At 46.1% G+C, this 57,671-nt stretch carries 46 protein-coding genes and 3 pseudogenes (1 of these 49 running past the window's edge); 21 read left to right on the plus strand and 28 right to left on the minus strand.

Translation table 11 applies throughout. The annotated features are described in order from the left end of the window. Positions 1-369, plus strand: a 369-nt coding sequence (locus tag G493_RS27580; protein WP_028579992.1) for a TolC family protein, incomplete at its 5' end; no start/stop codon positions are given. Between the two features lie 352 nt (positions 370-721). After that, positions 722-1,462, plus strand: a complete 741-nt coding sequence (locus G493_RS27585) for an MlaA family lipoprotein (protein ID WP_051308976.1) — start codon at positions 722-724, stop codon at positions 1,460-1,462. Between the two features lie 24 nt (positions 1,463-1,486). Here the strand turns inward: G493_RS27585 and G493_RS0103200 are convergent, their stop codons facing one another. Continuing rightward, complete coding sequence (locus tag G493_RS0103200; protein WP_084813404.1) at positions 1,487-2,170, minus strand: polysaccharide deacetylase family protein; 684 nt, start codon at positions 2,168-2,170, stop codon at positions 1,487-1,489. A 399-nt stretch (positions 2,171-2,569) separates the two neighbouring features. On the opposite strand from G493_RS0103200, the gene G493_RS0103205 reads away from it, so the two are divergent. The 4 genes from G493_RS0103205 to G493_RS0103215 all read left to right on the plus strand — a co-directional run bounded on the left by G493_RS0103205 (position 2,570) and on the right by G493_RS0103215 (position 5,232). Next, positions 2,570-2,962, plus strand: a complete 393-nt coding sequence (locus G493_RS0103205; protein WP_035273540.1) for a YkgJ family cysteine cluster protein — start codon at positions 2,570-2,572, stop codon at positions 2,960-2,962. 65 nt (positions 2,963-3,027) lie between these two features. Then, the gene (locus tag G493_RS34760; protein ID WP_153306418.1) at positions 3,028-3,348 is read left to right on the plus strand and encodes a metal-dependent hydrolase; all 321 of its coding nucleotides are present in this window, start codon (positions 3,028-3,030) and stop codon (positions 3,346-3,348) included. Positions 3,349-3,669: 321 nt separating this feature from the next. Then, complete coding sequence (locus G493_RS0103210) at positions 3,670-4,605, plus strand: TolB-like translocation protein (protein WP_028579215.1); 936 nt, start codon at positions 3,670-3,672, stop codon at positions 4,603-4,605. 285 nt (positions 4,606-4,890) lie between these two features. Continuing rightward, positions 4,891-5,232 carry a cupin domain-containing protein gene (locus tag G493_RS0103215; protein ID WP_028579216.1) on the plus strand — a complete coding sequence of 114 codons (342 nt, stop codon included), beginning with the start codon at positions 4,891-4,893 and terminating at the stop codon, positions 5,230-5,232. A 34-nt stretch (positions 5,233-5,266) separates the two neighbouring features. Here G493_RS0103215 and G493_RS27590 read toward each other — a convergent pair whose 3' ends face one another. Together G493_RS27590 and G493_RS0103225 are read right to left on the minus strand one after the other, a co-directional pair. Further along, entirely contained in the window at positions 5,267-10,066 is a 4,800-nt protein-coding gene (locus G493_RS27590) for a PAS domain S-box protein (protein WP_051308977.1), read from the minus strand. Positions 10,067-10,162: 96 nt separating this feature from the next. Continuing rightward, positions 10,163-11,194 (minus strand): response regulator, encoded by a 1,032-nt coding sequence (locus G493_RS0103225; RefSeq protein ID WP_028579217.1) that lies wholly within the window; start codon positions 11,192-11,194, stop codon positions 10,163-10,165. Positions 11,195-12,120: 926 nt separating this feature from the next. On the opposite strand from G493_RS0103225, the gene G493_RS0103235 reads away from it, so the two are divergent. The 6 genes from G493_RS0103235 to G493_RS0103265 all read left to right on the plus strand — a co-directional run bounded on the left by G493_RS0103235 (position 12,121) and on the right by G493_RS0103265 (position 21,088). After that, positions 12,121-12,609 carry a (2Fe-2S)-binding protein gene (locus G493_RS0103235; RefSeq protein ID WP_205623627.1) on the plus strand — a complete coding sequence of 163 codons (489 nt, stop codon included), beginning with the start codon at positions 12,121-12,123 and terminating at the stop codon, positions 12,607-12,609. Positions 12,610-12,612: 3 nt separating this feature from the next. Further along, the gene (locus tag G493_RS0103240) at positions 12,613-14,757 is read left to right on the plus strand and encodes a xanthine dehydrogenase family protein molybdopterin-binding subunit (protein ID WP_028579220.1); all 2,145 of its coding nucleotides are present in this window, start codon (positions 12,613-12,615) and stop codon (positions 14,755-14,757) included. A 183-nt stretch (positions 14,758-14,940) separates the two neighbouring features. Then, positions 14,941-17,268 carry a bifunctional glutamate--cysteine ligase GshA/glutathione synthetase GshB gene (gene gshAB, locus G493_RS0103245; protein ID WP_084813405.1) on the plus strand — a complete coding sequence of 776 codons (2,328 nt, stop codon included), beginning with the start codon at positions 14,941-14,943 and terminating at the stop codon, positions 17,266-17,268. Positions 17,269-17,319: 51 nt separating this feature from the next. Next, positions 17,320-18,027, plus strand: a complete 708-nt coding sequence (locus tag G493_RS0103250; RefSeq protein ID WP_028579222.1) for an SDR family NAD(P)-dependent oxidoreductase — start codon at positions 17,320-17,322, stop codon at positions 18,025-18,027. A 716-nt stretch (positions 18,028-18,743) separates the two neighbouring features. Beyond that, positions 18,744-19,172, plus strand: a complete 429-nt coding sequence (locus G493_RS0103260) for a hypothetical protein (RefSeq protein ID WP_028579223.1) — start codon at positions 18,744-18,746, stop codon at positions 19,170-19,172. 635 nt (positions 19,173-19,807) lie between these two features. Beyond that, entirely contained in the window at positions 19,808-21,088 is a 1,281-nt protein-coding gene (locus G493_RS0103265) for a hypothetical protein (RefSeq protein ID WP_205623628.1), read from the plus strand. Positions 21,089-21,359: 271 nt separating this feature from the next. Here the strand turns inward: G493_RS0103265 and G493_RS33305 are convergent, their stop codons facing one another. The 6 genes from G493_RS33305 to G493_RS27595 all read right to left on the minus strand — a co-directional run bounded on the left by G493_RS33305 (position 21,360) and on the right by G493_RS27595 (position 26,276). Next, the gene (locus G493_RS33305) at positions 21,360-21,503 is read right to left on the minus strand and encodes a hypothetical protein (protein WP_153306420.1); all 144 of its coding nucleotides are present in this window, start codon (positions 21,501-21,503) and stop codon (positions 21,360-21,362) included. 135 nt (positions 21,504-21,638) lie between these two features. Next, positions 21,639-22,487 (minus strand): 4Fe-4S binding protein, encoded by an 849-nt coding sequence (locus tag G493_RS0103275; RefSeq protein ID WP_084813406.1) that lies wholly within the window; start codon positions 22,485-22,487, stop codon positions 21,639-21,641. After that, complete coding sequence (locus G493_RS0103280; protein WP_232363707.1) at positions 22,484-23,032, minus strand: 4Fe-4S dicluster domain-containing protein; 549 nt, start codon at positions 23,030-23,032, stop codon at positions 22,484-22,486. The genes G493_RS0103275 and G493_RS0103280 overlap by 4 nt, the downstream gene beginning before the upstream one ends. Before the next feature lie 66 nt (positions 23,033-23,098). Beyond that, positions 23,099-23,395, minus strand: a complete 297-nt coding sequence (locus tag G493_RS0103285; RefSeq protein WP_028579227.1) for a chaperone NapD — start codon at positions 23,393-23,395, stop codon at positions 23,099-23,101. A 75-nt stretch (positions 23,396-23,470) separates the two neighbouring features. Beyond that, on the minus strand, positions 23,471-25,858 hold the full coding sequence (locus G493_RS0103290; protein ID WP_028579228.1) for a molybdopterin oxidoreductase family protein: 2,388 nt from the start codon (positions 25,856-25,858) through the stop codon (positions 23,471-23,473). 37 nt (positions 25,859-25,895) lie between these two features. Next, a complete protein-coding gene (locus G493_RS27595) occupies positions 25,896-26,276 on the minus strand; it encodes a cytochrome c3 family protein (RefSeq protein WP_232363708.1) in 381 nt (126 codons plus the stop codon). A gap of 1,024 nt (positions 26,277-27,300) precedes the next feature. On the opposite strand from G493_RS27595, the gene G493_RS0103305 reads away from it, so the two are divergent. Together G493_RS0103305 and G493_RS0103310 are read left to right on the plus strand one after the other, a co-directional pair. Beyond that, positions 27,301-28,575, plus strand: a complete 1,275-nt coding sequence (locus G493_RS0103305) for a 3-isopropylmalate dehydratase large subunit (protein ID WP_028579230.1) — start codon at positions 27,301-27,303, stop codon at positions 28,573-28,575. Positions 28,576-28,593: 18 nt separating this feature from the next. Next, entirely contained in the window at positions 28,594-29,118 is a 525-nt protein-coding gene (locus G493_RS0103310; protein WP_028579231.1) for a 3-isopropylmalate dehydratase small subunit, read from the plus strand. A gap of 110 nt (positions 29,119-29,228) precedes the next feature. On the opposite strand, the gene G493_RS0103315 is transcribed toward G493_RS0103310, so the two are convergent. Then, positions 29,229-29,429 carry a cold-shock protein gene (locus tag G493_RS0103315; RefSeq protein WP_028579232.1) on the minus strand — a complete coding sequence of 67 codons (201 nt, stop codon included), beginning with the start codon at positions 29,427-29,429 and terminating at the stop codon, positions 29,229-29,231. A gap of 140 nt (positions 29,430-29,569) precedes the next feature. Beyond that, positions 29,570-30,814 carry a DEAD/DEAH box helicase gene (locus G493_RS0103320; protein ID WP_028579233.1) on the minus strand — a complete coding sequence of 415 codons (1,245 nt, stop codon included), beginning with the start codon at positions 30,812-30,814 and terminating at the stop codon, positions 29,570-29,572. Positions 30,815-31,275: 461 nt separating this feature from the next. Between G493_RS0103320 and G493_RS0103330 the strand changes: the two genes are divergently transcribed. Together G493_RS0103330 and hisN are read left to right on the plus strand one after the other, a co-directional pair. Then, a complete protein-coding gene (locus G493_RS0103330; RefSeq protein ID WP_028579234.1) occupies positions 31,276-31,821 on the plus strand; it encodes a hypothetical protein in 546 nt (181 codons plus the stop codon). A gap of 121 nt (positions 31,822-31,942) precedes the next feature. Beyond that, a complete protein-coding gene (gene hisN, locus G493_RS0103335) occupies positions 31,943-32,752 on the plus strand; it encodes a histidinol-phosphatase (protein ID WP_028579235.1) in 810 nt (269 codons plus the stop codon). Between the two features lie 481 nt (positions 32,753-33,233). On the opposite strand, the gene G493_RS0103340 is transcribed toward hisN, so the two are convergent. Continuing rightward, a complete protein-coding gene (locus G493_RS0103340; protein ID WP_028579236.1) occupies positions 33,234-34,109 on the minus strand; it encodes a formylmethanofuran dehydrogenase subunit E family protein in 876 nt (291 codons plus the stop codon). A gap of 774 nt (positions 34,110-34,883) precedes the next feature. Between G493_RS0103340 and G493_RS34765 the strand changes: the two genes are divergently transcribed. Then, complete coding sequence (locus G493_RS34765; protein ID WP_408608798.1) at positions 34,884-34,964, plus strand: PEP-CTERM sorting domain-containing protein; 81 nt, start codon at positions 34,884-34,886, stop codon at positions 34,962-34,964. Positions 34,965-35,042: 78 nt separating this feature from the next. Here the strand turns inward: G493_RS34765 and G493_RS0103345 are convergent, their stop codons facing one another. The 8 genes and pseudogenes from G493_RS0103345 to G493_RS0103380 form a co-directional block, all read right to left on the minus strand. Beyond that, positions 35,043-36,365: a TRAP transporter large permease gene (locus tag G493_RS0103345; RefSeq protein ID WP_028579237.1), complete on the minus strand. Its 1,323-nt coding sequence runs from the start codon at positions 36,363-36,365 to the stop codon at positions 35,043-35,045. A gap of 1 nt (position 36,366) precedes the next feature. Beyond that, positions 36,367-36,909 carry a TRAP transporter small permease gene (locus tag G493_RS27600; RefSeq protein WP_051308978.1) on the minus strand — a complete coding sequence of 181 codons (543 nt, stop codon included), beginning with the start codon at positions 36,907-36,909 and terminating at the stop codon, positions 36,367-36,369. Between the two features lie 246 nt (positions 36,910-37,155). Then, the gene (locus G493_RS0103355) at positions 37,156-38,169 is read right to left on the minus strand and encodes a TRAP transporter substrate-binding protein (protein WP_028579238.1); all 1,014 of its coding nucleotides are present in this window, start codon (positions 38,167-38,169) and stop codon (positions 37,156-37,158) included. A 129-nt stretch (positions 38,170-38,298) separates the two neighbouring features. Continuing rightward, positions 38,299-39,063 (minus strand): gluconate 5-dehydrogenase, encoded by a 765-nt coding sequence (gene idnO / locus G493_RS0103360; RefSeq protein WP_028579239.1) that lies wholly within the window; start codon positions 39,061-39,063, stop codon positions 38,299-38,301. Between the two features lie 105 nt (positions 39,064-39,168). Continuing rightward, positions 39,169-40,218, minus strand: a complete 1,050-nt coding sequence (locus G493_RS0103365) for a zinc-binding dehydrogenase (RefSeq protein WP_028579240.1) — start codon at positions 40,216-40,218, stop codon at positions 39,169-39,171. Between the two features lie 635 nt (positions 40,219-40,853). Beyond that, positions 40,854-42,302 (minus strand): decarboxylating NADP(+)-dependent phosphogluconate dehydrogenase, encoded by a 1,449-nt coding sequence (gnd, locus tag G493_RS0103375; protein ID WP_028579242.1) that lies wholly within the window; start codon positions 42,300-42,302, stop codon positions 40,854-40,856. A 78-nt stretch (positions 42,303-42,380) separates the two neighbouring features. Continuing rightward, positions 42,381-42,812: pseudogene (locus tag G493_RS34770) on the minus strand (gluconokinase); the annotation flags it as partial. A gap of 139 nt (positions 42,813-42,951) precedes the next feature. Then, positions 42,952-43,830, minus strand: coding sequence for a FadR/GntR family transcriptional regulator (locus tag G493_RS0103380; protein ID WP_028579243.1), 879 nt, complete (start codon positions 43,828-43,830; stop codon positions 42,952-42,954). Between the two features lie 614 nt (positions 43,831-44,444). Between G493_RS0103380 and G493_RS31725 the strand changes: the two genes are divergently transcribed. Beyond that, a complete protein-coding gene (locus G493_RS31725) occupies positions 44,445-45,050 on the plus strand; it encodes a metal-dependent hydrolase (RefSeq protein ID WP_161629785.1) in 606 nt (201 codons plus the stop codon). A 48-nt stretch (positions 45,051-45,098) separates the two neighbouring features. Beyond that, positions 45,099-45,848, plus strand: coding sequence for a phosphatase (locus tag G493_RS0103390; RefSeq protein ID WP_028579244.1), 750 nt, complete (start codon positions 45,099-45,101; stop codon positions 45,846-45,848). 206 nt (positions 45,849-46,054) lie between these two features. Here the strand turns inward: G493_RS0103390 and G493_RS0103395 are convergent, their stop codons facing one another. Continuing rightward, on the minus strand, positions 46,055-46,570 hold the full coding sequence (locus tag G493_RS0103395; RefSeq protein WP_028579245.1) for a cache domain-containing protein: 516 nt from the start codon (positions 46,568-46,570) through the stop codon (positions 46,055-46,057). 304 nt (positions 46,571-46,874) lie between these two features. Between G493_RS0103395 and G493_RS0103405 the strand changes: the two genes are divergently transcribed. Continuing rightward, positions 46,875-47,669, plus strand: a complete 795-nt coding sequence (locus G493_RS0103405) for a nucleotidyltransferase domain-containing protein (RefSeq protein ID WP_035273470.1) — start codon at positions 46,875-46,877, stop codon at positions 47,667-47,669. A gap of 4 nt (positions 47,670-47,673) precedes the next feature. Continuing rightward, on the plus strand, positions 47,674-48,966 hold the full coding sequence (locus tag G493_RS0103410; protein ID WP_232363709.1) for a sodium:solute symporter family protein: 1,293 nt from the start codon (positions 47,674-47,676) through the stop codon (positions 48,964-48,966). Between the two features lie 192 nt (positions 48,967-49,158). Here G493_RS0103410 and G493_RS34985 read toward each other — a convergent pair. The 7 genes and pseudogenes from G493_RS34985 to G493_RS27620 all read right to left on the minus strand — a co-directional run. Continuing rightward, a pseudogene (locus G493_RS34985) lies at positions 49,159-50,169 on the minus strand (IS1 family transposase). Positions 50,170-50,287: 118 nt separating this feature from the next. Further along, positions 50,288-50,670: pseudogene (locus G493_RS0103425) on the minus strand (type I restriction-modification system subunit M N-terminal domain-containing protein); the annotation flags it as partial. Next, positions 50,657-52,102: a Fic family protein gene (locus tag G493_RS27615; RefSeq protein WP_084813409.1), complete on the minus strand. Its 1,446-nt coding sequence runs from the start codon at positions 52,100-52,102 to the stop codon at positions 50,657-50,659. The pseudogene G493_RS0103425 and the gene G493_RS27615, both read right to left, overlap by 14 nt. Continuing rightward, a complete protein-coding gene (locus G493_RS0103440) occupies positions 52,099-54,936 on the minus strand; it encodes a type I restriction endonuclease subunit R (RefSeq protein ID WP_028579249.1) in 2,838 nt (945 codons plus the stop codon). The genes G493_RS27615 and G493_RS0103440 overlap by 4 nt, the downstream gene beginning before the upstream one ends. A gap of 317 nt (positions 54,937-55,253) precedes the next feature. Beyond that, positions 55,254-56,222, minus strand: a complete 969-nt coding sequence (locus tag G493_RS0103445; protein ID WP_028579250.1) for a nucleotidyl transferase AbiEii/AbiGii toxin family protein — start codon at positions 56,220-56,222, stop codon at positions 55,254-55,256. After that, positions 56,219-57,025, minus strand: a complete 807-nt coding sequence (locus G493_RS0103450) for a type IV toxin-antitoxin system AbiEi family antitoxin domain-containing protein (RefSeq protein ID WP_028579251.1) — start codon at positions 57,023-57,025, stop codon at positions 56,219-56,221. The genes G493_RS0103445 and G493_RS0103450 overlap by 4 nt, the downstream gene beginning before the upstream one ends. A gap of 237 nt (positions 57,026-57,262) precedes the next feature. After that, positions 57,263-57,671: the 3' portion of a DUF932 domain-containing protein gene (locus G493_RS27620; protein WP_269746305.1), read on the minus strand. Its footprint extends 92 nt past the window's final position; the window shows 409 of its 501 coding nt (coding positions 93-501); its start codon lies off the right edge, out of view; its stop codon occupies positions 57,263-57,265.

Raw genomic sequence — 57,671 nt, forward strand, 5'->3', positions numbered from 1 at the left:
CTGTCCATTCCGATTTTTAACAGGGGAAAACTCAAGGCCAGCTTGGAAGTGGCAGAGATCAATGAGAAGATTGCAGCCGCGCAATATGAACAGGCAATTCAAACAGCCTTTCAGGAGGTCGCCGATCAGTTGGCAGCCCGTGGTACCTACCAGGCGCAGCTGGATGCACAGAATGCCCTGGTCAAGGCCACCGGCCAGGCCTATGAGTTGTCGTCAGCACGCTACGACAGCGGGATTGATGACTTTCTTACAGTGCTTGACTCACAACGTTCCCTGTTTTCCGCCCAGCAGGGGGCTGTAACCGTCAAGCAGGCGTACCTCTCCAACCTGGTCAGCCTGTATAAGGTACTTGGTGGCGGACAATTGTAGGTCTTGCATCTTTTCAGGTGTATACAGAAAAGCCCCTCAAACCGATTGAGGGGCTTTTCTTTGCGTGAAATTGAATTGTTTGCGTATAAGACTCATAAGTACGGGGGATTGGCTTAGCCATGTCCCTGTTTTTTTTTCTAAAACCTTGATTGTGGGCAGATACGAGCCAAGATGTCCCCTGAATATATTATATGTTTAAAAACTGGCACGAATTGTGATTGAAATGCCATTCAGGACGCGATTCAGTTGTTTTGTTGTTGCGCAAAATATGACAGTTACCCAGCCGGGTAACGCCTGGCATTGACCTTGATGCCCATGCACAAGGTTGAGTCCAGAAAGATGGAATAGAAATATGTTTCCCTTCACCAACTATCGATACATACTATATATCTTAATTTTTTTCTTTCTGCCGGCATGTTCTTTTGCCTCTGAACATGTTGATTTCCTTGATGATGACTACTATACGAACCAAAGCCCGACAGAGCATGTTCCAGACCCTCTGGAGCCGTTCAACCGGTTGATGTTCCAGTTTAATGATGTCACATATATTTACGTGTTGGATCCTGTCGCAACAGGGTACAGCAAAATAGTGGCTGAAGATTTTCGAAGTATCATAGGTAATTTCTTTTATAATCTTGAGGAACCGGTTCGTTTTGTTAACTGTTTACTCCAGGGGAGAGTCAAAGATTCAGGAACCGTGTTAGGGCGATTTGCAGTAAATACGCTTTTCGGGGTATTTGGCCTTGGAGATCCGGCTCGTACTGATTTCAACCTGCAACCGACAGATGCGAGCCTGGGACAAACCCTTGGCACCTGGGGGGTAGGGGACGGTTTTTACCTGGTGGTACCGCTCTTTGGGTCAACCACCTTACGCGATTTCAGCGGAACCATAATTGATTCCTTTATGGCTACGCCGTATTACTCGTGGGCAGATGATTATATTGTCACGGCAGGGATTTATACCACTAAAGAAGTAAATAAACTCTCCTTTCATCTGGGAGAATATAATGAACTCAAAAAGATAAGTTTCGATCCCTATATCGCTCTGCGTGACGGCTATTTTCAATATCGGAAACGACAACGTGATGAGTAATCCCTTTCCATTGCCGGTGTTATTTTAGGTTGCAGTTAAGTCTGATCCAGAGAATAGCTGTGGCAATTCACCCCAAACCGAACAAGGATCTTCCGTTATACGCCGTAGTTTAACTTCAAACTCCTGCCAAAGGTTTTCGCTGATCAATTCGTAGGAATGTCCCCAGAAATAGAACAGACCCCATTTCCTGGAATTTTCGTATTGCAACCAGAAATCCTGTGAAAGGAAATGACAGTTCGGGTGAAAAGCCATGGGGTTGGCAGGCGGAAACGATTGTTCTGCTGGTTGAGTCGTTCGGGCGTAACAATGTCCTGTCTCCTTTACCAGGGTCATTATTGTTGAGTTGAATGCACCGAATGGATAGACGAAACCCATGACCGGTTGCCCGAAAAATTGTTGCAGCCGGTCGCGGGCAACGGCGATTTCGTGTCGCGCTTCAGTAACAGGAAGATCGCACAAATTTGGATGTGTCAGGCTGTGGTTTGCAATGGTGAACCCGTTATAGACAGAACGCATTTCGTCCCATCCAAGGCGCCATACTTCTGTTTGTTTATGTATCCATCCAAAGCGAGCCCGCTTGTCGTACATGCCCGGACACAGGTTGAAGGTTGCCGGGATCTGCAGTTGGCGCAATAGATCTGTCAGGCGTGCGTCTGTAGTCACTCCATCATCCCAGCACTGGACAACTATCATCTTCTTTTTTTGCATGATTGGATACTTTATTTTTATCGTGACCCTTAATTTGAGAGAAAATAGCAATTCTCCGACAGACTCCTAGAGGGGATCTTCTTGGCTTCGATAATACCCGAACTTTATTGTTTGGAAAATCGAGATTTTTTGTTGTCGCCTCTCTATGGGGTTATCACCACCAAGCAAATATGGTGCTCCCGTGATTACTTACGGCTTGCGTATGGGGCAATAATATGCTGCGCCAGCCTGCTTACGAAAACCTCAGGATCCCTGTAAGGCGCTGTAAATACAGGAGAGTTGCCATGTTTAGTCACTTGCCCCTGAGTGGTTACCTTTAATATTTTTTATAGAGAAAAGAATCGTTTTCCCCCTTGCTTTATGGTAGACAGGGCTTTTTTTTTAGAGGAGTCCTGCTTCATGCTGTATATACCCGAGGCCTCAGCAGATATTGAGAATACCGCTACTTGGGCAAAATACCACAAACAGCTCTGTCAACACTGTGATGCCTCCTGTTGCAGTCTGCCCGTAGAGGTTAAGGCCACAGATCTTATTCGAATGGGCTTGATGGATGAATTCGAACTGGAGGAGAATCTGAAATTCATTGCAAGGCGATTGATGAAACAGCGATTGGTTGAACATTTTCATTCCAGATCGGCAACTTTCATTCTTGCCAGAATGGCAAACGGCGATTGCATTTTTCTGGATAGCCACAGTAGACGCTGCACCATGTATGACAAACGGCCCGATACCTGCCGCAATCACCCGAAGATCGGGCCCCGCTCAGGTTATTGCGCTTTTTCCAGAAAGTAACCTGTTACATACACGGGAAACTCCCGAGCTTATTCGTGTCCTCTAGGAGTAGTTGCAATACAATTATGTCTTCTATTTTGAGTCATGCTTTACTTGGTGCTTCATTGTACGGAGCTGAAAGGGACAGGAGTGTCCCATGCAGGACACTTGGCGCGCTGTTTTTAGCTGGTTTAGCAGTAACGCCTGATCTTGATTATTTGTCGTCGTGGTTATTCGGATATGAAATACTACTACGGTATACGCACTCAATTCTGTTCTGTTTCACTGTATCGGCTATAGCAGCATTATGTGCCTTAACAATTGGAATCCTTAAAAAATGGTTACACTTGAGAACAGGCTGGATATTTTTAGCCCCTGTTTCTCATTTGTTTTTGGATTTATGGTAGGAGTTCAAAAAGTCCATTCTTATGGCCTTTGTATAGCGGTGTGTTTGCCTCTCCATTGGGTATTCTGCCAAGTGCTGGAAAAATTGATATAATGAATGTATATTGCTGGAGAAACCTCGCAATAGAGTTATCCATATTGGTTCCTCTCTCGATCTATATAAAAAATAGAGGCGCCATTACCAGAATATCTTTTGGGCGTAATATAGCTTTAATGCTTTCCCTGGCTGTTGGCGTTTCTATTGGTATGAACCTTGGCCGATACGTTTACCCGGTCTGAACAAATATCTGGAAGTGTAATTCATTCAGGATATTGGAGGTCCTATGCAACAAGTAAGAGCTCTATGGTGTATTATCATCATAGTGTCGATGCTCAGTACGATAAGTGTGGGTGATTGTCTGGCCGAGGAGAACCGCCTGACTGTCCAAAAACTGAAAGCGCTGCTCGGGGATCGCATGAAAGAGGGGAAACTCGTTGCTAAAAAGGAAGGGAAGATCGTTACTGTAGATTTGTCCAGCTTGCGCGTAACGGTTATAGGAGAATTCGGCCCAGACAGCAAGTTCTGGGGACTCAGTACTCCGAACTGGTCACCGGACGGGAGCCGCATTTTGTGTTCCTATCGCGGTCAGGCGTTTGTCTTGAAAACCGACGGATCCCCTCCTGAGAAGATCTTAAAGGGAACGAAGCTTCATTCCCCATTCTGGTGGAAGGATCCCAAATCAGGAGAGATTTGCATTGTTTACAAAAATGCCGATGCAAAGCATTGGTACAAAAAAGGCAAGAGCCCTGGAGCGACGTATCTCTGGCGGCCCAGTACTGGTCGTGCGCACAAAATTCTGGATTTTCCATGCGATGGTACAATGTCTGCTGACGGCACACATATCGGTGAGGCCTACGGGGGGTGTCTCATTGCCGATATACCGAACCAGAAATACCACGTTCTCTATCGTGGACGTCAGTCTTGCAACTCAAGTATGAGTCCGGATAACACCTATCGTATCATGCACCTGTATCTCCCCCACACCCATTTTGGTATTCGTGACAAGAACGACCGGGAGCTTTGGAAAATCTCGAATCCGGTGGGAACCCTGGAGTGGCAGGTCCCAAACTGGTCAACCGATCCTGATTTCTGTACGGCAACGGCAAAAGTGGGAGAACGAGAATACAAATTGGCAATCATTCGCATTCATGACAGTCAAGTGGTTGTATTGAAAGGGTTAGGTGGCAACTGGAAGAGAAGTCATCTCTGGTTGAACTAGCTGGTGTTACCAAATGACCGTGCGGGAATCTTTGCTTAGGGTCGCGGAAAATAACACATATCCAAAAAATGCTAGGATATCGGTTGAGTAACCTCGTCGCATCAATGGCTCCATACTGGCCGTATCGAGGGATTGATGCAACGACGTTACCGAGTTGAGAGACAAGCTAGATTGGATAGTTTGTTTTTTCCGTGACCCTTAACTGTTTTTAATTGAAAAAGCGGCTTTCTGGGCAGGTCCGAACAGGGATTTTGCCTGATAACATCCCACACAATACGATTGATTATGAGTAATATATTTTCGAAACCGATAACAGATCTGCCTGAAGCTGACATCCCTCTGGATGGAGTCTCTGCGTATTTATCGCAGGCAGACCAGCATCAAATACTTTTCATGCAATTTGATAAAGACGTCGATCTCCCGGAGCATAAACATGCGGCTCAGGTTGGTTTTGTGCTGGAAGGTAAGATCGAGCTCATCATTGCAGGGGAAAAAAATACCTACACCAAAGGCGATAGATACTATATTCCGGCAGGTGCCTTGCATTCAGGAAAGATGTATGCCGGATACGCAGACATCACCTTTTTTGATGAACCGGCGAGGTACTCTCAAAAAGTCTGTAAATAATCAAAAACAGTTGTGTGGAGTCACAACTGCCTCATCACAGTTCGCTGTCCAGTAACTCTTTAGCTATATCAAAATCGTAATTTTCCAGTGCTTTTTTGATATGGGTGATTTTACCTGAGTACTCTTGTATACCTGGCATCTTCAGCAATTCATCCGCCAGCTGCAACGCTTCAATGTCTGATTCGTCGACCAGGACCTGAAGTTTCTTCAGGCTGGTAATGATCTCCTGGGGCATGTGCGTTGCCTCTGGTGTAATGGGTGGAGCAATGTCTGGAGATGATTGAGCATACGATGCCAATCCTTCCGTAACCAGAGAAAGCTCTTCTGTGACTTCCTGCAGGAGAATTTCAATTTGCTGCTTTCCCTGATGCTTCCTGCAGGCAGATTCCAGTGTCCTGGCCTTTTCCCTGACGCCATTGGCTCCGATATTGGCTGCAACGCTTTTCAAGGTGTGTGCGCACCGTGTTGGGGCTTCTTGATCTTGGTCATCCTGTGCTGTTTTGAAAAGCGTTTCAAAGTCGCTATAGCTGTCGTGAAATTTTTTTAAAAGCTTGCGATATAGTAGGACATTCCCCTGAACTGTGGCCAGACCTTCGGTAATGTTAAGTCCCGGGATGTGTTCCAACGCTGTCTGGTCTTCATCAGGAGTGGAACGGGGATTAGAGCCTGTAGGTGTGATCCATTTGTCCATGGCCTGCAGAAGTTCCTGTATGCGAATGGGCTTGCCTATATGGTCATTCATTCCACATTCAAGGGATTTTTCCCTGTCTCCTGTCATGACATTGGCTGTCATCGCAATGATGGGGAGGTCTTTGAATCGTGCATCTTCACGGATTTTTCTGGTGGCGGTATAGCCGTCCATCACTGGCATCTGGCAGTCCATGAGTACTGCGTCGAAATGCTTTTTATCCAGCATGTTCAAGGCAATTTTCCCGTTTTCGGCAATCCTGAAATCAATGCCATGGCTGGCCAGTAAATCTGCGGCCACATCCTGGTTGATATCATTGTCTTCCACTATCAATACCTTGGCTTTTTTCAGCCTGGTGGTTTTCTCGTTCAACTGGTCCTGCCTGAGAATAAACCTGCTTTCCCTGCGAACTTTCCCTCGTTTAACCATCATTATGGTATCAAACATGGTTGAGGGCATGACCGGCTTATTGAGGATATTCTTGATAATTGCAACTTCCCTGGCTTTTTGTATGAGATTGGCGTTGGTGTATGCTGATACTAGAATAACCTCGGGAACATGTGTAAGAGTTGTACTGGACTGCATAGCCTGTGCGATTTCGATACCGGTCATGTCAGCAAAATCATAATCCAGGATGGCCAGGTCATAAGGTCTGGTTTCCTTTTGCTGTTCCAGTAGTTGGAAAGCTGAGGCAGGTGAATCCGCCAGGTCGACGGTGAAACCGAATCCTGTGAGCATCTCATAAAATATTGAACGCGCAGTGGCATTGTCGTCTATCACCAGTGTATGCAGGGGAGCATCCTGATGCCGTTCATTGATCCACTGTACATTTTCTGGCTGTTTAGTAAAACTGGCTGTAAAATGAAACGTGCTGCCCTGATTCGGAATACTTTCCACCCATATCCTGCCGTTCATCATTTCTGTGAGTTTTTTGGAAATTGCCAACCCCAATCCTGCGCCGCCATATTTTCGGGTAATGGAGGTGTCGGCTTGACTGAATTGCTGAAACAGTTTTTCCTGTTGTTCCGTTGTCATGCCGATACCTGTGTCGCGTACGCTAAAATGAAGGGTGACGGTTTCCTCACTTTCTTCTGCAACTCGGGCGGCGATGACGACCTCTCCTTTTGGTGTGAACTTTACCGCGTTATTCCCCAGGTTGAGCAGTACCTGACCCAACCGGAGCGGGTCTCCTTTCAATGCCGTAGGCAGATTCCAGGGAAGATCAAACATGAGCTGGAGTCCTGCTTCCTGGGCTTTCATGCCGACCACACTGGCTATATGATCAAGGACATCTTCAAGCAGGAAGTCAATGTGCTCCATCTCGAGCTTGCCTGCTTCTATTTTGGAAAAATCAAGAATGTCGTTGAGGATTCCAAGGAGATAGTTTGCAGAACGGTACACCTTGTCAATGTAGTTGCGTTGTTTTTCGCTGAGTTCGTTTTGCAGGGCCAAATAGGACAGGCCTATGATCGCGTTCATTGGCGTGCGGATTTCGTGGGACATATTGGCCAGAAAATCTGATTTGGCCCTGGTAGCGGCTTCAGCGGCCTCTTTTGCCTCTGCCAGGGCTTTCTCCGCGGATTTTCGAAGAGTGATGTCTTCCACGATGCCTTCAACAGAGGCGATTTTGCCGTCCTGGCCAGAGACTGTATGTCCTGATATGAGCGCGACCCGTTTGCTGCCATCTGTATGTATGTAGGCGCTTTCGACTTCGTAAGAGGTCTGTTCGTTTCCCAGTTTGCTCCAGAAGAACTGCCTGGCCTTTTCTGTTTCTCCCGGCAACCAGTTGACCACATCGTTCCATCGTTTGCCGATCAGATCTTCTTTTTTTATACCAAAAACAGCCTGAATATTTTCACTGACAAATATTACCTCGCCGTCCAGCTTCAGGCTGAATACAGCGAACCGGCCACCCAACTCTTCAACCAGTCTCTGGTACTTGGCATGGCTTTCCCGAATTTCATTCTCCATGGCTTTGCGGTCGGTGATGTCAATAATCCAGCCAAGGCATGCTTTCTGGCCTTCATAGGTAAAAGTATGGGCGTGGGTTAAGACATCGATAATTTCTCCGCGTTTGTTAATAAGCTGTGTTTCATAATTCAGGGCTTTGCCTTCTTTGTCGAGCAGTTGAATAAAGTCCTGCCGTTTTTCGGGCATAGCCCAAGATAACTCTGTCCTTTTGCCTGTCTCAAAACCCATTGAAATCATACTTGGGTTACTGAATTTCGCGACCCCGTCAACGGTGATAACCATTCCGATGGGACTGGTGTCCAGTATTTCCTGGAGGCGTTTTTTTTCATTTGCGACAGCCTCCTCCATTTTGATACGTTCAGTAACGTCGCTCATTACAGCAACAAATATTGGCTTGCCGTCGACAATGTCTGTATTGAGGGCGATCTCCATAAGAAATTGGGAGCCGTCTTTCCTGAGTGCCGGGACCACGGTCTGCCTGCCAATGATTTTTACGGGGCCTCCCTGCAGGTGGTTGCGGAGATACCCATCGTGTTCACTCTGGTAAGGTTCAGGCATCAGTATGTTGATACTTTTCCCCAGAACTTCTTGTTTGCTGTAGCCGAATATCTCCTGCGCAGCAGGGCTGAACTCGTTAATGAGCCCCTGGGAATCGATAACAACAATGCCATTGAATGCAGTGTCTATGATGCCACGCAGATAAGCCGTTCGTTTCTCAACCTTGCTTTCCAACTCTTTTTTAGCTTGTTCCAGTTCGCGTTGGGCCTGCTCAACATCAGAGATATCGACAAATGTTTCCAGTAAAAGTTCCTGGTCTCCCCTGGTAATGAAGGATGCTGATTTCATTATCGGGATGATTGAACCATCCCTGTGTAGCAGCTTGCGTTTTGACATATCCCTGGATTGATCTAAATCGAGAAGAGGGCACTTGTCGATTTCCGATGGACAGGTAAGCTTGTGGCAGATTTTTCCTACAACTTCATCTTTTGCGTAACCGGTGAGATCCTGGGCAAATTTGTTTATATCAACAATAACCCTGCTTTTCGGATCAACCAGAAGAACACCCGCTGCGATGGAGTTGAGCAATTGGCCGAGAAACTCTTCATTTCTGCTCACTTCTTCTGATTTGACATTGATCGACTGCCTGGACTGCATGATACGTTCAAGCATATTATTAATGCAGACACTCACATCGAATATTTCGTCTTTTCCTGTGATGGAAATTGGCGAAAGCATTGTTGACGCGTTTTCCTGTTGGGAGATTTGTTGCATGAGTGCGTCAAGTCTCTGCAGGATTTTTTTGTGAAGGACGAAATAACCAAACAAGCTCAACAGCAGAACTACCAATGTGACAAGAGCAAAATAGGAATTGGTAATTTTTTGTCCTTGCTGTGAAAAAAAACGGCTGTTAGAAACTTTTATCAGCGCTATGGGATAACCTTGTATATTAAGGATTGTGCCAAAGCCCGTTGAGATATCTTGATCACTATGTGATACAAATATGTCATCTGGAGATCTCATGACTCTGGAGTACACATCTTTTTCCTTCGCAGGATCTATAAAGGAGATATCTGCGCCCAGCAGGGATGATATTTCCTCCAGCATGCTCTCTGAAACCAGCCTTATGAATATAAGGCTGCCCATGGGAGGTTCCGAAGAATTACTGTCCAGGATCGGCCGTTTGGCTACCAGGGCAAGTTTTCCTGGCTTGATAAGCATCATGCCCGCCTGGCTAACTGAGTTTTCAGCTGACGGAAAAAACTCTTTTGAGACATGCCGAAATATTTGTTCTGCAAGCTCATTGTCAAATTCGCCATCGTAATTGACAGCCTGGAGGTATATTCTCTCTCCCAGTCTGCTCTGAATTATCACGCAGATCAGAGACTGATCCAGAAAAGTGTCTATGGGAAGGTTGGAGTTGATGTACTCAGAATTACGGTCTTGTACGAATTGATATGAATCATCCCAGCTGGCCCAATCAATTAAGAGTTTATCCAAATCGTTCAGCTTGATATGCAGTGCGCGTTCGGCAGCTTGTACCAGGGAGCGGGTCTGTGCATTTTCCAGTTTCTGGAATCCGTTTTTAACAATGGACTTTGAGACAATCAGCTGGAAGGCGATCAAAACAGCAATGACAAACCCGATGGACAGTATGGTGAAATTTCGGAGCTTCACAGTTCTCCCTGTTTTTAAAAAAATGGCCGTATTTCACGGCAAAATACGCGACGGAAAGGTAGTATACCCCTTGTTTACAAGGCTGTGTGGGTACGGTTAATCAGGATCTGCATGCAGTCTGGCCTGCTCAAGTATTTTATCCAGATTCTGCACAAATACTTCTATCAGTGCAGGATCAAAATGTTGTCCGGATTCTTCCTTGAACAAGGCAACAGCCTTTTCAACAGGCCATGCCTCTTTGTAGGGGCGCTTACTGATCAACGCGTCAAAGACATCAGCAACTGCAGCAATACGACCGACCAGGGGAATATCCTCACCTTTAAGTCCTTTGGGATAGCCTGAACCATTCCATTTTTCATGGTGGGTCAAAGCCACTGTTCTGGCCATCTTCAGGAGTGGATTATCGTGTTCTCCTATGATCTTTGCTCCAATTTCCGTGTGCCGTTCCATGATCGCTCTTTCTTTATCGTTCAATCGTCCGGGTTTCAGGAGAATATCGTCCGCAATACCAATTTTTCCTACATCGTGCATGGGTGAAGCATTGAGTATCAGGTCCACCTCTTCGTTGCTCATGCCAATGGCTGTTGCCAGAATTTTGCAATAACAGCTCATACGGATAACGTGCATACCTGTTTCGTTATCTTTGTATTCCGCAGCAAGACCAAGACGGCGGATAATTTCCAATCTGCTCTCGTTAAGTTCTTTGGTCCTTTCATTCACCAATTCTTCCAGTGCCCTGTTTTGGTCGTATAATTTCAAATGCGTCTTGACCCTTGCCAGAACAACAGGAGGACTGACCGGTTTGGTGATATAGTCAACAGCCCCCAGTTCAAAACCGCGCGCTTCATCGGTCACCTCATCCATTGACGTGACAAAAATTACCGGGATGTTTTTTGTGCGGAGGTCCTGTTTTAATCGCAGGCATACAGCATAGCCATCCATTTGCGGCATCATGATATCCAATAGTATGAGGTTCGGTTTGAAGCGTAATGCTATTTCAAGGGCTTTGGGGCCGTTGTTTGCCACTTTGACATTGTAGTCCACCAGGATCCTGGACAAGACTGTAATGTTTTCTGCAGTGTCGTCCACAATGAGAATGGTTGGTTTAGGGGCAGAGATATTCGTCATGCCTGTTTCTCCAATGGTTGCCGGAACAGATAATGTACAGTGGCGCTTGCAACAACCTCATATCTGTACTTTTCAGTAGTCTTCATCGTATACCATTTTATCCAATAACAATGAGCTGTCGCGTGGGAAGGATTGTCGGTGCAGCCACTGAAAGGAATTGTCTTGTTAGATAGTACCTGTCCGTAAAGGGACTTTTCGGAGTCTACGCTTGCTGAACCAGGGTAGACATCCTCAGTTGTGGAGAGATACAGAGAGTCTGCCGGAGCATTGCTATTTTTTCTCAGGTTAGGCGTTTTCAGGAAATCAAACACAGTCATATAGTTGATATTTCGAGCATTGATGACCTGAAAATAACACAAATATGGGGAAAAGAGCTTTATCCGACAGACTCCTAGATAAGATCATATGAGAATCAAGAGACGCATGTCAAATGTGTTGGCAGCGGGGGGCTGCAGGCTTGAGCTGGAATACAGGGGAGGGCTTATTTCTGAGCATTGCGGGCTCCTCGTATGGTTGCCTGTGATGTCTGGTCGGAAATGGTTTTAAAAACGGAAAGTTAACTCGATAACAAAGTTTAGAGCCTGGGGTTTGTTTGTAAGGTGTACTGAAAATACTGACTATCCGAAAAGTGCGCAGGAGAATGAGTTGAGAGACCAACAAGAGTGGATAATTTATTTTTTTTACGGCCCTAAAGTGCTGTACAATAGTACTAACACGTATTTTCGTTGGTGTTTTTTCGGTGTTGAACAATGTGCTTATATCTGTTTGGACAGGGGAGGAAAGTATAACAAGGTTGTGTGGTTATGAAATTCAGATGAAAGTGTAACTGCTCACACTGCTCCTTGTTTTTCCGTAAGCAGTTACAAATACTGGGGAAGTTGTCAAGTTTAATGATTTTATCTCTGGGTAGTTTTATGAAATTTTGAATGAATAATCAAGAACGGGAGGGGGGTATGTTTGCGTTAACGGTGAATGGTACGAGACAGCAGGTCGATGTAGCTCCAGATACGCCTTTATTGTGGGTCTTGCGGGATAATCTGGGAATTACCAGCGTAAAATACAGCTGTGGAATTGCTGAATGCGGTATGTGCACGGTGCTCATTGATGGTACGGCACGACGTTCGTGTGTTGTTCCCATTGAAGAAGTAGATGGAAGTGCCATCACAACCATAGAAGGGTTGCCTGATGATCATCCTGTTAAAATTGCCTGGATCGAAAAGCAGGTCCCCCAATGTGGATATTGCCAGCCTGGCATCATGTTGCAGACAGTGGATTTTTTATCACGGGTTCCACATCCTTCCGAAACAGAGATCAATAATGCCATGGATGACGTTATCTGCCGTTGCGGCTCGCATCCAAGGATTCGAAAGGCCATCAGGATGGCTGCCAAAATAACTGCCAGTCAGGGAGGGTGAATCATGGATAAGGCTATGACAAGAAGATCCTTTCTGAAAACAGGCAGCCTAGTTATTGCCGCTGCAACTGTTGCAAATTCCACAGAGCTGTTTAATGCGTCTCAGGTTTATGGAAGTGCGGAGATGCCATTCAAGCCCCATGCGTTTCTGGAAATTCGCGCAGACGATACAGTCGTTGTCTGGGTAGGGCAGACCAACCTGGGGCAGGGCACTCATACCGGGCTAGCCATGGTAATTGCCGATGAATTGGATGCCTCCTGGGGAAATGTGCAGGTAAAAATGGCCCTTGCCGCAGACCCGTTTAAGGATCCTGTATGGCATGCACAACTCACCGGAGGAAGTACCAGCTTTCGCCATCGTTGGGACCTGCTTCGCTCTGTCGGTGCGGCAGCCCGGCAGATGTTGCTGGAAGCTGCAGCGCAGCAGTGGGGCTTGAATGCGGGAGAGTGTAAAGCCAGTGAAGGAAAAATTATTCATCCAGACGGTCGTAGCTTGAGATATGGACAACTGGTCGAAACTGCAGGAAAACGGGCAGTTCCTGTAAATCCACAGCTTAAAAATCCTGCAGCCCATACCATAATCGGAACACAGAAGGCGAGGTTGGATATACCGGATAAGGTACAGGGAAAAACAGTATATGGTTTTGATTTTACCCTGCCGGGGATGTGCGTCGCCGTGGTAGCCAGGCCGCCCCGTTACGGAGCAGTACCGGAAGCGTATAACGCAGATGCAGCCATGGCTGTTAAAGGCGTGATCAAGGTTATTCCTCTTGAAGAAAGAATTGCTGTCTGTGCGGAAAACACCTACGCCGCAATGCGGGGAAGAAATGCTCTTGATCTTAAATGGTCTGAAGGGTCTCATCCGAATTTGTCGGATGAGATGATTGCCGCTGTTTTCACTGATAGTCTTAAGAAAAAGGGGGCAGACGCCGGAAAAAAAGGCGGTGTGGACCAGGCTTTAGCGACAGCCTCCCAGACCTTGCAGCAGGAATACAGTCTGCCCTATCTTTCCCATGGCCAGGTGGAGCCGATTAACTGCACAGCTCATGTTGAAAAGGATCGCTGTCGAATATGGATACCTACCCAGATGCAGACAGCAACCCAGATGACTGCCTCAAGTTTAACGGGTCTGCCCATTGAAAATGTGGAAGTTATGACACTGCCAGCGGGTGGTGGGTTTGGTTTGCGGGGTGAGCAGGATCCGGTGGTGGATTCAGTCCTGCTTTCCCAGGCATTGGATCGACCGGTTAAAGTCATTTGGACCCGTGAAGATGATTTTATTCATGGGTATTTCCGACCGGCTAACAGATCCAGGGTGCAGGCTGGGCTGGATGAACACGGTCAGATCATCTGCTGGGATCATACAATTGCAGCACCATCTGTCATGTCCAGAGTAATGCCCCATGCTGTGGTAGATGGCATAGATCCGGATGCAGTCAGCGGTGTGAGTGATATGGTCTATACCTTTGCAAATCATGCAGTGCACTATGTGATGGTTAACCTGCCTGTTACGGTCGGGTGGTGGCGTTCGGTTGGATTTTCTTCCAATATTTTCGCGGTGGAATCGTTTATGGATGAGCTGGCACATGCTGCTGGCAAAGATCCGGTCCTGTTTCGTCTCGCTCACATGGAAAAAGGGTCCAGATCGTATGACGTATTAGCTCTTCTTGCTGAAAAAGGAGGATGGAATACTCCGGTGCCTGCAGGCAGAGCACGGGGGGTGGCAGTCAGCGCATGCTTTGAATCCTTTGCGGCACATATGGCTGAAGTGTCGGTTGGAGAGAATGGTAACGTTAAGGTGCATAGGGTTGTGTGTGCCCTTGACTGCGGAACGGCAATATATCCTGATGCAATTAAAGCCCAGGCCGAGGCCGGTGTTGTCATGGGGTTAAGTGCAGCTTTTCACGAACAGGTCAGTTTCGCAAAGGGCGGAGTCAAAACGGCAAACTATGATGACTACCCGGTCTTAACCATGTCGGATGTGCCTGAAGTCGAGGTGTTTATAGCAAAAAATGATTTTAAGGCAGGTGGTGTCGGTGAACCGGTTCTGCCATCGGTCGCACCCGCTGTTGCCAATGCCATATTTAAAGCCTCTGGGATCAGGCTGAGGGAACTCCCGTTCAGAAAAGATCTGTTGAAACAGGGGTAAGGGGTACTGGTGACCGGATAATATTCAAGAAGGTAAGAAATAATGCAGAATACACACTTGCAGATAGCGTGACCCTGATTACTACTTGTAAGTGAATCCGGGCAACGGCGTTGCCTGTTCGGTATTGGTACAGGTTTCAATATGAAATCTATTTTTGTATTATTTTACTTAGTAACGTAATTGATGGAGAGCGATACGTATCTCAATTGCTTGAACCTCGAACATCTGAAGAAATCTGCCGGGCTGCGTCATTGGGCGGCACAGGGGATGTTCGGGCTGGAGAAAGAGCATGTTCGATGTACCTTGGAGGGGAAGCTGGCTGTAACGCCCCACCCGGAAAAACTGGGAAATAAGGCGGTGCATCCCTTTATCACCACTGACTTTTCAGAAAGTCAGGTGGAAATGATTACCCCTCCACTCGATGACTTGGAGCAAGCCTATGGTTTTATAAAAACTCTTCATCAGATCGTGTTGAAGGCTTTGCCTGAAAACGAGCTGTTGTGGCTTCAGTCTATGCCGCCGGTTTTACCGGGAGAAGAAGACATTCCCGTTGCCAGGTTTGAAGGACCATTTTCGGCTAAAACTCTGTACAGGGAACACCTCTCAGAAATCTACGGTCGAAATCGTCTTATGATCTCCGGGGCGCATTTTAATTTTTCGTTAAAAGAGGAGTTTTTCGAGGAACTGCATTCCACCTGTGGTCTCGATAAAACCGAGTTGCGCAATCAGGTGTATATGAAATTGTTGCGCAATCTGATGCGCTACAGGTGGCTATTGGTAATGGCCCTTGGGCGGAGTCCCTGCTCCCATCCCTCTTTGACCCTGAAACCCTTTGATCCGGAATCACTGTTTCAGGGGGGCTGCGACCATGGCATTTCTATTCGTTCCAGCAGTGTCGGGTATCAGAATCTATATCCGCTTCACATGGAATACAGCACGCTAGGGGCATATCTTGACACTCTGGATAGATATATAGCTGAAGGGAAATTGTTGAACCGGAGCGAACTGTACCTGCCTGTGCGATTGAAGCTAGAACCCGGGACCGATGATATTTCCCATTTGGAGATTCGATTACTGGATTTAGATCCAGATGATTCCATAGGAATATCCATGGATTCACTGCGATTAGTGCATCTCTATTGTATGTTTGCCCTTTTTGAACCTGAACTTGACGCCTTGGGGCAGAATCAGCAGACACTGGCCGATGAAATGCAAAATCTGGCAGCCACATATAGGTTCACAGAAAATTATGAAGAATTGAGTCTGGGCAAATCCATTAATCTGCAAGCCGAAGGGCTATTGATAGCAGCGAAGATGGAAACCGTTTTAAAAGAGCTCCAACTGAATTCCCAAACCCATGCTGAATATAAAAAATCTTTACATTGGCTGCAGGATGTTTTTCAGGGAAATATAGAACACCCAAGTATATCACTGAATCGGGCTGTACAGAAAAACGGATTCATCCAGGAGTATCTTGGGCGTGCTCAAGCTTCCAGAGAAGTATTCCATCAACAGGATTTTCGTTTTTTTGGCCTGGAAGATATGGAGCTTTCCACGCAGTTGCTTTTAAAGGAAGCCGTGAGACGCGGGGTGCATTTTGAAATTCTAGATCGCAGGGAAAACTTTGTACGGCTTAGCAAAGGCGACACCGTGGAATATGTGGTCCAGGCTACCAGAACATCACTGGATAATTACAGTAGTATTCTGATGATGGAAAACAAAGTGGTAACCAAGAAGGTGTTACAGAGAGCGAACATTCGTGTACCCAGGGGATATCATTTTGATAATGAGGTCAGTGCCTGTCGGGTATGGGCGAGTTTACAGGGAAAACCGGTTGTCATTAAACCCAAGAGCACAAATTTTGGCCTCGGTATTACCATTCTGAAAGACAATAAAGATGAAGCTGTATTTGCCAAGGCGGTAAGGCTTGCGTTTGCAGAAGACGAAGAAATCCTCATCGAGGAGTTTATAGAAGGGAAAGAGTATCGTTTTTTTCTCATTGATGGAACGGTCCGTGGAATTTTGCATCGTGTGCCAGCCAATGTGATTGGTGATGGTGTGCACACTATCCGGGAACTGGTGGCTGAAAAGAATAGAGATCCTTTGCGGGGCCAGGGGTATCGTACGCCGCTGGAGAAAATTAAACTCGGTGAGCAGGAAGCCATGTTTCTCGCGGAGCAGCAGATGAACTTTGATACTGTTCCAAAACAGGATGAAAAAATATTTCTACGGGAAAACAGTAATATCAGTACAGGCGGAGACAGCATTGATTGTACTGAAGATGTGCATCCAAGCTATGGAGAAATTGCAGCAAAAGCGGCTGAGGTGATGAGAGTTCAAATCACAGGTCTTGATATGATGATTGAAGATATCGCTACACCCGCTACCGCTACAAGCTATGCCATAATTGAAATGAATTTTAACCCTGCGATTCATATTCACTGTTATCCGTATCAAGGTCAAAATCGACATCTGGAACAGGCCTTGCTGGATCAGTTGGGGTTAGTATAGGTGTCCTGCTCGTGAACCGATTTATAAAAAAATGCAATACATGGAAGAAGTATGAATACAGAAAAGTCTGTTTTGATTACAGGTGGTAATAAAGGAATAGGTTTGGATACCACCAAGTTGTTTGTAGAAGCTGGATATACGGTTTTTGTTGTGGCAAGGGATTTTGAAAATTTTCCACTGCAAGATCACGCCAAGGTTGAAACCGTAAAGTATGATTTATCGGATGTTGAAGGTATTCCACAGCTTGTTTCACAGTTACCGGGAATTGACATTCTGATTAACAATGCCGGGGTTATGTTTTCTCTTCCTTATACTGAGTATCCTGCAGAGAAAATACGCCAGATTTTACAGGTCAATCTTGAATCACCGGTTGCATTGATCACAGAGATTTCCAAGAATATGCTTTCAAATGGCTATGGCCGCATCGTTAATAATGCGTCCATCGCGGGAGAGATCGGGCATCCGGATGTATGGTATGGGATAACAAAAGCAGGAATCATTAATATGACCAAAAGCTTTGCCAAGATTCTCGGTCCCGACGGGGTGGTTGTAAATGCAGTCGCACCTGGTCCAGTTGAAACTGATATGCTGCATATCATCCCGGAACCAAGAAAAAAAGCCATAAAAAGCGCTGTGTATACCGGCAGATTCGCTTACCCGGAAGAAGTCGCGAAAGCTATGTTCTGGTTGGCAACAGATTGCCCTGAATATATCAATGGCACCTGCATAGATATAAACAATGGGGCTTTCCCGAGATAATCAATGCATTATTCACAAGGTGAGTCCTGTTAGAGACCATCTGATTCATAAAAAAGTGGTTCCAAACCAGGCGCCATTTTTTGATTTTTTACTGGTAGATTTACGCTTTAGCTGTATTTATTCTGGTTTAGGGGATTGGTTGTGAAACATACAATCAGTCCCCTGGCCTTTTGCCATACTATGGATTCCTCCTCTGCAGCAACTTTGTTGTAATCAGTCTGGTGGGGTGCGCCGTGCGCACCACCAATCATGAATTTATCCCTTGTAGGTTTGTTCTCCTAACCCTATTCGATAACTGGTGCTCAAGAAGTGTTGCCTCAAGAGCCTAATATATTGATAACAGGAATATATTTATTTGCTTGCTAGTTGCTGCTATCCTGTCAAAATTCCGGCAAAAATATACATTTTACACTCCCTCCTTTTTGTGAGAGAATAAACAATATATTGAGATGCTGTCATCGGAGTGTCCGATGCGCTTCTCTATCATTTAGTCTTTGTCCATAAATGGTCTTTTCGGAGTCTGACCTGAACTTGAGCAAAAATTCGCAATTATGGATAAACACTATAGAAGGCGTTATACGTAGTGCAGTTAATTTTAGCTTTTCTGCTGTTAAAAGTTCTAGATACATACAGTGAAAGGAGCAGGATGTCACTGGGACGCGGTGAAAAAGCGCATAATCAGGAAGATGATGACGGTGTCACGTGGTAAGTAAAGAATGAAAAAGTCTCCAGCAACAGTGGCTAAAAATCCTGAGACAACGATAAAAAAACAGGATGCAGTTCATGATAATCATGATGATGTTTTACAATTCGAAGAGGATGATTTTGTTATAGACAAGGATTCTCATGGTTGTGATGAGGATTTTTTTGTAGATGGAGATATTGCAGAAGGGGACGTGTATAACAAAGAAGTTCCATTTGCAGATGACTTGAATGGCATGCAACGCAATGCTGTAGCATTGCATCTTGGTTCAGTAAGAAGAGAGTATGCAGCTATCGATCGCGGTGACCAACAGGCGGTTAATGATTTTTGGCATCGTATAAAAAACAGAATTCATGAAGATCATGGTTTTATGAGCAAAGATACAGATGCGGTTATGGATGTGTTAAGAAAAAATGTGGAATCACAGTCAGATGTTGGCTGAGTTATCTTTTGGCGTAACTACTAACACAGGGAAGACGGACAAGCTTGAATATCTCCCATATTTATAACTGGTTACAGGTGCGCTGTGAGCAGTTACCTTTTGGCTTGGATCAAAACTAAAGTGTTCCAAGGAGTGCTGTAACCTTCCCGTTGGTTAATACTTTCCGACAGTGTTCACTGGTCTACTCATCAATTCCTCCCCTTCAATCATATTTTTTTCTTTATGCTCTCTTGGTTGTTCATCAGGTGGTGTAGTGCTCACGATGAGCGTAAGGTGCCCGTGTTTATTGCTCTGTTGTGGTGGCTTCGTGGTATTGGCGGTGAAAAATACAATCAGTCCCCTGGCTCTTCCTGTCTATGCAATCTCCCCCCGTAACAGTTTTGTTGCTATCAGCTTGGTAGGGTGCGCCGTGCGCACCATCAATCAATCTTTGTTTATCTTAATTTCTCTTTTAGCACAGTGAGTATAGTTGAAAAAAATTTTTTCCCTTGTGGCACAAGGGTAATTCGGAGATAGCTGTTTTTTGTGTTGCGCTATGATTCTAATGTGTTGATACTGCAAGAATCTTTATTCTGTTGAGCGCTGCTGGTGTCAGGGCGTGATAAGCAGGGTGGCTCATTTATACATCTGTAATGGTGGTAGAAAGTAAAAGCATGAAGAGATTCTATTTCATATTGATGGTTGTGGGGCTGCTGATTCTGGTCGACAGCGCTTTTGCAACTGTGGTGTATCAGGGAAAGAGCAGTGATATTTTCGAGGCACGAAGCAGCACTGTTGCTCACCAGGATAAGTTGAACAGAATCATTGCCGGAATTGGTTCGGTTAAAGGGCAGGACATGCTGCAAATACAATTGACCTTGGCTACCTTTGTTGCTCCTGGAGAGGAAATCGTCGATCTTGCTGAGGAACGTTGTCAAGTGCTCAAGGATGCCATCCTTTCCAATGTTTCTGCTGTGAAAGTGGCCTGTAAAACGCAGGGGATACCGCTGAAGGTTTCTGCAAAGGATATAGATCAAATGGATTCTTTGCCACCGCATCCGGTTGATAGACTGGTTCTTGAGATAATTCCTCTTGCGATGAATCAGGCAGATGGGGCGAGTCAGGCAGATGCTTCAAATTCGCCTGAATCTCTGGAGCCATGGCAGAAAGAGCTGCGTAAGCGCTATGAAGCAATTTTTGCCAGGCATGGAAAGTGTGAAGTGTTTAATGACTACCAGGAGTGTGAGGAAGATTGCGGTCAATACAACACTGCTGGCAGTAAACCCGAATTTCATTCCTGTTTACTGAGAAGTGTTCGTTGTGATCTGCAGTATTCTTCTATGGCTGGAATTTCATTGCCAATTCAAGAGTTCAGATTGAATAAAATACATGCGCTCCAGGAAACAAGTCCGCAGGTATGGGAGTTGGCAAAAGAAATACTACGAAAAAAGCATGTTGTAGAGACAGTTAGTTATGATCCACAGGTTTTAATAAAAGAAATAGAAAGTCAAAATATAGGTGTGCAATATATAAGAAGGGCAATTAAAAAAACAGATTTAGGGATTGAGCATATAAAAAAATCAACAAAAAATGCTGATGATCCCGATTTGGTAGCAATGAAACTTGGTTCATTTTACAATAACTGGATAGCGCACGATGATGGGCTTGCTACATATTATCTACATTGGAATATACGTTCAAGCATTTCACATATAAGATCTCTCCATAATTTTGTGAGGAAAAATATTGGTATGATTTTGTTGGGTTCAAATTCAGATTATCCTTTGTGCTTTCCGACAGTAATGTATTTTAATGGGTATCCTGAGCAAAATGAATATTATGGTGGTAAATATATTGGTAGATTAAATGAATTTTATAAGCTTCATATTTTAAATGAAATGAATATGTATAATCTTCAGGAGCTTCCTCTCGAATAGTCAGTGATTTGCTGTGATGTGTAATAAAGAGGGCGTAACAGTTTCATAGAGTAATTCAGCTGTCCAATGTCGATTTATATCCTGCCTTTAATGCAATGTTTTTACGCACAATGGTTTCTCTTTTGAGGAATGCAGCATAGTCGTAAATTCAACATGTTTGCTATCTCTGGTAAGTCAACAATTCTGTAGTCAGTAAGAAATATAGTATAAAACAGGCCCCCAATCTGATGCGATGGGGCCTTTTTTATACAGTTCTGTATTCAGGTGAATCTTATAGTGGGCCGGTACTCATCACCGGGCTGAGATCCTCAATCTTTCCGGTTTCAAGACGTTTGTTGTAGATATCTTCAATATCCTTGTAGATCTGGAACAGCTGGGAGAAACCATTCCAATGGTTGTAGTCCGGTCCATTCATTGCTGTGCCGTCGCGTGCGCGGCGGCCAGCGTGTTAGCAGAAGTAGTATTCCAGTTCCTGGAAGGGGTCTTTCCAGGCGTCGGTCTTTACGAGTTTTTTTTCTGCCAAGGCATTGTACAGGCATCAGGCACTTGCTTACTGGTATTTTGTGTTCCACGAAAAACGCAATGCTCCTGTTCGGCAACTATCCAAACATTCACCGCAGTTCCAGCAATAGGCGGTTATGCCTTCGCCCATTTGCGGTACGAGTCCCATGGGGCACGTTTGTTCACATGCTCCGCAGTCAACACATTGTGTACTTTCAACGACCACCAGCAGCTTGCGTTTGCTGCCTAGAAGTGCAAGCAACGCTCCAAGGGGGCAAAAGCTACGGCAGAAAAAACGACGGGTTACGAGTTCCAGGGTGATGATAACTAACAACAGCACACCCTCTATTGCCAGGGTATGGAAAAAGACGAGCATCATCATTTCCCGCCCCACCAACCCAGGTGGAGAAAGAAACACAAACAGCGGCGCTCCAATAATCATGGAGATCAGTATTTCAGCCAGCAGGGTGAACCAGAGAACCTTTTTGACAACGATAAGCCGATTACGAAGATATTTTTTACGGCTGACAGCCCGCCGAAGCCTGTCGGTAATTTCCAGGATAAAGGTCACAGGACAGATCCAGGAGCAGAATACGCGGCCAAGCAGCAACACGAGAAGCAAGGGCAGCACCATGCCGATAATTGACGGCATATACACTGTCTTGGTAATCAGGAGGCTTTCAAGCCCTTCCAGCGGTGAGACAAACCAGAGAGATCCTATGCCGAAGGATTGATACCAGCCTTGCACGAAGCTGTTGTGCAGGTAATAGTTGATGCATGGATTAATGGCTATGATCAGGAAGGCGCAGAACAGGATAATGAAGCGCAGTGTTGTATACCGGAATCTTCGCTGTTGCGAGTTTCTCCCTTTTTTTGTGTAGACCCCGGGCTGGTTCATACCGTCACCTTGTCGCGGGCATAGAGCGGCTCGATATTGATTGCTTTGTTGCCGTTGGCTAAGGTTACAGGGCACGCGTTTGTACATAGTCCGCAACCGGTGCAGTGGTCGGGTAATATGACTGGCTTAAGTTGGTCAAGTCGTATTGCTTTTTCCGGGAAGGGGCATTTGTCGTAGCAGGTGCGGCACAGCGCGGTGTTTTGCCAGGCCGCACAGCTGAACTGGTCAATGATGGCAAGCCCCATTCGTGTTGATTCCTGGCTGACTCGGAGCAGGCTGCCAGTGGGGCACACGTCGACACACTTCATGCAGAGATAGCAGGGAATGTTTTCCACCTGAACAAGTGGAGTGCCGGCGTGTATACCGGCCCGGATATCGAGCATGATTATTGAACGATATGGGCACACCTCGACGCAACGGCCACACCGGATGCATTTTGCAGGGAATATTTCCTCAGGGACAGCACCAGGCGGGCGCAACCGGTTTTTCGTGACCGGACTTTCAAGGAATCTGGCTCCTGCCTGGTGCGGAGAAAGGCCGGTCACGGAAAGAGTTGCTCCTAATAGTTTCAGGAACGCTCGTCTTTTCAATGGATTGAGTTTTTCGCTTTTTTAAACAGAAGGTGCCTTGAAACCAAATGGTTTTGTCGTTGTCTCCCCCCTGGCCATACGTTCAGCTTCATCTTCAATGTTGAGATAGGTCATGCCGATGTTGAGGATATGGTCGTGATTATTAAGGCGCTCGATGAGTTTTTCCATCTCTTCAGAGGAATCCGTCTCCAGGACAGTAACGATATTTCCTCTGTGGTCTGCGCCATGAATTTCTACAGATTTATAGGCATTCAGATTTTTAATAACCGTATATCTGTGTCCGGGACTGCAGCTTATAACAACACCGCTTATTGGCATGGTGCCTCCTGTGGTTATAACTGGCTGGTTAGGGTGAGCCGGCCATGATTGCTTATGACCGGCTCGTTCTTTTCATTATCCAACAAGATAGGGCTTCAGGGGTTGGGGGCCGGAAACCCTTTTAACCCTGACCGCACATATTTTGAATTCCGGTTCTTTGGAACCAGGGTCAATGGCATCCTTGGTTACCTTGTTGATCATCCGGTCCTTGTGCTGGTCGTGCCAGTAGGCGAAGACCATACCTTCCACCGGACCTTCATACACCTTGGCCGGCATAATGTTGACACCTCTTCGCGATGTCAGCTCAACCATGTCGCCCGGTTTAATGCCAAGCTTCTGTGCATCTTTGGGGTTTATCTCCACGTGTGCGTATGGGTTTGCCCGAAGGAGTTCAGGTACACGGCCGGTCATGGACATGGTATGCCAGTGATCGATGATGCGTCCGGTGGAGAGATAAAAGGGATATTCGCTGTCAGGTATTTCTTCGGGATCAGCCTGGTCACGTAGCCAGATCCACAGCTTACGATCCGGGTGGGCAGGACCGTAGAATTGATATGGCAGGTCGTCCTTGGATTCTGTATCAGCCATCGGGTCACGTCCCTTGACAAACTTCTTCACCGTGCCCCCGGTGAGGGCGTATTCTTCAGTAGGCGCTGGCCATTGAACACCGTCTTTCATCTGTTCAAGTACTTCGTAGGTTGCCCCCCGCAGATCGTTGTCACGATGGGCTGTGAGTTTTTGGGAATATTCGTTCCAGATAGCCTTGGGCAACTCGTATCCTTCCTCAAGCCCTTCAAATGGCTTGATGCATTGGGCAATGACCGGATCGTTTAATTTTTCGGAAAGTTTTCTGGCCCACTCACGGATAATCCAGACTTCGGGTTTAGCGTCTCCCGGTGGTTCGATAGCCTTTTTCGTTAGCTGTGAGCGCCTCTCTGTGCAGCCGTATACACCGGTTTTCTCGAAGTGGAAACAGGTGGGCAGTACAAGATTGGCGGTTTGCGTGGTCAGGGTGTGGAAGATATCGGTGGTGATGATAAATACATCTTCCCGGGCCATTCCCTTGTTATACAGATTGCAGTTGGGTAATGACTGTACCGGGCTGGTACAGTTGATCCAGATTGCCTTGATCCTGGCATCGTTTATGGCACTGAACATGGCCATTGTGTGCAGGCCGGGTTTGGGAGGAATACGACCTTGGGGAACTCCCCAGGCTTTTTCCACCTGGGTACGCATCTTTTCATTTGCCACCGGACGGTGCCCTGGCAGTATATGGCAGAGGCCCCCGCCTTCACGAACACCACCGCAGGCGTTGGGTTGACCGGTGAGGGAAAGGGAATCAGCACCGTCTTTGAGGAGCTGGCCTGTGAGTATATGCAGGTTGTGGACCAGGTTGTTGGCCCATACGCCTTGTTTGCGCTGATTAAGGCCCATGGTCCAGAGGCTGACGGTCCCCTTGGAGTTTGCAAACCATCTTGCCGTTTCTCGAACATCATCCGCGCTGAACGAGTTGCCACAGATTGTAACGACCTTTTCCGGTGTATACTCGGCAACCTGCGCTTTGTATGCCTCAAAGTCAACAGTCTCTTTACCGCTTTTAAAGGTGGTATATTTGTTAAGGAAATCTTCATCGTAGAGTTTCTCTTCGATGATTACGTTTGCCATGGCGTTAAGCAGAGCCAGGTCGGTGCCTGGTTTGAACTGCAGGTGTTTATCTGCAATTCTGGAGGTCTGAGAAAGTCGTGGGTCAACGTTGATTACTTTGACGGTATCCGGGTTGTCGAGCTTGCGTCGCATTATTCGCCGAAACAGGACAGGGTGAGCTTCAGCTGTATTGGAGCCAATGATAAAAAAACAGTGGGCTTTTTCGATGTCGGAGTAGCCACCGATCGGTTCGTCCGCTCCAAATGATGTAAGGTATCCGCCCACTGCACTGGCCATGCAGAGGCGTGGGTTACCCTCTACGTTGTTGGATTGCAGGCCCCCGCGCATGATTTTTTGAAAAAAATAGGTTTCCTCTGTGAGTGCCTGACCGGAGCCGTAATATGCCACGGCCTCGCCGCCTCCTTCCTTGTGCGCTTTGGCAAATTCGTCTGCTGCAATGTTGAGCGCCTCATCCCAGGAGATTTCCTTGAAGGTGTCGGTTTTCTTTTTGCGATATAGTGGCTTGACCAGGCGGTCCGGATGACCCATGCATTTCCAGAAATGCATGCCTTTCATGCAGAGGTATCCGAAATTGGTTCTAGCCTCGGGGACACCACGTAAGCCGACTGGGTTACCGTTTTTTACACCCAGTTCAACGCGGCAACCTACACCGCAAAGGCGGCAAGAGCCACGGTGCCAGCTGATATTTTCGTTGGCGTTTGCCACTGAACCCCTGTCGATGGACAGGTCCAGGCCTGCATAGGAGGCGGCGGAAAGTGCGGCTGCTTTTTTTATAAATTCTCGTCGTGTCTGTGCCATTCTATAGTCTCCTTCGTTATGTTCGCTATCTTTCCGGTTACTTCGCTGTTTTGAACGAGTGGGGCACATGACAGTCCCAGCACGGTTTGTCGGCGGGACATTTCTTCAGCATGTCCGCGTGGCAGGCCGCACAATCTTCGCGTTCTGGAGTAACTTTGAAGGTTTCGAAGGTTCCATGGCACTGATAACATTTTACCATGGCGAGCCCGTGGATCGAGTTGAACCATTCTTTTTGTAGATCAGGGGTTGTTTCACTGTGGCAGTCGGAGCATGGCATCAACATTTCCTGTTCTGTCAGGTCAGGATGGATAGTATTTTGAGGACTTCCTATGACGACCGGTGGGGCAGAAAAAATTAAAATCGTCAGAAGCAGCAGGAGTCTCTTTCTGGAAATCATTTTCTTTTCCTGTTTCACCATGTTTCTCCTTGTTCGGATTAAAGTGCTGATGCAGAAATATCAGAATATAATTTGCGTAGTCAGTCCTTTGCATACCGTGGTGGTACAGCAACGCATCTGTTGTATAGAGGTAACTGGCATAGAGGTAACTGGCCACAGTGCACCTGATCTGTCCGCGATCAGTCTGGCTTACGTATGACCCAATATGCCGGTCTGGTTGTGAAAACTTCAGGCACGCTGCAACGAGTTACAATTATAGGGGAATTGTTAGTCTCGGGCATTTCCCCTATGAGGATTTACCTATACAGAAAGCAATACCGGCCAGTAGTGAATGAAGACCGGCAAAAAGAAATATGACGTGTTACCCAAGATGGTAACGATAGTATATTGTATGCAGCCAAAAGACTCCCAGCGGTGGAATCAGGTTCTTCTGGCTGTTGTACATAACAAAGGGAGACACAAGAAGAAGAGAAATTCATACATCCGTCGCAATAACAGGCAACGTCTGTAATTCACTCTTGTTATGTTAACGTAGAATCGGTTTTGATGTCAAATTCACTCTCTGACAAAGTGATCAAATGTACTGAAATTCAGATTTATTCATTTATTATAGAAAGATCGCTTCTTTTGATATCGTGCTTCTATTCCTGTATGGAATCGTTGTTATAATAATTATGAATTTGAGTTATTGCGTGCAGTCATGTAGGGTAGTTCCAGCATAACGGTTTACCGGGAAATAGTAACTGATCACAGGTACTCCGCGAAGTCTCCCGCTGGTCGTTTATCTCTTTGCACGATCGCGGTTTCTCGCATAGATTGCCTAGCGGAGTCTCCGCTTACCTGGAGTCTCCGCTTACCAGCAAAAAACCGCGTTTGCCAAAATCTGAAGCACCTGTGACCAAGTTACCATAATACGGAAGACATGACCACCATGGGTGGCACAACTAAAGCACTTTGCAGGACTGACTGAAAAGACGCATGGCAAGTCTGATTCATGGTCGGTGATGTGAGGCGTTTCATCAGAAGAGTTTCAAGAGGTATTTTTATGGGAAAAACCATTGTAGAAAAAATATTTGCCGAGCATCTGGTTGATGTCCCTTTTGAGGATACTCAGGTTATAAAATTAGATGCGGTGTTCTGTCACGAGATCACCACCCCTATCGCAATCAATGATCTTGTTGCCAGGGGACTTGATCGCGTGTTTGATCCGGACAAAATCAAGGCTGTCATTGATCACGTTACACCTGCCAAGGACTCAAAGACGGCAACACAGGGAAAAATTCTCCGTGACTGGGCACGGCGCCACAATATTAAAGATTTTTTTGATATTGGACGCAACGGTGTCTGCCACGCCCTGTTCCCGGAAAAAGGTTTTGTTCGTCCGGGTTACACCGTGATAATGGGAGATTCCCATACCTGCACCCACGGAGCATTCGGCGCTTTTGCAGCAGGGGTCGGAACAACTGACCTGGCGGTAGGTATTTTGAAAGGTGTTTGTGCGTTTCGGACTCCACAGACCATGAAAGTTAATATCACCGGAAAGTTGCAGAAAGGCGTCTATGCCAAGGACCTCATCCTTTCCATTATCAGCAGGATCGGAGTAAACGGCGCTACCGGAAAGGTTATGGAATTTACCGGTGATGTGGTTGAGGAGCTGTCCATGGAAGCACGTATGACAATGTGCAACATGGCTGTAGAGGCTGGAGGGACCTGCGGTATCTGTGCTCCAGACATGACAACCGTGGAGTATCTGTGGCCGTTTATCAAGGATGAATTTTCTTCAAAAGAAGAAGCTCTCACCCAATATAGCCGCTACTGTGCCGATGCTGATGCTGTGTATGCGGAAACCGTGGAAATTGATGCATCAGAGATCGTGCCAATGTCTACCTTCGGGTACAAACCTGATCAGGTACGTCCTGTGAGTGAGATGAAAGGTACGGCCATTGATCAGGTTTATATCGGTTCCTGCACCAATGGTCGGATCGAAGATCTGCGGGCTGCTGCTGATGTGCTCAAAGGTAAGAAAATACATGACAGTATTCGAGCCATTGTTTCTCCTGCTTCCCCTGCAATTTATGCACAGGCACTGGAAGAGGGGATTATCAAAATATTCATGGATGCTGGTTTTTGTGTCACCAACCCAACCTGCGGGGCTTGTCTGGGGATGAGTAACGGGGTACTTGCAGACGGAGAGGTCTGTGTTTCTACGACCAATCGTAATTTCAGCGGACGTATGGGGAAAGGCGGCATGGTTCATTTGGTAAGCCCTGCCACTGCTGCGGCTTCGGCAATCAGCGGTCAACTGGATACAGCCCAATAAAGAGCAGGAGATAGTATTATGAAAAATTTCAGTGGCAAGGTCCTTTTTCTGGATCGTGACGATATAAATACAGATGAAATCATTCCAGCTAGATATCTTACCGAAAACAGTAAGGAAGCACTGCAGCCTTACTTGCTGGAGGATCTTGAAATGACTGGTTTTGATCCCAGGCAGGATATAGCCGGCAAGGCAGCTATTGTCACCCGTGATAATTTCGGCTGCGGCTCTTCCCGGGAGCATGCTCCATGGGCATTGGAGGTGAACAACATTAATATAGTTATAGGTGTTGGCTTTGCCCGTATTTTCAGACAGAATATGTATAACTGCGGTTTAATGGCAGTGCAGCTTCCCAGTGACACCATTGAACAGCTCTTTGCACGTTTTGCAGGCAAGGATACAACAGTAACGACTGATTTTGAAAAGAGAAAACTGGTTTTTTCTGCTGGGGATCAGGTGGAAGAACTTGAGTTTGAATTGGGCGGCTTTGATAAGGCGCTGGTTGAAGCCGGCGGCTGGATTGGATATGCCGACGAAAAGTATTAACGATCAGCCTGGTTACGTATCACATAATACGCTGCGTCAGGTCTGCTAGCGAAAAAAAAAGCTCCGTATTGTACAATGCGGAGCTTCATGCCATTGGCTATATGTCGTTCTTATAACTGAACAACATTTGCAGCAGCTGGGCCTTTAGCGCCATCAACTACTTCAAAGCGAACCCGTGCATTTTCTTCCAGTGTTTTAAAACCCTGGGCCTGGATTGCTGAATGATGAACAAAGACATCTTTGCCGCCATCCTGCTCGATGAAACCAAAACCCTTTGAATCGTTAAACCACTTAACTGTTCCTTCTACCATTGAGTACTACTCCTTTCTAGGTCACCCCGCTCGGGGCTTTTTGGTGTATGATCAAACTGTAACGTTTCAGTTTGATCGGTAACTCCATAGTAAAACAATATGGAATTACCATTGTTAAATCATTAAATTATTGCAATGAATTATCCGGCAATGGGAGAAACCACCTTGCTGCGACGACTCCTCATTTTGCCTGGACGTTTTGTTGATTTGCTGTTCGCTGCCTTGTTGTGAGTTTTGGTCGCAGGGCGCGGTGCAGTATTTTTTTCTTTTCTCTCTGGCAACTCAAATGTTTCGTTAGTCATTTTGATACCGAGTTTACGTTCAACATTGCCGATCATTGCCATGTCACCCTGGTCAGCAAAAGAGATGGCATGACCGTGTTTTTTTGCTCTTCCGGTTCGGCCTGTTCGATGTGTGTACGTTTCCGCCGTATCCGGCACGTCATAATTTACAACATGGGAGATGTTGCTCACGTCAATCCCCCTGGCAGCTATATCCGTTGCAACCAATACGCTGTAGGTGCCGTTGCGAAAACCGTCCATTGCGTGTTTACGCTTTGACTGAGACATGTTGCCTTGCAATGCCACTGCCTTGTAACCGGATTTCTCCAGTTGTTGTGCAAGGTTTTTGGCCTTGAATTTGGTACGGGTGAAAATCACTGTACTTGTCATTTCTTTGTCGCGCAGCAAGTGCTTCAGGAGCTCTGTTTTTCGAGACGTGGAAACCTTGTATAATCCATGGGAAATAGTTTCTGCAGGCTCACTGTGTTTGACCTGTACTTTAACCGGATCAACCAGGATATTTGCTATAAGAGCGCGAATCGCTTTTGGCATGGTGGCAGAAAAAACAAGGTTTTGCCGTGTTTTCGGTAATTGACGAATTATTTTTTTAATGTCTGGAAGAAAACCCTGGTCGAACATGTGATCAGCTTCATCAAGAACCAAGGTTTTTACACTATTGAGCGAAATATCTGGTTCTGAGAGGAGGTCAAGCAATCTTCCCGGACAAGCGACGATAATATCTGCACCTGAGCGCAGCCCTTTAAGCTGAGGATGTTTGCCTACACCACCATAAATGACTATGCTGCGTAATCCTGTTTTTTGGGCCATGCTTTGAACATTCTGGTGGATCTGTTCTGCAAGTTCTCTTGTGGGAGCTATGATAACAGCCTGGGTTCCACTGTGTTGGGTGTGTAGCAAGGATTGCAATATCGGTAAAACAAATGCAGCGGTTTTACCTGTGCCCGTTTGGGCAAGCCCCACACAATCCCGACCAGCCAGGATGGGTGAAATGGCCTGTTCCTGGATTGGTGTTGGTGTGGAATAGCCGCAAGCAGCAATATTTTTTTCTAATTGTGTGGAAAAATTAAATTTTTTAAAACTCATCAACGCTCCAACGTACTTTGGATACACATTCAACAGGTGCACCCATTTCCGAAAAAAATCCTGTGTATTTGCTAATCTTCAAAATATACGAACACCGTATATGGTTAGCTTTCGGCATGATTTGTTGCCGATTTTCAGCGAGTAACATTCATACCGTTTTTCCTATGTAAGTATGCAGTATGAACATCTGTGCTGACGAACTACGTTGGATAAATAACGGAGTTGACGAGGACTACAAAAATGGACCTTACTTTTACTTGTAATGGAATGGTATATAACATACACCTTTTTCAGATAAATACAACCTGTAAATAGGTAGGGCATGTTTTTTTAGCAAAAAAGAGAAGGCTTTGTTATATTTTTGAAAGAGAATTTTTCCACACAGTTGTTGCTTTTAGTGCATACAGGATGTTTTAGGCATTCGTAAATATTGAACAAAAGTTTTGCTGAAGGATAAAGTCATGATCGAGTTGTTCAGGCAACTGAATACCCAACTGTTTATTTTTGCGTTGTTCATCATCGGTGGTTTTCTTTTTGCCACAGATTGGGCGAGCAAAGAGGAAAAACAGACAAAACAGCTACTGAATCAGTGGGCTGAAAAATTAGACCGTCAGACCACCAAGGCTGGCACCTATATTCAATGGGAAAAAGAGGAACTGCCTGTCACCGATGGATGGGGAACTCCTTTACGGGTGTACTATAAAAATGAGGGCATAGCGGAAGTACTCTATGTCACATCGGCAGGTCAGGATGCTGTGTGGGATTCAGCGGATGACCTGCATGAAACCAGGATGCAGGTTAATGGTAAAGGTATTGGAGAGGGCATTAAGGCCAATACCGCTATTATCGCTAAAGAGGCAGTAAAAGGAACAGCTGCAGGAATCAAGGAAGAGGCTTCAGGTGCTGCCAGAAGTGTGAAAGACAAGTTTCTCCACCTGAAAGATACAACAAAGGAAAAAATACATAACTTGAGACAAGGCGATGCAAAAGTAGATGAAGCCGAATAATATGTCGTAGTCTATAGGTAACTACTCACAGAGGAGACAGGTAAGCTTGAAGATCTCCCATATTTGTAACCAGTTACGTCTATAGTTTTGTAATTGTTTATGGCGGAGAAGAAAGAAGTATATGGAAACACAACTGAATCTGACTGAAAATATATCCGTATTCTCGCAATTTGCAGCTGATATTGCTCGCAAAGGTGGAGAATGTGCAAAACAGTTGTTCAGAAGTAACTGTACTGTTGATGTGAAAACGGATAAGAGTCCTGTCACCACTGCGGATCGTAATACAGAGGCCCTGTTGCGCAAGAGTATCCAGGAGCGTTACCCTGATCACGGTATTTTGGGCGAAGAGTATGGAGATGACAACCTCCAGGCAAAGTATGTCTGGTCCCTGGATCCAATAGACGGAACTCGCAGCTTTATCAGCGGTCATCCTGTCTGGGGGACGCTGGTCGCCCTTTTGCACGAGCAGGTTCCTGTGGTTGGCGCTGTGGAAATGCCTGCCCTTACAGAGTCCTGGAACGCTTTTCTCGGTGGAGGGTGTTACTTTACAGATCGTGACGGAAACAGGAACCGTTGCACTGTAAGCAGATGTGCTCGAATAGAAGATGCCACCCTGTGCACAACCTCACCCCTCTATTTCCATGAAAGTGAAAAACCGGTCATCTGGAAACTCATAGAAACCGTTGGTGATTCGAGATTTGGAGGAGACTGTTATATCTATTGCCTGCTGGCTTCCGGTTTTGTTGATCTTGTAGTGGAGTCTGAGTTGCACCCTTTTGATTACCTGCCCCTTGTTCCCATCATTCAAGAAGCTGGCGGGGTTATCACTGACTGGCTGGGGCAACCTCTTACAGCTCAATCAACGGGTCAGGTCATAGCTGCCGCAACCAGGGAACTGCACCAGCGGACTCTGGATTTGCTTAATGGTTAGGAGCCTATCCATAAATGGGCTTTTCGGCGTTTCGTTCCTCGCTTACCTGTCTCGTTTTTGCGTTATGCTCAAAATTGTATCCTCGAAGGTAAGCGCAGACTCCGATATCAGCTCTATGTCTGTGGTAAAATTTATCGCATGCCTCGGAGTCTACGCTTACCCAAACTTGAGCAAAAATTCTCATTTTTGGACATGCGCTGTTTAAATAATGGTTTTTGTTCAAATAATTACCGTAATATTTGCATGATACAATAAATATTGTTGAGATTAAGGAGCCTGGCGTTGTATTATTCGTGCTCTCATCACTGAGATTTCAATATAAACATTGTTTATATTGGTCAATCTTTTTTGAGAGGCTCAACGCCAAGCTCACAGGTGTTAACAGGGCAGGGGAGGCAGTCCTGGAGCTAAGGTGCTGGCATTAAAAATGCCAACCATTTTAAACCACACATAAAATCTTGCAAGCGGTACTACACGTGGTTCATTTTCCTTCTAGAACAGGTCTTTCACGGTAAGGATAGTTTTTGAGACGGATATCTCCGCGTTTATGAGGATTGGCTACTGTTTTTGTTGTATCAACCCAATCCTCCCATTTGAAGTTCTCTATGATTTCAGCCTGATAACTTTCACTCAGTGGACGACTCAGAATATCGTTGACATGTTGCCACTGATAGTAACGCATGAGATCTACCTGATAAGGGTCAGGATGTCCTTTTGCATTTTTGACGACTCTCTTCAGATCAATGACTTTCTGCATATCAACCTTTGTCTTCCATGTGATCTCACCTGGAAGAACAACCGGTTCGTCAGGGATGTTGTTGATTCCTTTTTTCCATGTTGCCAGAACAGCGACTCCGGTATCCTCACGATACAGGATAATCGCATGATTATAATCGTTATTCTTAAAGAACCCCAGATTGCCGTATTGGAGACGTGCCCCGGTAAGAAAAGCCAGCCCGTCCGACCAGCAGGGCCCTGTTCCTGAAATCCCTTTAAGCACACTCCTGTCTATGATTCCGTCAGGGAAAAGGATATTGAAAGCCGTTTTACAGCAATTGGCAACATGTGTAATTCCTTCACAATCATGACCATGCCATTTGACAATGTCTTTTATCGTCACCGCATAGGTACGCTGATAATACCGTCCCTGAGTACCTTTGGTTGCAAGAATCTCGAATACGGGGGCATATGGCATGGCGACCATAGGGGCATACCAGGTCGGTATCTGGTCCGGTTGGGTCACACCGGTTTCTATAAATATATTGACGCCCTGCTTATAGGTAGGTTCCTGGCACCAGGATGACGAGTAGGTCAGCATTAAAATCATTGTCAGCAAAGAAACCGGTTTCAATCTCATTTTTTCATTTCTCCTTTTTGCCTAAAATCAGAATAGTAGTGAAATTTTAGCTACATAACGGGAAGGTTGGTCGCGGAGCGCAACGGAGTCAGTGGAAACTTCTCGTTCTTCCGTGTTAGCAGTGTTCCCAAAGGATCAAAAGATTACAAAAAATCATGCGATGGCTATCAAAATAGCTGCGGTAGATTTTTCAGTATTTTCAATATGTAGCTGATAATACACTGGAGGTGCCTGTAATTCTACAGGTCTGTATATTTTCCCGGCTTGCTCAAGGATCTATGCACATCTCAATCCCTGCATAAGCAGGCTACTTTTACCAAATGAAGACTGTAATACGCTAATATTTTATCAAAAATTATCGATTATTCTTGGTATGAGCTGATATGAACTTTGTATTTATCATTATGCCGGGAATGATCAACGGGGCTTCTATGCTTTTTCTATTGGAGGTGCGTAGCTGGTAATGTGTATACAGGCCTGGTGATGACAGCAAACACTGTTTATGAAATATCGTTGATCTTCAATACAGTAACTGGTCACGACTGCTTCGGCTTTGTGCAAGCGCAGTTTTATTTCGCCGGTTAGCGAAGATTCCAGGTAAGCGGAGACTCCGTGAAGTATCTGTGATCAGGTACTAACTACTTATACAGGGCCGTGGCCAACATGGATCAGTTTGCGAGGCGACTATGATCCAACATCACAGGACTATGGGGAGGCAGGCACTTTTTCTTAAGGCCAGAATATAGTAATGCATGCGACTGGTGATTTTGAAGTATCTCTACTGAACCAGCCACCATGCTTCTTTTCGGCGCTGGTATAGTTGGCCTGTATATTGTTGTGAGAAGAAAAAAATAGATATTCCGATTTACCCAAAAACTGACACAGGGCCTTAAAGGCCCTGTGAACTGTATATTTATTCGGACTAACAGTGATTCAGGTATAAATCCACTTTACCACACCTGGGAAAATAATGAGTATGGCCAGGGTGATCACCTGCATGGTGATAAATGGCCATACTGATTTGAAAATATCCGTGAGTTCTATTCCTTCTGGAGCGACACTCTTCAGGTAAAAGGCAGCCGGGCCAAAGGGCGGACTTAAAAACGATACTTGCATGTTGACACAGAACAGGACGCCAAACCAGATTGGGTCGTATCCCAGATTGGTAATAATGGGGACAAAGATTGGCATTGTAAGCATAGCGACACCTATCCAGTCCAGAAACATTCCCAGGATAAGCAGGATAAACATCATAATCAGGATGGTGAAAATTGGCGGCATGTTCAGCCCCATGAACAGGTTGTGTATAAAAATATCCCCGCCCATCAGGTTGTAGACACCTATGATCATGGTGGCGCCAATTCCAACCCAGATAATCATGCCAACGGTATTCATGGTGTGTTTGAGAGAATCGAAAATAATGGCAAAAGTGAGTTCTCTTCGAATAGCGGCGGCAATAGCAACTCCGACCACACCCACGCATGCGGCCTCGGTAACAGAAGCAATACCTGCATAAATACTTCCCAGAATCCAGACAGCGATGAGGATCGGGATTAAGATATCCATAAACATTTTTTTCAGGTCAGCACGGGTCATCTGGTCCATTTCACTCTTGTCCATGGCTGGGCCATAATCGGGGCGAATTTTACACAGGACCAGGATATACACCATGTACATGCCTGAAAGAATAGTTGCGGCAGGTATGGCAGCAAGAAACAGGTCGCCAATGGAAACGTTTGAAGTCATGCCGTAAATAATCAACACGATGCTTGGAGGCACCATGGTGCCAAGTGCACCGCCGCCTACCACCGTTCCTATGGCAAGTTTTTGGTTATACCCCAGGCGAAGCATCTGCGGCAGGGCCAACATGCCCAGCAACACGGTCTCGCCTCCGATAATACCTGACATGGAAGCCAGAATCACTGCCACAATCATGGATTGAATGGCAACACCGCCCCGTATGCGACCGGCCATTACCCGCATGGCATTGTAGAGGTCTTTGGCAATACCTGTTTTATCCAGCATTGTTGCCATGAGTACAAACATGGGGACTGCAATAAAAGTATATGAGGTTGTGAAATCACTGACACGGGCAGCAACCATCTGCATCATGGCTACGTTACCGAACCACAGGTACGACATGGAAAGGGCAATAAAACCGGTTAGGAAGCCAAGCGGCATCCCGACAAAAAGTAATGACAGCATCATCAGAAAGATGATTAATGTACCGGTGGCGATCCCCAAGGCGCTCAGCATGTTACTCTCCCTTTTTTGCGGCGATATGTTCTTTTTTGGCCTCTCCATAAGACATCACATGACGTAGCAGATGAAGAATAACCAAAAAGACAAGCATGACACAGGTCAGGAAGAAAAAGCCCTTGTTCAAGGCCGGAAACGGCATATCCAGAGCTGATCCCGATGTTTGCATGCGGAATTTTCCAAATGGAGAAATGAATGCGTCTTTGGCTGAAAGAAATGCCCCATAGGTCATCATGATCGCGAAAACCAGGGTACATATTTCGACGAAGAGGGTCGTGTACCAGCGAATAATAACCGGAAAACTGTCAGCTATGAACGTCATGGCAATATGTTTTTCCGAGGCGTAAACAGAGATACCTCCAAACAGCATGGCCAGACTGACCAGAAATGAGGTGGTCTCATGCACCCAGATGGTGGGCGAGTTGAAAACGTATCTCATTATCACTTCAAAAAAGCTAATACAGACTACGACCAGAAACAGGACAGAAACAAAATGGCCAAGACGAATAAAGATCCGGTCGATTACCAGGCTCTTTTTCATGGAGAACTCCCTGTATACGAACCAAAAATATCCCGTTCGGGACGACGTATCTGTAGCCACGGACGGTGATGTCTCACATCTCGAAAAGCAGATTTGCTGTAACCGCTTCCCTGCATAACCCGACCAGGCGCTTCAGCACATAATCAACAACAGCGTAGTGACCTGTTTGAAGTGCCTGGGCACTGAATAAGCGGTTACAGTTTTTGGGTTACGTCTGTTTTTTCATATCCCGATGAACTGTTACGATTAATTCATCCCCTGAGATGTCAAAAACTCTTGCAGGGCATCGTAATACATCTTGCCGATTTCAGACTTGTTTGCAATATCTTCCCAGATTTCACGGGCATTAGCGCGAACCTTGGCTTTTTCTTCATCACTCCAGGCAATGGGAGTAACACCTTCTTTGATCGCTTTGCTGTATGCGATGCGATCTTCGTAATGGGGTTTCAGGAGTGAATCCAGAGCCAGTCCTTTGAAGAACATTTGCAGAAATACCTTGTCGTTTTCAGGCAGGGCATTCCATTTTTTCAAGTTCATGATGATGTGTACAGTAGGGGAAGAGTGAATTCCCGGGTAGATAGGGTATTTGGCTATGGCATGGACACCCTGCTGCTGATTATTGGAAAACGTGGAGAAGTCAGCGGCATCGATAACTCCTTTTTCAAGAGCTGTATAGATCTCTGAACCTGGAAGTCCGACGGGGGCTGCACCCATTTTAGCAAATAATTTGTGGATTGGTCCGGATGGCGCACGCATTTTTACGCCCTTGAAGTCTTCCACTTTGTGCAGCGGCAGTTTGGAAGGAAGGGATTCTGCGCCGGTAACACACACGCCGATCAGTTTGGCGCCGTATGCCTGGAATATTTTATCTACAACCTCAAGGCCACCGCCGAAATAATAGAATTTCAGAATATCTTCATCGCTGTTCCATGCGCTGATGGTGTCTCCAATTAAACCGAATCCTGCGTCATCGCCAGCGTAATGGGCTGATGTGGATACCGCACCATCGATAATGCTGTTTCTTACTCCGGTCAACAGGTCTGAAGATTTGACAACCGCGTCAAGGGGCAGCAGGTCAATTTTGATACGACCGTTGGATGCAGTCTCCACCGAATCAGTCCACTGCTTCTGGACCAGAAATGCCTGTTCTCCTGCAGCATTTGTGCTGGCAAATTTAAGATTGACGTCAGCTGCAAAAACAGTCGTCGCCATGCATGAAAACGACAGAATCAAGGCACCAACTTTGGATAATGTTTTCATTATTCTCCTCCTGTGTTTGTTGTACCGGGAAGACAGTATTCACCTGAACTTCAACAGACCTCCTCTCCAGATAAACACCGGCTTGCATGGGCCCTGCATGTTGTGAGGGCCTTTTATAAATGTTCGGCTTTAAACTGCCGCTAACATACCTCCATCAACAAAAATCAGATGACCGTTAACAAAGTCAGAGGCCTTGGAACTGAGAAATACCGCTGCTCCTATCAGTTCTTCGGGATCACCCCAACGATTGGCAGGCGTCCGGTTGCAGAGCCATGCGCTGAACTCCTTGTCTTCAACCAGGGGTTTGGTCATATCACTCTTGAAATAACCTGGGGCAATGCCATTTACCTGAATATTATAGCGTGCCAGTTCCACGCACATTCCCCTGGTCATCATTTTTACAGCCCCCTTGGAAGCTGCATAGGGGGTGATGGTGTCACGTCCCAGTTCAGATTGCATGGAGCAGATATTGATGATCTTGCCCGCCTGCCGCTCGACCATATATTTTCCTACCACCTGGGAAACAAGGAAAACGGATTTCTGATTGACCTCGATGATTTCATCCCATTCTTCTTCAGGAAATTCAAGAAACGGGTGTCTGCGCTGAATTCCGGCATTATTGATAAGAATGTCAATCTGGCCAATGGTCTTTTCGATGGTTTCCACTCCGCTTATAATCGCCTTTTTGTCACGAACATCAAAGGCCACGGCACTGGCATCATATCCTTCTACCACCAGCTCCTGAGCAGCCTGTTCCGCACGTTCCTGGGTCGTACCATTGATGACAATACTTGCCCCATGGGCAGCAAGGCCTCTGGCAAGCAGGTTGCCAATTCCCCTAGTTGAACCGGTAACCAGCGCTCTTCGGTTGGAGAGGTCAAAAAGATTTTTCATGATCAATCATTTCCTTTTGCAATTGTATCTTGTGTTAGCGTTGTGGTTCAAACTGTATGTTACCGTTGTACCTATTTTATCACGTGCTTTTCGCGGGAAAGATATCTACTCATCAAATGATATCTGAACCTTGAAAGCCTGGGTTTTATCAGCGGCATAGGTAATAGCCTCAACAATATCCCGGTAATCAAATACTCGGGTGAGCAGCGGGCCTGGATCAATCAGGCCTTTTTCCAACCATTGCACGGCAGTGATGAATTCATCTTTGAAGCGAAATGCTCCGGCATAGCGGATTTCCTTGGCCAGAAATCTGGTAACAGGTATGTCTGCCATTCCAGGACTCATGCCTACCTGGATCATTGTGCCACCGGCTTTGGTATAATCTATGTTGGCCTGAATAGCCGGGATTGCGCCGGATGCTTCAAAGCTGGCGTCAAAATATCCTTTTTTATCCGTAAAACCCGCCAAGACACTATCGTCTGGTGCGTATGCCCTGTCAGCCCCCATGGTCAAAGCCAGGTCACGATTTTTTCCAACAGGATCGGTCGCGATAATTTCGGCTGCACCTGCAGTTCTGCAGGCTGCGATGATAAGTGCGCCGATTGGGCCTGATCCGGTAACCAGGATCTTTTTACCAAGGACATTTCCTGCCTGATTCAAGGCGTGGATGGCAACAGCCAGTGGTTCACAGAACGCCATGATGGAGTCATCTTTTTGTCCATCATAGGGGACACATTGGTCAGGACGAACCGCTACATATTCCGCAAAACCACCATCGACATGGGGGGTAAGCATGGCACTGCCGAAAAATCGCATGTGCAGGCACAGGTTGCTGTTTCCTGAGAGACAAAATGCACAGGCGTTGCACGGACGGCTTGGGTTGACTGCAACATGCACCTGTTGCCCCGTGTCAGGGTCTTCCGTTGTGCCAATGACTTCATGGCCTAAAACCATAGGGTGTTTGAGCAGAAAGTCACCTACACCTCCATGCTGAAAATAATGAATATCAGAGCCACAGATACCACCGCGGCTGATTTTTACGAGCACCTCTTCGGCTGGATTGTATTCCAGCTTTTTGGGACTGATGGAAAGATCGTGTTTACCTTTGATATAACAGGCATTAAAAGTGATTTCTCGGCTTTCGGTTGGATGCATCTGAAAATCTCTATGACATTGTATGGATGCCAGGGGATAACTTTTTGACCAGGCATTGACAATCAATGTGTAAATAAAATATTTTTTATAGCGTTAAAAAATCATATTATTTTCGTTTGTAAAGCATCTGTACACTGAATCTCTGGGTATCGTCAATAAAAAAACAGGCGAATTGGTACGGGGATGCCCGTAAAAATGGCTCATCAGGTGATTTGGGCAATATTCCCGCTAATGGCGAGTTCAGGAGGGGATGGTGGGAAAGGTTGAGTGGATAAACCGCTGAAGACGTATTTTATTTTCTTATGAAAATCATTTTTGATGGTGTGTCGTCTCAACGATATAACGCCGTCATCACAAAGGGGGGAAGAAACAAGCCGAAGCAGGGAAAACAAAATTGCTGCCATTGACTGCTGCAATGTGGTGGGAATAGGACGGGGCTGAAACCATATTTTGCATTCTTACCAAGGAGGTATGCAGGAGCGGTAGGAAGTACAAAACCGGTTCAGCCCAGTTTCGATATTAAGAGCTTTTCAACAATCAGGACGAGTTATAGCCTGTCCAATCCATGTTCGCCGGATTCTGCTCATCCAACGGGCGTGGAATATGCTGGCAGACGATTCCTCGTATTCCGTAAATTACTTGGAATACGCTGTGGAGGTCGTGTCGCCGCCAGTTCCGGTCCAGTTTGTGTGGAACCATTCACCCCTGGGCCTGTCTGTACGTTCGTACATGTGCGCGCCAAAATAGTCACGCTGTGCCTGAAGCAGGTTTGCCGGCAATCTTTTTGTTCTCAGTCCGTCAAAATAGGCGAGGCTTGCGCTATGGCAGGGCAGGGGAATGCCCGCTTTCACGCCTGTCGCAAGTACCTCACGCAAACTGGCATGGCCTTTTTGCAGAGTGTCGGTAAAGTAGGGTGCAAGAAGCATGTTGGCAGGATATTTATCTCCCTGGTATGCTTCGGCAATATGATCAAGAAAAACAGAGCGGATTATGCAGCCACCTCTCCAAATGCGGGCGATGGAAGCAAAGTCCAGTCCCCAGTTAAATTCCTGGCTCGCTGCCTGGAGGAGGCCAAATCCCTGCGTGTAGGAAATGATTTTGGCGCAGTAGAGAGCTGTGCCAAGGTGGTCGAGCATGTGCTGAACGTTTCCATCAAATGCAGGAGTCGGTATGTGAAAGGTGTCTGCAGCAAGGGTGCGAAGCTCTGTATTGCTGGATAAGCATCTGGCAAAGACTGATTCCGAGATCAGAGATAGTGGAACACCACTGTCCAGAGCTGCGTTAACAGTCCATTTACCTGTTCCTTTCTGTCCAGCAGCATCAAGTATTTTATCCAGCAGCGGTGCGCCGTCTTCATCTTTGTGAGAAGTTATCTCAGCTGTTATTTCAATGAGGTAGCTGTTCAGATCTCCCTGTTGCCAGTTGGCGAATGTGTCGTGAATGGCAGAGTGATCCATACCAAGGACATCTTTCATGAACTGGTATGCTTCGCAGATCAATTGCATGTCGCCATACTCAATGCCGTTGTGAACCATTTTTACAAAATGTCCGGCACCTTCAGGGCCCATCCAGGCGCAACAGGATGACCCATCTTCAAGTTGGGCAGATGTTGCTGTAAAAATGTCCTTAACCAGGGGCCAGGCCTCAGCCGATCCTCCGGGCATGATGGATGGACCTTTGAGTGCACCCTCTTCTCCGCCTGAAACACCTGTGCCTATATAGAGCAGGCCTCGTTCCCTGAGCATTGCAAGGCGACGGTTGGTGTCATGGTAGTTGGAGTTGCCGCCATCAATTATAAGGTCTCCGGCTTCAAGGAAAGGTAACAGTTGCTCGATGAACTGATCTACCGGGTTTCCGGCCTTGAGCATCATCATTATTCGTCTTGGGCGTTCAAGACTGTCGACAAAATCCTTAATTTCTGTGAATCCATGAATTTTGTCATTTTTTCCCCGGCCATTCACAAATTTTTCAGTCTTGCTGGATGTGCGATTGTACACTGAGACCGAATATCCTTTGGATGCCATGTTGAGAACCAGGTTCTCTCCCATGACTGCAAGGCCTGCGATTCCGATAGTTTGCTTCATTGTTTTTTCGCTCATGTGTTTATAGCTGTCTGAAAGTTGATTGGTGATGTGGGTAACTATGTGCTGCGGAGAGGCGCTGATGTCGATAATCAGGCCATCCACGGGTTCTTCCATGGTTGCCAGTTGGCTGTTGAGCAGAACATTGTTCATGTATTGATGACGTCTTCCTGTCACTCTCTGGGCAAGGAGCTCCCGGCTGCCTCTGAGGTACACTGATATGACATTTTGCTGGTCAATGCCCAGAGTCTGCCGGTAGGCGTTTTTCAGGGCTGAACAGGCAAGCACCAATGGCCTGTTATCGGCAATGGCCTGCTGAATCATCTCTGCCAGTCGTTCCAGCCATGGCTGTCGGTCATTATCGTTCAGAGGGGTGCCGGAAGCCATTTTTGCTATGTTTGCCTCTGGATGATAGTCGTCACCATCTGCAAATCTCCACCCCATGTGTTCGGCCAATAATTTACCGATGGTTGTCTTGCCACACCCCATTGGACCGATGAGTACGATTACCATGGATTCCTCCGGTAAAAAAGATAAAGCACCTGGGGCTCTCTATCGGTAAGCGTCTGCTGCATAGTGGGAGTCTGGTTGTTTATAGGTACGAACATGCTGTTCTGGATTTTCCGTTTTTCATCTGCCAGGATGAGGAGACTTATTCCTCCTCACCTCCCAGTTGCTGTAGAATATCGCGGCGAAATGGGATGTTCAGTTGTTGCAGGTCCTGTACTGTTTTTCCAAGCACACGTTTTGCTTCATTACGTGCCAGGTCCGGTTGGCGTGAGGTAATGGCATCAAGCAGGCGCCGGTGATTTTTTATGCTCACAGCAACGGATTCAACCCTTTCGAAGGTCAGGCGTACGACCAGTTCTACGGAAACCATGCACAGATCACGCAATCGAGCTAGGAAAATATTACCCGAAGTGTTCAGTATCAGATTGTGAAAATCAATATCTCCCTGCACGGATTCAGGGGTGCGTAAACTTTCACCGGCGCTCATTCTGGACAGGGCTTCATTCATAGCCATAAACTGCTCCATGGTACCACGAAGGGAAGCAAGTGCTGCTGCCTCTGGCTCAAATATCAAGCGGACTTCCATCAGGTGTTCGATGATGGACATGGCCATATCACTTTCCCGCAGCCAGCAGAGGACCTCGGGATCCAGCAGCATCCATGAGGAAAGGGGTTGAATATATGTTCCTCCGCCAGGCCTGGACGCAACCATGCCCTTGGCAACCAGTACATTGATGGCTTCCCGGACAGCGGTTCGGCTGACACCGAGATGATCGCAGAGATCAGTGATGCCTGGTAACGGCTCATGAACTCGCAGAGACTGGTCAAGCATCTGGTGCAGCAGATACTCAATAACCCGCCAACGAACCTTGGGATGTTTGAATGTCTGGTTGTTGAGAAACGTGTAGCTTTGTGGATCAGTCATAACGGTTTGTTCTCTGGAAGCCAATCCTGTGCTGGTGCTATCTTCACTTGATGCCAGGTCAGAAACGGCAGGAGTGTTCACGGCAAACACAGGCATGCTCATCCTCTGTTGTATGTGCAGTGAAAGTATGGCGAACCACCTGGTCCTACAAGGTCTTACGCCACTGAAAATTACAGCGTATTTTTTTTGTGGATGAAAATAGTATTTTTAGTTTTACAAATTGTATGTACACTGATTGACATCCGCCCGTCAAATAAAAAAGAGAAAACCTGGGGAGATGGAGAAAGATGTGGCTTCTCCTGTAATCGTTCACCATCTCTCGTTGTTCATCACGGGGGCTGCATCCTCTTGGTATCACTCGCCTCCGAACTGTAACTGATCACAGATGCTTCATATTTGGATAAACGCGATTTTGAGCAGGTAATCGTAGACTCCGTTATTCTATTTATGCTTGAAACCGCGGTCGTTCAAAGAGGTAAACGACCAGTGTGAGGTTCTGTGGAGTGTCTGTGACCAGCGGCTAAACTATCCCGTTGCTTTTAGGGTGAAGTACTTGGCTGATATTGAGAAAATGCCTGATATTCTTAAAAATACTTGCAACCTTCTGTCGGGTTGGTGAAAATAGGCGTTTGGGTTCGCGGTTACGTTCATCAAACAACTCGAGCCTTTGGAAAAGCTATTATTTTTAGAGAAATTCTCATTAGATGTTTATGAAAGGTGAAACGCATTTTATTATTGGAATGGCCGTTACAACAACCCTTGTGACTGCCAATGTTATTGTACCCTCGATATTTCTTTTTGCATCAGCTGCAGCTGGCAGTTATTTGCCGGATATAGATCATGGAAATGGGAAAATTAATGTCTCCCTGGGGCTCACCAAAGTATCATACCTGGCCCTTGCTATCCTTGTTTTGTATTACAAGGTGAACAGTGAGACGATTATCATCGCCCTGGTGTTGCTTGCCGTGGGATTCAGTCACCACAGAGGTATAACCCACAGCTTTTTAGCTCTGGTCTCGCTATTTTGTATAACAGATAATTTGCCAGGTTCGATTCAGGCCGGTCTGGTGGTCGGGTATGCAACGCACCTGTTGTCAGATTTTTGTACAGATCAGGGAATTGAGTTACTGTACCCCTGGGGGAAAAATTTCAGGGCACCCCTTACCATTACCACCGGCAAGTGGGGTGAACGATTGGTTGCAGGCTGCTGTTCGGTAATTGCCATTTGCAATATTCTTCTCATGACACCTGAATTCAGGGAGCTTCTGCCTGTTGAATGGTTGGATTTTACCTCTAACATCAAAGGGATATTTTAGCAGGCAGGCACAAAACGTTGTGTCGGCTTGTTTTTCCGGGAGATTATAATGCATATTCAAGTTGACAGCCACACCCATACCGTGGCCAGTGGCCACGCCTATTCCACACTTGCTGAAAATATCAATGTGGCTGCGGCCCGTGGAATCAAACTGCTGGCCCACACCGATCATGGGCCGGCAATGCCTGGGGCACCCCATGTGTGGTTTTTTATGAATATGAAAGTTTTACCCCGCATTATGCACGGCGTCGGACTGTTGCGCGGTGTGGAGGCAAATATTATTAATTTTCATGGTGAGCTTGATATCGATGAGGATGCCCGCTGCCAGATGGATATTGTACTTTTCGGATTTCATGAGCCCATTGTAACCCCAGGCTCAAAACGTCAACATACGGAAGCTGTTATCAGGGCAATGGAATCTGGCAAGGTAGATGTTTTTGCCCACGGTGGCAATCCACGTTTTCCCCTCAATGCAGAAGAGGTAGCCCAAGCGGCTGTGGATAATAATGTACTTATTGAAATTAATAATTCTTCTTTCACAACGTCCAGAGTGGGCAGCAGAAATAATTGTGCCGCCCTTGCCGAAGCTGTTGGTAATAAGGGTGGGTATCTCACCTTTGGCAGTGATGCTCACCTTGCCGATAAAGTAGGTAACTTTGATGAATGTCTGGCTTTGATCAGGTCTGTAGAGTTTCCTGCAGAGCGCATTCTCAGTTGTAATGGCACAGCATATCTGGATTTTCTCAAATTGCGAAAACCTCATCTGGATATGTCAGGCTTTGATTCTCTCTTTGGCTGAGAGGTTTGGTCAGGAAGCTTTATTGCCACCTTGAGAGTTAAGGGTCACGGCAAAAATAAATTATCCAATCTTGCCTGTCTATCAACTCGGTAACGTCGTCGCGTCAATGGCTCAATACCACCCAGTATGGAACCATTGACGCGACGACGTTACCAAACCGATATCCTACGCAATTTTTGGATAGTAATTATTTTCCGCGACTCTTATTATTTCTGAATCATCTTGTTCAACTCTTCAAGACTCATATCTTCGTCATAAATGCCTGCGGAAACCTGGTACGGCTGACCGGGTACCTGCAGAACGTAGGTAACCTTGCGAACAGGTTTTGTTTCTCCCGCCTTGGGCCACCAATATTCCACCCAGCCGCCTTTGGGATCCTCAGCCGCTTCACAAATAAGTCGAGTGATGGCATTGCCGCGAATGTCCACAATAGAGCTGAATTTTTCAGGACTCCACTTGAGGAGATTTGGATTGATATGGCCTACAATCTGTTGACTCCCACAGTTATAAACCTGTACATAGGTGTCTTTCCAGGCAAAGGCCCCCTTGGGGTCGTTAAACGCCTCCAGGCCCTGTGCCCCTTCTGATTGGAGCAGTGCCACTCCCCTGTGAACGCCATTATATATTTCCTGGGGTGTTGCACTGTCGGCAGCTTTGGCTACATGGAAAGAAAACAGCGCTATCGCACACACCATCAGGTTAACCGTCTGTCGTATTTTCATAAAATTTTTGAAAAAAACTATCTGCGAGCAACCCGGACCTTGGATGTTGCCGTGTTATGTATTCGATATTTCATCCCCTTTAAGAGAAATCAGCTTAGGCGACCTGAGGACAGAAGTCAAGTATCCATCAGCCAGAACCTGTATTCAACAGCGTAAGGAAATTGAGCAGTACTGCCTGAAAATGTATGTCTGTTTCAACCAAAGGTGAATACGGGTGGGGAACAAGAGTTTTTGATTTGTGACCAGTAACATTGTATAACCAGTTGTCACGATTCCGTTTTCATACAAAACAACTATACTGACCATGATATCTGAAAAAATTCAAACAACAATTCTTGATCGATTGCGAGCAGCAGAAGTGGAACATAATGTAACTATACTCTATGCCTGTGAATCAGGGAGCAGGGCATGGGGTTTTGCTTCAGAAGATTCGGATTATGACGTTCGTTTCATCTACGCGCACAGGCCGGAGTGGTATCTTTCATTTGACGTGGAGTATCGTCGAGATGTTATCGAGTATCCCATTGTGGACGAAATTGATTGTGGCGGTTGGGATATCAGAAAAGCCTTGTATTTATTTACAAGAACAAACGGTGCACTGATCGAATGGCTCAACAGTCCGATACGATATATTGAAAAAAATTCTTTTGCTGAGCAACTCAGAAACTACGCTCCTCAAGTCATGAACAGGCTGGCCCTGCAATATCATTACAGCCACATGGCGCGAAGAAATGCCAGAGAGCCTCTTTTCCAGGACACAGTGAAGCTGAAAAAATATTTCTACGTACTTCGTTCCCTTTTGGCACTGCGCTTTATTGAGGCGTATGGCACGCCGCCACCTGTAGAATTTGAAAAGCTGGTTCAAAGTGTGGCTCCCGCAGCCATCCATTCCGATATTTATCGTTTGCTGGATAGTAAACGCAATGCACCAGAAGTATCACAATGTGCTTCTGTTCCCGTTATTAATGATTTTATTCAAAAAGAACTGGAGCAGTATGCCAATACCTTCAGTGGTCAGGGGCGTCCGGATCTGCTCGATAAAAGGGAGATTCGTGAAACATTGAACAGTTATTTTCAAGAAGCCGTCGGCCGGTTGTGATGTAATGCCTTATATCTATCAGATCACTTTTATACTTACTTTTCTGGGCATCAGTATTCTTTCTGTCCGTCGATCGGCAAAGGTGCAATCAGCGGATGAATTTTCAGTTGCCAGTCGGTCCCTTGCTGCACCTGGTGTATCCTGGGTCATTATCGGCACACTGGTGGGCGGGGTTTCTACCATAGGCACTGTTCAGACAGCATATACCCACGGTATCTCTGCAGGAATTTTTACCTTTGGCAGCGGGTTGTCCTGTTTTGTTCTCGGGTGTTTTTTTGCACGGGCCCTACGCGAAGAGGGCGTGGTGACTGTTTCCGAATATCTGGGCCGGTTTTTCGGCCAGAGGTTTCGTCGCTACTGCAGTGCCATTAATTCCATGGGCATGTTTATCCACGTGGTAGGGCAATTTCTTGCTTCCATCGCTATTTTACAGGCAGTGTTCCATTTTGGCGATGTGGCCTCTGTGCTGATTACCATGTGTCTTATTGGCGTGTTTGTCCTGTCTGGCGGTATTGCCGGTGCAGGGTTGATCGGTAAGATCAAATTTTTCATGCTGTACCTTATTATGCTTACCTGTGCAGGGGTAGCATTGAGTAAAGGAGGAGGAATGGAGGGTATCATTTCCAGGCTACCGGTCGGGATTGATATGCTCGGATTCAGTCACTATGGTATTAAGACCGCCGTGCTGGATATGTTTTCCATGCTGGTTGGGGTGCTTTCCACCCAGATTTATCTCCAGGCTATTTTTTCTGCCAGGGACGTTCGCGCGGCCCGTAACGGTGCCTTTCTGAGTGCCATCATCATTCCGCCTGTGGGCGTTCTCGGTATCATTGTGGGCCTCTATCTGCGGGCAAACCATCCGGAAGTGGCTGCCAGTCCGGCCCAGGCTTTACCATATTTTCTGGAACAGTATTTTCCCCCACTTCTGGCAGCCTTTTTTTCAGCAGGTATTCTGTTGATTGTCCTGGGTACAGGGGCTGGCCTGGTTCTGGGCGTAACCACAAATCTTTATAATGATTTTATTTGTCAGGGGAGAGTGTTTGAAAACAAAACGCGGTCAGTAACAATTGTTCGGGCAAGCGCCCTGTTAGTGTTGTTATCTGCCTCCCTGCTTGTTTTCACTGGGCTTGATTCCACCATTCTCAAATGGAGCTACATGTCCATGGGGCTCAGAGGGGCAGCGGTTTTTGCTGGTCTTTGTGTGTTGGTTTTTTGTCAAAAGCTGGCTTCTTCGCGGTTGGTTCTCTTCCTCCTGTATCTGTTACCCGTAATGTATATTGTTTTACAGATTCTGTAGGAGAAACAATCGAAACAGATTCGGAGTCATCAAACTGTTTTTTTGCTACAATGATGTTGACCGGCAATGGGGGTCCTATCGTTCTTACAAAACCAAAAGACACAATATTTTGAGTTTCACAAAGTGTCGGCACTGGGGTTAGACCGTTCTCGGGATAAAAAAGAAGTTTCCCCTCCAGTCTTTTTTGATCGATTAAAAGGCCTTGGGCATTGTTAAAATATCGATCAATGTCAATGCATTTGAGATAATTCCAAGCGCCACAGCAGGCACCACTCCTGTTGTCCAGTGAGGCCGAACAAAATTATGGATGATCTGGTGAACATCCAAAGTGCGCTGTAATCCATCCGTGGTTTTTGCGTAGGTATTGGTTCGCCTTCGAAATGCACTGTTCCGGCGGCGGATAGAAGCATTTTACGCCTCAAGGTGATTTGCGTTAATTTCAGAATCTTGACAGTCGGCTGTATCTGGGTGTTCACGCCATGGTGCATGGTATTTAGGACGCTTGCGGCCTTTCTTTTTCTGTTGGCTCCCCTTATTTTTAACGCGAGCTTTGACACCACGTGGTAGTACTCGCGGTGGGCGTCCACGTTTGCCGGTTTCCAGTACCTCAGAACATATTTCAAAAAGTGCGTTCCCATATCGTCTTTCACCATCTGAAAAAAACGTAACGTCACCAGTGTTGTCAATAAAGTCACACATCTTTTCCATAACGGCTCTGAAGAGACTTTCATTTTTTTCTCCGCATTTTTGATCTACGATGAAACGACTGCTACGTTCTATGATCACGACTGTCCAGCCTTTAGAGGCAGACGGATCTGTTCGATTTCCCACAATGGTGTAGAGTTCGTCACCTTCAAAGGTGAGGGAAATAAAATTGAAACAAAGTGAGTACAGCATCAAAGTAGATTTTTGTTCCGCAAATCGTCTCTCCCAATTTGAAATCGTTTTTTTGTCAGCTCCAAGCACTCGCCCAGTAGCGCGTAGGGCAAGTCCCCCGCTGCGCATTTTTAATGCAAGGGCAACTTTGCTTATTGGAGACTTAAGGGACTCCATAGCGCTTCCGGCAGTTTCGGAAAAAATATTTGAACAATCATTGCATGACAAAAGGACACGCTCACCATTATGGATTGTCGTATATTGCTTGCACACAGTGGAACGGGTTGACCTACATCTCGGGCAAGGGGGGCTTTTATTAATTTTCATGCAAGAGTTTTTAACTTCCTGGTGAGCTAAACCCAAGAAATTAATTACGATAATGACACTTTGTGAAACTCAAAATATTGTGTCTTTGGGTTTTGCAAGAACGATAGGACCCCAGTGCCGTAAAGCTTGCTTCATCGCCGTTGAGGTCCTTTAAAAACGGAAAGACCCTGTTTTGCACATGTTGCAGCATCTCTTCTGCCTGCATACGCTTGAACTCACTCCAACGAAGACTTCTTTTCTCTATTTTGAAGGGTTCCTGGTCCTTTTCGCCCTTATCTCGATGTTCCGGGGGAATCCAAAATCCATCGAAACGGGATGTAAATGGCTCCTTTGTCCATTCAGCATCCTGGACCTGCTTGAGATCAAGATCGTCCAGTCTTTTCATAAAGAGCAGATGGTGATCTGCTCGATGGCGGTAAGTGGGTTCGAAATTCCACCGCTCCAAAATTTATTCCAGAGCTGGTCGATTTTTGATTTAAGGGCTGGGTTATTTTGCAGCATGTATTCTTCCTTTGTCGGTCAGTCGGTATTTTTGCAGTTTGCTTTTGGGTTTGTCTGGAATGGTCATTTCGATAAAGCCACCATGTAGAGCAGGGGTGAGATATTCTTGGCTGAAATTCTTTCTGTCTTTTAGCTCTAATGCTTCCATGAGTTCTCCCCGTGCCATTTCACCTTGAAGAACAGTAAGGAGCCTTTCAACATGAGGGGTAACATGTGGGGTGTCATGAGGGGTGTCATGAGGGGTTCGGTCGGTAATGATATCAGCAGAATCCGTTTCCGGAATAAAAGTTGGCCTCGGAAATTCCAATGAGAACATCGTGTTAAAGTGTATCTTGACTCCTGGACACCTTGCCTCTACAAGGGCGGTATGGATACGCTCAATGCCCGAACCCATTTTTTCTATATAGTCGCATCGCAAGAGCAAACTGGCAATATTAGGGTTTCGACAGACACTTCGACGACCAAAATCTTTTTCTTGTAAACCTTTGGGAAGCCCGCCCGGATTGTAGATTTCGACCCGGTCGTCAAATATCTCCACCATGACATTTGCACCTTCCTCTAAATAATCTCTATGGCAGACACTATTGATGATTGCTTCACGCAGTGCTACTTCCGGTAGCTCTAAGATTTCTTTTCGACGGGTACTTTTTTCGGTGATTTCCCAGCGCATTTGCAGGTGTTTTTTGAGAAAAATCAGGGCATCTTCGATATTTTCCAGGATGCTGCCGGTAAGGTCCTTACGATCAAGGATATAGGCTTTAGAGGTCCCCTTAAAGAGGGCGCACACCACGTTGACATGAAACAATCGCTGGGTTGGTTCTTTTGCGAAAAAGAGTACACCCGTCTGATTGAGATAAAACTGATCATCTTTATATTCACCTGCTCCAAGGTTGGTGAGAAGATTAGCTATATCTGGTTTGGGTGAAATATTTGCTAATTGGAGGTAGTGGTCGAGGCGTTTGCTATCAAGTGCATCCTTCCAGTCGAGATCAAGACGGAGTCGTTGGTCGAAACGAATCTTTCCTTCTGCTTGAATGAAGGCGGTGATATCTTCGGTGCTCATTTTCTGTGAGTTGGCACCGTTGCGAAGAAAGAATCCCTTGTTGCACCGATGGGGCCTGTTTGCACCTTCCGGTACATGGATAACGAGAAGTTCTTGCTGAGGGAGCTTTTCTATATGAATGGCTACTGGCGGGTCGCAGGAGGTTGCCATGCTCTCGATTTGAGAGAGGGTTTTATTGGAAGTATCACAGCCAACGATAGTATTGTTATCATCCACACCAATCAGCACACGTCCGCCGGAAGCGTTGGCAAAGGCAACCAGCTCTTTGGGGAGGTCAGAGTTAACGGTTTGCTTGAACTCTAAGGTATACCCTTCTCCTTCTTCAAGGATAAGAGAGAGTTCTTCCTCTGTTGTGGGTCGATATCTCATGCTGCCAGCTTTTCAGTGAGTTGTAGAATTTCTTCAATTTCAGTGGGGCGAAAAACACCCCGAATGCCCTGTGGATGCAGGATAGTAAAAGGTGATTGAATCAGGTCGCGCTTTTCAATCTTTTCTCGCTCAATAATAAAGTCTTTCAATAAACTCAAGAATTCCAGTTTACGGCTATTGAGGTTTGTATGTTCAGCGATAAACTGATCGAAAGATTTGGTGACCGTGTCAGGAAAACTGGCAAGGGTTTCAATTCCAAGTATGTGACGTATAAATTGAATAAACCGAGCTTTACGATTCTGGTAGACGATGCGAAGCAGGTTTTCAGTAATATGTGGATGTTCTTTGTGGAGTGCTTTGGCCAGCTCTTCTGCCTCTGCATCGGAGATAGGGCTGTCGTTTTTAATTTTTTGCAGGATTGGATTGCTTTGGGTCAACTCGAGTACTAAAGCCTCAACCATTTCTCGGTATTTTGTGATTGATACCGCCTCACTTGCCGGACCAAATTCTACCATCTCTTTATTGAAGAGCTTGTCAGTTAAATCGAGTTTTACAGGACCTTCACCAGGCTTTGGTTGCTCACGGAACCTCATTAAGGGTGCAAGGCTTTCTGTCAAGTCATCCAGGGTTTGGTCGGTGCAAGTTGTCCAGTAATGGTTTTTCTGAGAATCGAGAATGATGTCCTTTTTTCTGGCAACGATATTTACAGAGAGAGGCAGCTCACCAATTTGCTGAATCAGCGCATCTTTAAGCGTGTTAAACATTTTCTTTTCATCACTGAGTAGAGCCAAGGAAATCTCAAGGACATCTTTTTCAAAGCGCATGGCTTTAAAATCAACCTGTGAAACGGTCCTGAACAGTGGCTTGATTTGGCTTCGAAGAAATTCGATTTTTTGAGGTGAAAGAGTGGTCAAGTAATTATCGTCTGCTATCTGGTTGAGTTGCGTGGCTGCCTCAAGGATAACCACCGATGTCGCCGGGAGCTCTGCTATTTGTTGTCGTAGCTTGGTGATTTCCTTTGTTTCTATATCGTGGCGTTCGAGGGCAATAGTCTTTTCGATTTTATCCAGTCGGGTACTCACCAGTCGGACTGGAAGCGGGAGTTGTGGACTAAGGTCTTTACCTTTAGGTTTAAGCTTGAAATATTCGAAATTGTCCCAGCAATCTAGGATCAGGAATATATCTTTTTCTATACACCAGAGCTTTATTTTTTCGGGTTCGAGTAAACGGGTACCACGGCCAATCATTTGCCAGAATTTTGTGTAGGAGTACACTGGCTTGGCAAAGACGAGATTGACTATCTCACGGACATCAATTCCGGTGTCCAACATATCCACACTGATTGCAATCCGTGGCAGATCATTATTAGTAAATTGATCGAGCAGCCCTCCTTTGCCGTAAACGCGTGGGTCATCAGATACCAGCACTTTGGCCAGCTCGCCGTGATACTGTGGATAGAGAGCATCAACGATTTCTTCTAAACGTCTGGCGTGGGCCATTGAAGCACAAAAGAAGATGGTTTTACCGGGGAGAACACCATTCGCATCTTTTATGCATTCTTCCATGAACTCTTTGACTATCAGAGCATTGGTACCTCTGTTAATCACCTGTTTCTCAAGCTGACTGCCCTCGAAGTTAATTCCTTCAATATCCTTACCTCCAAGGATGAGCTTTTTTTGATCTTCCAGGCTGATTGTTCGTTTTGAAATCCCTTTTGCCTGAAGCTGTGTCTGAATTTTCATCACCTGGAAATTACTGAGATATGGCGGGGTATTGTTAACTGCTTCCTCAAAGGTGTAAGCATAGGTGGGAAGGCCGTCTTCACAGGTGAATAGTTCGAAGGTGTTGTGGTCGATTACATCTGTTGGGGTTGCAGTAAGACCAAGATTTATTGCTTTGAAATAATCGAGGACCTCTTGGTATGTGTTGTATATGGAACGGTGACTTTCATCGACAACAAGAAGATCAAAGAAATGGGGAGAGAGGATATTGTTTTCATCCCTGATAATATTGAGCATAGTTGGGTAAGTAGAAACATAAATACGCCTATCTTTGGCGATAAGTTTCTCGCCCACTTTTGGCCAACGTGGTTCATGCGGTAGATGTTCTTTGAAGGCAGCAAGAGCCTGTTCACGGAGAGCGATGCGATCGACGAGGAATAAAACACGTTCTGCATGGCCTGCCCGCATCAATACATCGGTAAGGGCTATACAGGTCCGTGTTTTGCCGGTACCGGTTGCCATGACAAGAAGGAAATTTCTTTTCCTTTGCTCTATTCCTTCTAAAACTGTTCGAATCGCACGTATCTGGTAATCTCGTCCGGCAATGTCGACATTAATGAGTTCCTGGGTCAGTTGTCTCTTGTTACGGCGGATATACTGAAAACGTTCGAAGTCATCCAAGGTTGGAAAACCCACAACCTTGCGAGGAGGGTAGTTTTCGAGGTCCCAAAAATGGATCTCTAGGCCGTTTGTATAAAAACAAAATGGTAGTTCACCACCTTTTTCTTTTTGGATATTGTAGCAGTACTGCTTTGCCTGCTCTCTGCCATTGGCGGGATCTTTGGAAGTTTTTTTTGCTTCAACGACAGCAATGGGTTTTCCGTCCCGGCCAAGCAATACATAGTCACTGTATTGATGCCCTTTGTAGGGAGAGTCGGGTCCTGCCTCCATTGTAGAGAGAGTGGCAAGCGTTGAGGGGGCGGTGGTACCTGAAAACCCGGATACATCAATCTCAAATTCTTCAATAACTTGAGTGATGTCGGCAACATTCCAGCCAGCTTTAATTAGCTGTTTGTCGATTATGTCTTTTCGGGTTTGTTTTTCAGTCTTCACGAGTTAACTGATGATATTGAATGAACAGTAATTGGCTGCAATATTATCGAGGTGTTCGAATACATTCATTTTTAAATAAATACCTTCTTATTTAAGTTTACTGAAGAAATAATTAATTTGGACTCTATATCAATTTGCAAATTTATTTTTTACAATTGTCTCGTTATCGAGGAAATAACAATTATATAAAATATTTATCGAGTTTTTTGTTATTTCATTTCTTCTTACATGCTGTTTCTTTTTACTCCCAGTTAGCTGGATGGTTTTCTTTGTTTCTTGTCATTGCACGTCTATGGATAGGACATTTTCAACCATCGCTACATCCTTTTATGCCTTCTAACATTGACCGCCTTCCACTCCAAAAGAGGCTGCTTTTGAATGCGTTGTTGCAGGTCCAAATCGGAGGTCAGTATTGTTGAGTCAATCTCTCCTTTATCAAGCAACAAATCGAGAAACACTTTCTCATTTCCAGTGAAAGGCAGGACAACAGACAAGGCTTGTCGGCATTCCTCAACAAGACTAGCACCATATTGGCCTATAGATTCTTTTTCTGCAAATTCTATAACACGTATGGTCGGGATTAACTGTCTAGCAAGTTCACCGCTTTCAAAGTTCACATCCTCGATGGAAACCGTTCGCCAGTCCTTGCGGTTCATGGCACCGTAAACGACGAAAGCTGTGCGCAGCCGGTCAGAGTCGAGATTTTCCCTATGGAAAATACAATGACTGTCAAACAGGTCCCGTGCCTGTTTTCGTGCGAGCAACGCAACCAGCTTTCCCGCCGCCAATTCATGGATATCAATTATCGGTATCTGGCTGGCATGCCAGGTCCCGACCGGATACGAGTCAAATAGCTTTACAGGCCACAAAGGGACCCAATACATGAAGTTGAGGTTCACTTCGAGGTTGCCGCCTTGGCCTGCAGCACTCTGGTAACGCAGGGACCATTTCCCGCCAGCGTGTTCTTCCGGCATGCGCCTGACCGTGAATCCTTCTCGTGCAAATACTGCGTGAACTGCCTGCTCTATCCTGGGCCGTTCGGCGAGCATTGTTTCACGGTCCTCTGCCCCCACGTAATTCAAATCAATATCAACAGATAATCGCGGGACATTGAATACAAAAAGGTTCAGCGCTGTTCCACCTTTGAGCGCCAGTTTGCCTTTTAAAAAAGGATGGCCACCAAGAGCTTCGAGCAATCCGAGCAGGTGAGCGACCTTTTCAAGCACATCCGCCCTGAACCCTGTTGCTTCCGCTTGTGCTATCAGTGTTTCATAAGATATTTTCATAGAACTTCTCCCCAAGTCCGCTCGACTAAATCAACAGGGACCACCAGGTTCCAATCTGCAACGACCTTCCCCGATTTTCTGTTAGAGCTATCCATATAATGTGGTTGCCTGGGGCGATGATCACGAAGAGGCGTCAGGTGATTCTCTTCGACCATCAACGATTCGCGATGCTGTTCCAGATAAAAGCCAACCTTGGCAATCGTTGTCGCATTGCCGAGTAGAAGGGCATATTCGACCACTTTGTCGAGATCAAAAAACTCAATCGCCTCCAAGGAACGCCAGATTTCTTCCCAGCTGCCTGAAAGAGCAGGACGATCCAAGACATCCACTAATGTTCTCTCTATGGAAGTAACCCTGACCGTAAGACCCACGCGATCGACAGCGGTAACACCGAGATCTACTTTTCCTGCACGGCAAAGTTGTTGAGGGAACCTGGCACCTCGAAAAACATGGGACCGAAATGTAACAGGGGAAACCGGGCGGGCTGATGAATACGTCAGATGCTCACGTATGGAGTAGGCGTAACCGTGTACTTCTAAAGCCGTGTGGTATGACAGTACAGCATCGGCCGTAAGTTTAGCCGCCACAAGGAACGGATCAACTGGGTACGAATCCGGATCGGCTCCTATAGGGACAACCGCATACAATCCTCTCCGAATGAGGATGATATGCCCGGTGTTCCTATGATAATTCAACAGGGATTCCCGTGTCCTGGGGCCTGTTTTCCCAAGAGCTGCGAGATGATCATTGAACTCTTCGGCTGTGAACACCGGATGTTTGCGGAAAAATGTTTCGTGCTTCATATCCATTCTAATTGAATTAATCAAGGATAACACATAACTATCCTATGTTTTTCTCGATTTTTTGTCAATTTTAAACCCAAAGAAATTGAAATAAATTTTAGTAAAACATATTTTAAATATGGGTTTTGTTATTTTTTTTCATCTCGTCACTGCATTCTACTTTTCCGACACTCTGCGAAAAGAGAACAAAAAAGCCGTCCCTCGAAGGAGACGGCTAATGTATTGGTAAATGGCTGATTAAGCCGATACAGTCGAAAGATCCCCCTCGACGTTCTTCAGCTCAGCCATCTTTTCAGTCAGGAACCAAAGAGCCTGGTTCAGTTTGATATTGCAATCAAGTGCTTTGACTGGTCGTGTGGTTGTTCTCCTGATTCGTCCGTCGCCGCCTCTGGTAATGCCTTTGAGGCCGCCACGCATGGCATTTTCCTGGGTCACGTTGAATGTTGTCCAGAGGTCTTTCCCCTTGTCGTCATAGCGTCGTTCTTCAAGCAGTTGATGGGGTAGTATTGGAGCCTGTTCGGGCTCATCATAAATCAGGCTATGCGCTGCCTGGGCAAAAAAAACTCTTTCGTCCGGAGTCATCTCGATTACCTTCATCTCGTCGACCCGCTCGGCAATAGTACCGGCTGCAGATGCAATCTCACCA

The sequence above is a fragment of the Desulfogranum japonicum DSM 18378 genome, assembly GCF_000429945.1.
Taxonomy (GTDB): domain Bacteria; phylum Desulfobacterota; class Desulfobulbia; order Desulfobulbales; family Desulfobulbaceae; genus Desulfogranum; species Desulfogranum japonicum.

Excerpts from the sequence above, each read along its gene's own strand:
- G493_RS0103235 (WP_205623627.1), top strand. The coding sequence starts at position 12,121 with ATGAATAATCAAGAACGGGAGGGGGGTATGTTTGCGTTAACGGTGAAT.
- G493_RS0103290 (WP_028579228.1), bottom strand. The coding sequence starts at position 25,858 with ATGGCACAGACACGACGAGAATTTATAAAAAAAGCAGCCGCACTTTCC.
- hisN (WP_028579235.1), top strand. The coding sequence starts at position 31,943 with ATGGAAACACAACTGAATCTGACTGAAAATATATCCGTATTCTCGCAA.
- G493_RS33305 (WP_153306420.1), bottom strand. The coding sequence starts at position 21,503 with ATGAATGGACCGGACTACAACCATTGGAATGGTTTCTCCCAGCTGTTC.
- gnd (WP_028579242.1), bottom strand. The coding sequence starts at position 42,302 with ATGAAGCAAACTATCGGAATCGCAGGCCTTGCAGTCATGGGAGAGAAC.
- G493_RS0103340 (WP_028579236.1), bottom strand. The coding sequence starts at position 34,109 with ATGAGATTGAAACCGGTTTCTTTGCTGACAATGATTTTAATGCTGACC.
- G493_RS0103315 (WP_028579232.1), bottom strand. The coding sequence starts at position 29,429 with ATGGTAGAAGGAACAGTTAAGTGGTTTAACGATTCAAAGGGTTTTGGT.
- G493_RS0103355 (WP_028579238.1), bottom strand. The coding sequence starts at position 38,169 with ATGAAAACATTATCCAAAGTTGGTGCCTTGATTCTGTCGTTTTCATGC.
- G493_RS31725 (WP_161629785.1), top strand. The coding sequence starts at position 44,445 with ATGAAAGGTGAAACGCATTTTATTATTGGAATGGCCGTTACAACAACC.
- G493_RS27600 (WP_051308978.1), bottom strand. The coding sequence starts at position 36,909 with ATGAAAAAGAGCCTGGTAATCGACCGGATCTTTATTCGTCTTGGCCAT.
- G493_RS0103205 (WP_035273540.1), top strand. The coding sequence starts at position 2,570 with ATGCTGTATATACCCGAGGCCTCAGCAGATATTGAGAATACCGCTACT.
- G493_RS0103320 (WP_028579233.1), bottom strand. The coding sequence starts at position 30,814 with ATGAGTTTTAAAAAATTTAATTTTTCCACACAATTAGAAAAAAATATT.
- G493_RS0103215 (WP_028579216.1), top strand. The coding sequence starts at position 4,891 with ATGAGTAATATATTTTCGAAACCGATAACAGATCTGCCTGAAGCTGAC.
- G493_RS0103390 (WP_028579244.1), top strand. The coding sequence starts at position 45,099 with ATGCATATTCAAGTTGACAGCCACACCCATACCGTGGCCAGTGGCCAC.
- G493_RS0103225 (WP_028579217.1), bottom strand. The coding sequence starts at position 11,194 with ATGACGAATATCTCTGCCCCTAAACCAACCATTCTCATTGTGGACGAC.
- G493_RS0103410 (WP_232363709.1), top strand. The coding sequence starts at position 47,674 with ATGCCTTATATCTATCAGATCACTTTTATACTTACTTTTCTGGGCATC.
- G493_RS0103405 (WP_035273470.1), top strand. The coding sequence starts at position 46,875 with ATGATATCTGAAAAAATTCAAACAACAATTCTTGATCGATTGCGAGCA.
- G493_RS0103210 (WP_028579215.1), top strand. The coding sequence starts at position 3,670 with ATGCAACAAGTAAGAGCTCTATGGTGTATTATCATCATAGTGTCGATG.
- G493_RS0103450 (WP_028579251.1), bottom strand. The coding sequence starts at position 57,025 with ATGAAGCACGAAACATTTTTCCGCAAACATCCGGTGTTCACAGCCGAA.
- G493_RS0103275 (WP_084813406.1), bottom strand. The coding sequence starts at position 22,487 with ATGAACCAGCCCGGGGTCTACACAAAAAAAGGGAGAAACTCGCAACAG.
- G493_RS0103250 (WP_028579222.1), top strand. The coding sequence starts at position 17,320 with ATGAATACAGAAAAGTCTGTTTTGATTACAGGTGGTAATAAAGGAATA.
- G493_RS0103365 (WP_028579240.1), bottom strand. The coding sequence starts at position 40,218 with ATGCATCCAACCGAAAGCCGAGAAATCACTTTTAATGCCTGTTATATC.
- G493_RS0103395 (WP_028579245.1), bottom strand. The coding sequence starts at position 46,570 with ATGAAAATACGACAGACGGTTAACCTGATGGTGTGTGCGATAGCGCTG.
- G493_RS0103260 (WP_028579223.1), top strand. The coding sequence starts at position 18,744 with ATGAAAAAGTCTCCAGCAACAGTGGCTAAAAATCCTGAGACAACGATA.
- G493_RS0103240 (WP_028579220.1), top strand. The coding sequence starts at position 12,613 with ATGGATAAGGCTATGACAAGAAGATCCTTTCTGAAAACAGGCAGCCTA.
- G493_RS0103345 (WP_028579237.1), bottom strand. The coding sequence starts at position 36,365 with ATGCTGAGCGCCTTGGGGATCGCCACCGGTACATTAATCATCTTTCTG.
- G493_RS0103330 (WP_028579234.1), top strand. The coding sequence starts at position 31,276 with ATGATCGAGTTGTTCAGGCAACTGAATACCCAACTGTTTATTTTTGCG.
- G493_RS27585 (WP_051308976.1), top strand. The coding sequence starts at position 722 with ATGTTTCCCTTCACCAACTATCGATACATACTATATATCTTAATTTTT.
- G493_RS0103285 (WP_028579227.1), bottom strand. The coding sequence starts at position 23,395 with ATGCCAATAAGCGGTGTTGTTATAAGCTGCAGTCCCGGACACAGATAT.
- idnO (WP_028579239.1), bottom strand. The coding sequence starts at position 39,063 with ATGAAAAATCTTTTTGACCTCTCCAACCGAAGAGCGCTGGTTACCGGT.
- G493_RS27595 (WP_232363708.1), bottom strand. The coding sequence starts at position 26,276 with ATGGTGAAACAGGAAAAGAAAATGATTTCCAGAAAGAGACTCCTGCTG.
- G493_RS0103200 (WP_084813404.1), bottom strand. The coding sequence starts at position 2,170 with ATGCAAAAAAAGAAGATGATAGTTGTCCAGTGCTGGGATGATGGAGTG.
- G493_RS0103380 (WP_028579243.1), bottom strand. The coding sequence starts at position 43,830 with ATGCCTGTGTTTGCCGTGAACACTCCTGCCGTTTCTGACCTGGCATCA.
- G493_RS0103310 (WP_028579231.1), top strand. The coding sequence starts at position 28,594 with ATGAAAAATTTCAGTGGCAAGGTCCTTTTTCTGGATCGTGACGATATA.
- G493_RS27615 (WP_084813409.1), bottom strand. The coding sequence starts at position 52,102 with ATGAGATATCGACCCACAACAGAGGAAGAACTCTCTCTTATCCTTGAA.
- gshAB (WP_084813405.1), top strand. The coding sequence starts at position 14,941 with ATGGAGAGCGATACGTATCTCAATTGCTTGAACCTCGAACATCTGAAG.
- G493_RS0103305 (WP_028579230.1), top strand. The coding sequence starts at position 27,301 with ATGGGAAAAACCATTGTAGAAAAAATATTTGCCGAGCATCTGGTTGAT.
- G493_RS0103445 (WP_028579250.1), bottom strand. The coding sequence starts at position 56,222 with ATGAAAATATCTTATGAAACACTGATAGCACAAGCGGAAGCAACAGGG.
- G493_RS34760 (WP_153306418.1), top strand. The coding sequence starts at position 3,028 with ATGTCTTCTATTTTGAGTCATGCTTTACTTGGTGCTTCATTGTACGGA.